Genomic DNA, 57,671 nt, shown 5'->3' with positions numbered 1-57,671 from the left:
GAAGCGAGTATTGCACTTAAAAACATCGAGAGCAATTCATTTTTGATCAATTTCATTTCATCAAATATGAATGCCGAAATGGCCGATAAGCAAAAAATCCTTGAAATGGATAAATTGCAGGAAAGAGCACAAAAGGTAATGGAGCTTTTAATGGTCGAATTACAGATGCTGGAGCTGAGAAATCAGATCCAATCAAAAGTCCGTACCGATTTAGATAAGCAACAACGTGATTATTTTTTAAATCAACAGCTAAAAACCATTCAGGAAGAATTGGGAGGCAGCTCTGCCGATTTAGAATTTGATGCTTTACAAGAAAAAGCTAAAAAGAAAAAGTGGGCAAAAGCAGTTGCCGAACATTTTGATAAAGAGCTGGATAAATTGGGTAGAATGAACCCTGCTGCACCAGATTACTCTGTTCAGTTAAATTATTTAGAGCTTCTTTTAGATTTACCCTGGAGCGAGTTTACTAAAGATAATTTCGACCTAAAAAGAGCACAACGCATCTTGGATAAAGATCACTTCGGTTTAGAAAAAGTGAAACAACGTATTATCGAATACTTAGCGGTTTTAAAATTAAAGCGCAATATGAAAGCGCCTATTTTATGTTTGGTTGGTCCTCCGGGAGTGGGTAAAACATCTTTAGGAAAATCTATTGCAAAAGCTTTAGGCCGTAAGTATGTACGTATGGCTTTAGGCGGTATCCGCGATGAAGCAGAAATCCGCGGCCACCGTAAAACATACATAGGCGCAATGCCAGGCCGTATTATTTCATCTATTAAAAAAGCAGGGGCAGATAATCCGGTTTTTGTTTTGGATGAGATAGATAAAGTAGGAACCGATCACCGTGGCGATCCGTCATCAGCTTTGCTTGAAGTATTAGACCCTGAACAAAACAGTGCCTTCTACGATCATTATGTAGAAATGGATTACGATTTATCCAACATCCTGTTTATTGCAACTGCCAACTCTTTAAGCACTATACAGCCTGCTTTGTTAGATCGTATGGAGATTATCGAAGTAAACGGATATACGATTGAAGAGAAAATAGAAATCGCTAAAAAATACCTGTTGCCTAAACAAAAGGAAAACCATGGTTTACAAACTAAGGATATTAACCTAAAAACTCCGCTGATCGAAAAAGTGATTGAAGATTATACCAGAGAATCAGGTGTACGTGGTTTGGAGAAAAAAATAGGTTCTTTAGTGCGTGGTGTGGCTACAAAAATTGCGATGGAAGAAACCTACGATCCAAATTTAAGCAATGAAGATGTAGAACGTATTTTAGGTGCGCCAATTTACGATAAAGACTTATACGAAGGCAATGAAGTGGCTGGAGTAGTTACCGGTTTGGCCTGGACAAGTGTTGGAGGCGATATTTTATTTATCGAATCTAGCTTAAGCCCAGGAAAAGGCAAACTCACCTTAACAGGTAACCTTGGCGATGTAATGAAAGAATCGGCGGTTATTGCGCTAGCCTATTTACGTGCGCATGCAGCTGAATTTGATATAGACTACAGTTTATTTGACAACTGGGATGTTCATGTTCACGTGCCTGCAGGCGCTACGCCAAAAGACGGACCTTCTGCTGGGGTAACCATGCTTACGGCCCTAACCTCGGCATTTACACAACGTAAGGTAAAACAGCATTTAGCTATGACTGGTGAGATTACCTTACGTGGAAAAGTACTTCCGGTTGGTGGCATCAAAGAAAAGATCTTAGCGGCAAAAAGAGCAAACATTAAAGAAATTATCCTTTGCAAAAGCAACCGTAAGGATATTTTAGAGATTAAAGAGAGTTACATCAAGGATTTAAAATTCCACTATGTAACCGAAATGAGTGAAGTAATTGAATTGGCTTTAACCAAAAACAAGGTTAAAAAACCTTTAGATTTAAGTGTTAAAATTGCGCCGATTGTAAACTAATTGCTAATTCTTTTGGATTAACAATCAAAAATCCAATTACAATAAATACTTTTATAGCCTAGGTAAATTGCCTGGGCTTTTTTTATGAGATCATTTTTATTCACTATAGTTTTTGGTTTGGTTGTTTCAACCAGTTTCGCTCAATCTTTTAAAAACGAATTTGGCTTTAAAACCGAAAACGATGCTTATCTGGCTACTTTAAACGATCGATATTATACCAACGGATTATTTATCTACTTCCGCCATGCCATTAATACCGAAAAGCTTTCAGATAAAATAGAGAAAAAAATCTACGAAATTTCTGCCGGACAGAAAATGTATACGCCTTATTGGGGGCAGGTTCCTAACAAAGCGGACCAGGACAGGCCTTTTGCAGGTTATCTTTATGCAGGTGGTGCATATTCTGTTTTCTATAAAAATGAGAGCGTTTTAAAAACCAGTGTAGAATTGGGAACGGTTGGCCCGAACTCGCTTGCCCAAACCGCACAACGTTTCCTACATAAAACCGTAGGTTTTTATACCCCTGCAGGTTGGGATTACCAGATTAAAAATGAACTGGCCGTAAACCTTGCCGCAAATTATAGCAAGTTACTTTTTAGACCTGAAGATCCCATTGTGGATATCAGTGCCCAGGGTTATGCCAACTTAGGTACAACTTTTTCGGGTTTGGGTGCATCAGTGCTTTTTAGGGCCGGAAAACTAAATCAATTGTTCAACAGTGCTTATCACAACGCAGTGATCGGAAATTCGAAAACAAAAAGCTTAAACAATTCAGAATTTTTCTTTTATGTTAAACCGCAGCTAAACTTTGTTGCCTACGATGCTACCATACAGGGAAGTCTTTTTAACAACAACAGTCCATTAACTTTTGGGGTAAAACCGATTGTTTTTGAGCAACAGTTTGGTGTAAATTATAGTTCAAAAAGATTTACTGCCGATTTTAATATCATTTTTAAAACCAAAGAAGTTAAAAGTGTGGCTAAAGCACAGAATTACGGTGGTTTAAGTTTGTATTATAGGTTTGGGAAGCGTTAGGTTAACTGTTTAAATTGGTTAATTGAGCATTTGCATTGGAACTATAATAGAAATTAGGCCGTAGGCTTTAATCAATTGATGGTCTTTTGCGACTCTCCTTTTTATCTGCATTTACAGCCTTATTCTTCAATCTTTTTTGAATAACTGCTTTAGGGATTTTTGTTGCTTTTCTTTTCTTCTGAACCTGAAGCGATCGTTTTAACAATTCAATCAACTTGGCAACTGTTTTCTCTTTATTGAGTAGCTGGCTCCTATCCTCTTGCGAGACAATATGTAACAGTCCTTCAGAATCTAAACGGTTTTGGAGTTTTTCCTTCAAAAGTACTTTCTCTTCGTCACTAAAATGCTCGAAAGTATCAATACTAAAAATAAGCTCTACCTTGCTCGAAACTTTATTTACATTTTGCCCACCCTTACCTCCGCTTCTGGAAGTTTTGAAAGTAACAGACCGTAAAATTTCATCTCTTGTAGGCAACATGCTGCAAAAGTAATAATTTGGGATCTAATAAAAACAGATTATTCTCCCTCTTTCGATTCGCTTACCTTGGTGCGCAACCCTACAATATCTTTATCCAATTGGTAAATGCCTCCCCTATCGCTACCTACCAATTGAAGTTTCTCTAACATCGTTTTCGCCATTTTTTCCTCTTCCAGTTGTTCATCCAAATACCATTGCAAAAATTTAAAAGTAAGATAATCTTTCTCATTCAGTGAAAGTTCTACCAAATCGTTAATGCTTTTTGACACCAACAATTCATTATCCAGAAAATCCTGAAATACCTCTATAACCTGTCCGAAAGAGTTTTTGGGCATTTCAAGGGCAGTAATTATGGCATGTCCATCACGATCATTGATATAATGAATCAGCTTAAGCATATGATGGCGTTCTTCTTCACTCTGACGATAAAAAAACTCGGTATAGCCCTCTAAACCCGGCTGGGTTTCTAACCATGAAGCAATTCCCAGGTAAACTTGCGACGATTCGGCTTCCAGTTTAACCTGGTTATTCAGGGCCGCCAACATTCTTTCAGATAACAACATAATTGTGTATTTATTTTATAATTAAACACATCCAGCAAATCAATGTTTTAGCATTATCTTGTTTAGAATCTATCTTTATACCTTTAAAAAAATTCAGCATTCTGTTTCTATTTTTTACCTTTGCGCTACGATGAAGAAAAACCTGGTAATAGCAATAGATGGCTACTCATCTTGCGGAAAAAGTACTTTAGCAAAAGCACTGGCTAAAAAATTAGGTTTTATTTATGTAGATAGCGGAGCGATGTACCGTGCCGTTACGCTATACTTCTTAAGAAATAACATCGATATTACTGATGATGCTAAAGTTGTTGATGCTTTACAGCACATCGAACTGAATTTCCACTCCCGCGATTACGAATCCCATATTACCCTTAATGGTGAAGAGGTTTCTGATGAAATCCGCTTAATGCCCGTTTCTGAAAATGTAAGCGAGGTTTCAGCACATAAAATTGTGCGTCATGAAATGGTGAAGCAGCAGCAGCGCATGGGTAAATCGAAAAACATCGTCATGGATGGCCGTGACATTGGCACTACCGTTTTCCCTGATGCCCCTGTGAAATTTTTTATGACGGCCGATCCGAAAATCAGGGCCGAACGCAGATTTAAGGAACTGGAGAGCAAAGGCAATAACGAAACTACCCTGGAAGAGGTTTTTGAAAACCTTGCCCATCGTGATTATGCCGATACCACCCGTAAGGAAAGTCCATTGGTTAGGGCTGATGATGCCATTATTTTAGATAATACCGATCTTACACAGGAAGAACAACTGGCTTTTGCGTTGGAAAAGGTTAATCCTTTTTTGGTTCATTAGACAGTAGTTCACTGGTCATTAGTTCATTGGTCCATGGTTTAGTAGTTGATGGCCATATTGGTTACTACAAAGCGACGAAAAATATTACAAAGGTTTGGTTAACTGGTTAATTGTTTAAATCGGTTAACTGATGTGTATCGCTGCATCCCAAATGCATAGCTTAGTTAATCGTCTTAAGACTAGGGATTTAGACTAAATAGATTTCTCCATTCCGCCGTGCTCCAGTCGAAATGACGTATCTCTAATCTATCGCTGCATCCCAAATGCATAGCTTAGTTAATCGTCTTAAGACTAGGGATTTTAGACTAAATAGATTTCTCCATTCCGCGGTGCTCCAGTCGAAATGACGTATCTCTAATCTATCGCTGCATCCCAAATGCATAGCTTAGTTAATCGTCTTAAGACTAGGGATTATAGACTAAATAGATTTCTCCATTCCGCCGTGCTCCAGTCGAAATGACGTATCCCTAAGGTTAATTGTTAATCGGTTAACTGGTTCCAAGCTATGGGCTACAAGACTATCAATCATGAACTACCCGGCTATTCACCATAAAATTCAGACTCCCAACTCTGAAGACTCCCGACTTCCCTGCCGTTTCCTGAGATAGAAAAAATTTCATATTTTTAGCACCCAACCCAAATGTTACTATGAAATTAAAATCAATTTATCTTGCGGTATTATTTTTATCGCTTACTATCCTCAATGCCAATGCCCAGAAAGGCTGGATCAATCTTTTTAATGGAAAAGATTTAAAAGACTGGAACATTAAAATTGCCAAACACGAATACAAAGAAAATTATGCCAATACTTTTCGTGTAGAAAATGGCGTAATGAAAGTGAGTTATGACGGATATAAAGAATTTGACCAACAGTACGGACATATTTTCTACAAAAAACCTTTTTCGGCCTATCTTTTAAAAGTAACCTACCGTTTTGTTGGCGATCAGGCTAAAGGTGGTGAAGGCTGGGCAACCAGAAACAGTGGTGCCATGTTACATTGCCAGGATCCGGCAACGATGTTAAAAAACCAGGATTTTCCCATTTCGATTGAAGCCCAAATTCTTGGCGGAGATGGTGAACATGAACGCCATACCAGTAACGTATGCACACCTGGAACACTAATTGATTATAATGGAAAACTATTTACGGGGCACTGCTTAGATTCCAAATCGAAAACCTATGCAGGCGACCAATGGGTAACCGCAGAATTTTTAGTTTTAGGTGATTCGGTTATCAAACACATTATAGCAGGCGAAGTGGTTTTAGAATATACCAAACCTCAAATTGGTGGCGGCAGCGTTTCTAATTTCGACCCGAAAGTTAAAATAGATGGCAAAGCATTAACATCAGGTTATATTTCATTACAGAGCGAAAGTCACCCGATAGAATTCAAAACGGTGCAACTTTACGATCTGGAAGCCTACATGAAAGATAAAGCAAAACTGAATAAGGTATTGGCTAAAATATTAAAAGAGTAAACCATATCGCTACCTAGTTGTTAGATCTTGATGTAAAAACCTGGCACCTAAATTTATACAATGCTCAATACCCGTTTGTTTAAACCCATTGCCCTACTATTCTTTCTTTTAGTTGCCCATATTGCTTTTGGGCAAACTGCTTACAAAGTAAAAGACATACCAAACCCAAAAAACAATGGCGGAGGTTATGTAAGTGATCCTGACGGCATTTTAAGAAGCAGTGCGGTTTCTGATTTAAATAACACCATTGCCCAGTTTGAACATGAAACCAATGTTCAGGTGGCAGTGGTGATTGTTAACGATTTCGACCATGATAAAGAAGATTTCGATTTTGCATTTGAGCTTTTTAACACCTGGGGAATTGGCTCAAAAACCAGCAATAATGGCTTATTATTATTTATCTCAAAAGATCGGCGAAAGTACCGGTTCATTACCGGAACGGGGATTGAAGGTGTATTGCCAGATGTAAAGCTTAAACATATTGCCGAGCAGAATCTCCTGCCGGCTTTCAGGCAAAATGATTTCAGCACCGGGATAACGAATACCATTAATGCCATTGGTGTAATTATTTTAAACCCTGAACATAAATCAGAACTCAATCAGTTTTTCACCCAACACGAAAGCAACAGTTCGCTCGAAAATTTTTGGCTTCCTACAGGAATTATCCTACTGGCATTTTTCGGGGTGTTCAAAATTGTGAACAGGCAAGCCAAAAATGGTTTAAATCCAAAAGGCTTTGACAAGAATAAAAATAGTTATGATGCCACCATAGCTAAAGGCTGTGGAGTGGCTTTCTTTATTGTGTTTGTTTCTATTTTTATTTTTGTTTTTACTGGTGCTTTTGAGCTGTTCGAAAAGATAAAATTAGCACATATCCCTTACATTCTTTTTTCTATCCTAGCCATATTGCTTTTCTTTCGGTACCTTTTCTATTTGTCGGCATTAAGAAAAGCGCACCAGGACGACAAAAATTTCTTTGATGCCGTTGTGGCTTTCCACAAAAAGAACTGGTGGTTAGTTCTTTTCTCTCCTATAATTTTAATTGCAATTATACTCCACCTCATCAAGCGCGTTAAAACGATTGATCGTTTCAAGCCAGTTTTGGATAGTAAAAATAACCCGATGATCAGAGTAGATCGCGATATCAACATAGAAGGAAAACCATTTTTAACCGCAGGACAACGTAAAGAGGAAGTTGTTTTAGCTTATGATTATGATATCTGGGAAAGCACAGACCATAAAGAACATATTATTAAGGCATGGCCAGCAGAAAAATACAATAGTTATACCGAATGCCCCGAATGCACTTTTAGGACATACAAACTGAATGAACGCGTTACAGTTAAACAGGCCACTTACAGTCACGAAGGGCAGGCAAAGCTGATAAACGAATGTAGTTTTTGTAAAAAAACAGAATTTATAAAGTGGATCACATTGGCTATGTTGGTCGAATCGAGCTCGTCATCAAGTTCCTCTTCATCAAGCGGCAGCTCATCCTCTTCATCAAGCAGTAGCTGGGGCGGTGGCAGTAGCAGCGGCGGTGGTACTGGTGGAAGCTGGTAGTCTCACTTATCTGTTTTATAAGATGTTCTGACGCTGCTGAAAGAAGAATTTCAGGAGAGGAGCTGCACCTTTTTTCAATCTTATCCTTACCTATTAAAAGTATTTTCTAATTTTGAAACTCTTAGCACGGTGTTTGCTTATAGCGTGTTTGCAATACCGATTAAACTGTTTCGCAGAAATCCAATACTTATGAATAGAATTTTCTTCCTCCTCATCGCTCTTTTTACTTTCACGAACCATTTAAGTGCACAAGAAACTTATCGTGTTAAGGCAGACAAATTGCGTGTAAGGGAAAGTAGCGATCCGAAAAGTAAGGTTATTGGAAATATTGCTCAAAATGAAAACATTACGGTTTTAGATGCCAGCAATGCCAAATTCTACAAAGTAAAGTTTAAAAACCGCGAAGGCTGGGCAAGCAAAGATTTCATCGAAAAAATTGCTTCTGCTGCGAAACCAGCAACTCCTCAGGCAAATACTGCACAGCCCACCACTAGCCCTCAAACGGCAGCAAGCGCCGATATGTATCGTGTAACTGCCGACGATTTACGCGTAAGGCAAAAAGCTGATCCGAAAAGCAAAATTGTGGGATATCTACCTAAAGATGAAAATGTTGCCGTGATTGATTCGTCAAATACAAGCTTTTATAAAATTAAGGTTACCAATGGTGAAGGATGGGTGAGTAAAGAATTTTTAGTTAGGATTTCTCCTGTTAAAGCGGCTGCCGAAAAAACAAGCATCGCGGCATCGGTACCTCAAGAAAACAAAGATTACACGAACATCATCTTTTTTGTGGTTGTAGCCTTAATACTGATTACCATTTTATACTTTTCGATCAAATATGCCAGCGGCAATAAATTTTTGATCGGTTTTTCGGTAATTGTGATTCTGGTAACCGGGTATTTCTGCTACATTACTTTTATACAGGCAAAAGTGGTTACAGGTACCTTTGCAAGCAACGAAGACATACAGTACAAAACCTTCAATTTTAAATCGAAAGATTCGGTAACCGTTACCGATGCCTTTACTGATTCTATTTTCACCTCGAAATATGTTATTGAGGGTGATATGATCAAACTTTACGATCAGCAGAATACCATTATGTTATTAATCAGAGATGATGAGACATTAATTGGCGAAGGTTTTACGAGGGGAACGTTTACGAAGAAATAGGTTAAGTTTATTAAGATGAATTTTGAATACCTTTCTTTGGGTACCTGCGCGCTTTTAATTGCATATAAAATATATTTCTTCGGAATTAAAGACAAAACGCATTCGTTGAAAGACCCAAACGGAAACGGACCAACAATGGCAAATTATTATAGCCAATTTATTTGGATCGCATTTCTCGTTATTTTCGGAATGATATACATCATAAGGTCATTTCCTGAAAAGATATGAGATTGTCCTTCGACAGGCTCAGGATGACAATATTTTTTATTTTCACCTTAACTTAATAAATCATTTCCTAGGAACGTTTGGTGAGCATTGTGCACAACCCCTTATTTTTGAACCTGATAGAGCGGAATAGCCCGGAGCGTAGCGAGGACTATAAGCGATAGCAGGACTGCTGCTTCCGATGAAATACTGGGCGCTCATTTTCAAATAATTAGCATAACTAAGCGATTAAACTCTAAATAAAACAGCTACATTTTGGAAAAACATGTGGTAAACTGAAATAACCACCCCGCCTTTCAGGCACCCCTCCAAGGGAGGGGAATTATAAAGAGCTAAAAATCAGCAAGATTTATTAAAAAAATCTTTTCTATTAATTAAAATATTTTTACCTTTGCAGTCCCTAAATAGGGAAAAAAGGAGATAATTAATTAATGGCTAAAAAACAAGTAGCAGAAAAAGAATTAGCAGCTAAAACAGCTGAACTTCAGGGAGAAGGCGGACGCCTAACTGAAAAAGAAACTATTGAATCAGAAGCTGATTCAGTTTCGATCGAATCGATCAAATCATCATTGGCTACACCATCGGAAGATTTCGATTGGGATGCAGATGAAAAAGTTTTCGGTAATTACAATGATGCAGACCGTAAAAAGTTTGAAGATATGTATGCCGGAACATTCAATCAGATCACTAAAGGTGAAATCATCAGCGGTATCGTTGTTTCAATTAACAACAAAGACGTAGTATTAAACGTAGGTTTCAAATCAGACGGTTTAGTTTCTACTTCAGAATTCCGTGATACACCAGATCTTAAAATCGGCGATTCAGTTGACGTTTTCGTTGAAGCACCAGAAGATGCTAACGGTCAATTGATCCTTTCTCGCAAAAGAGCAAAAACCCAAAGATCATGGGAAGCAATTAACGAGGCTCTTGAAAATGATAGAATCATCAACGGTTTCGTTAAGAGCCGTACTAAAGGTGGTTTAATTGTTGATATCATGGGCGTTGAAGCTTTCTTACCAGGATCTCAAATTGATATTAAACCAATCCGCGATTACGATGTATACGTGGGTAAAACAATGGAATTCAAAGTTGTTAAAATTAACCATGAGTTTAAAAACGTAGTCGTTTCTCATAAAGTGTTAATTGAAGACGATTTAGAAAGCCAAAAAGTAGAGATCGTTTCTAAATTAGAAAAAGGTCAGGTATTGGAAGGTACTGTTAAAAACATTACTGATTTCGGTGTGTTCATCGATTTAGGTGGTGTTGATGGTTTACTTCACATTACTGATATTTCTTGGGGCCGCATAGAGCATCCAAAAGAAGTATTATCATTAGATGAGAAAATCAACGTGGTTGTTTTAGATTTCGATGATGAGAAAAAACGTATCGCTTTAGGCTTAAAACAATTAACTCCACACCCTTGGGAGAACTTAAGCACCGACATCCAGGTTGGTTCTAAAGTAAAAGGAAAAATCGTAACTGTTGCAGATTACGGTGCTTTCTTAGAAATCATCCCAGGTGTTGAAGGTTTAATCCACGTTTCTGAAATGAGCTGGTCACAAAACTTAAGAAATCCACAAGAATTCTTAAAAGTTGGTGATGAGATCGAAGCTGAAGTTTTAACTTTAGACAGAGACGAGCGCAAAATGAGCTTAGGTATTAAACAATTATCTAACGATCCATGGCAAGAAGTTGCTGCTAAATTCCCAGTTGGAAGCAAGCATAAAGCAACTGTTAAAAACATGACTAACTTCGGTGTTTTTGTTGAAATCGAAGAAGGTATTGATGGTTTAATCCACATCTCTGATTTATCTTGGTCTAAAAAAGTAAACCACCCTAACGAATTCACTAAAGTTGGTGATGTATTAGACGTTGTTGTTTTAGAACTTGATGTTGATAACCGTAAATTAAGCTTAGGTCACAAACAATTGGAAGAAAACCCTTGGGATACTTTCGAAACGATCTTCACTTTAGATTCGGTTCACCAAGGAACAGTTGTTAAAGTAACTGATAAAGGTGCTGTTATTGCTTTACCATATGGTGTAGAAGGTTTCGTACCAACTAAACACATGGTTAAAGAAGATGGTACTTCAGTTAAAGCTGAAGAAACTAACGACTTCAAAATCATCGAGTTTAACAAAGAAGCTAAACGCATCGTTGTTTCTCACGCCCGTATTTGGGAAGAAGTTAAAGCTGAAGCTGTAGCTGAAGAAAGAGCAACTAAGAAAAAAGAAGCTAAAGCTGCTGTAACTGCTGTTAAAAAAGTTAAAGATTCTGTAGAGAAATCTACTTTAGGAGACTTAGACGTATTAGCTCAATTGAAATCGCAATTAGAAGGCGAAGAAAGCAAAGCTAAAAAAGGCTAGTTCTTTTTAACTGATCATATTAATCCCGATAGCGAAAGTTATCGGGATTTTTTTGTGCTTATTTTTGCTACTCCGCTTATCATTCAGCCACAGAAACACGGAATGCACCGATCCCACCACAAATCGTCATTGCGAGAAGGCTTTTTCAGCCGACGAAGCAATCTCATTAGCGCAATTAAAAAAAAGACAGAAGCTTATATTTTCTCAAATGCCTTATATGGTAAATAATAACTAGAAAACGAAAGCAACAGCTCATCGGTAACTCCTGCCCCGCTATACTTTCTGCCGTGAAAAACGGCATTCATCCTATCGGGTTTATGTAACATATGTAGTTCGTCCTGCCAAACCTTTTCCTTTCAACCACCTATAATTATTACTTTTGAAAAAGTAACCTACCCTTTTCAGCATGAGAAAAATTATCCTTTTGTTTTTAACAGTTATTTCGTTTAAACTTTCAGCACAGGAAGTGAATATTATTCCGCAACCTGCAAAACTGGAAATAAAATCAAAAGAATTGCCGTTTAAAATAGATAGCACTACCGTAATATATACAAATGATTCATTGGCTAGTCCATCAATAACTTTTCTTCAAAATTACCTTAGTAAAAATTATAATTTCCAACTCAAAATAAATAGAATCCCAGACATAAGTCGAACTAACGCTATAAATTTGATAATCGCCGAAAAGTTTTCTAATCCAAAAGAATACATTCTAACGGTTACGAATAAATCAATAATTATAGGCGCTACTTCTGACACATCTATCTTTCAAGGCATTCAAACCTTGATTCAACTATTACCAACTTCAAAATCACTTCCACTTCAAATCCCATCGGTTTCTATTACCGATTACCCCCGCTTCGATTATCGCGGCATGCATCTGGATGTAAGTCGCCATTTTTTTGACGTTGCTTTTGTAAAACAGTACATCGATTATTTAGCGCTTCATAAAATGAATTATTTCCATTGGCATTTAACTGATGACCATGGCTGGAGAATAGAGATTAAAAAATATCCTAAGCTTACGGAAATTGGAGCATGGAGAAATGGAAGCATCATGGGTTTATGGCCCGGACAAGGAAACGAGCATATAAAATATCAGGTATTGCCGGCAGATGTAAAAATTACGCCAAAAGATGCCGTTATTAAAACCGATGGTATCCGCCACGGTGGTTATTATACCCAAGAACAAATTAAGGATGTGGTTGATTATGCTGCTAAACGTTACATCACCATTATTCCTGAAATAGAAATGCCTGCACACAGCATGGCCTTATTGGCTGCTTACCCAGCATTGGGAACAAGGCCAGATAAAAAATACGCAGTTGCCGAAACCTGGGGAATGATGAACAAATACAACAATGTACTTCAGGCTTCTGACACAACTTTTAAGTTTCTGGAAAATGTATTAACTGAGGTAATGGCTTTGTTCCCTTCGCAATACATCCATATTGGTGGTGATGAAGCTTCTAAAGTATGGTGGAGACAATCTGCTGTTTCGCAACAGATTATGAAAGCTAATGGTTTGAAAAATGAAAGTGAGCTACAGAGTTATTTCATTCGCAGGATGGAAAAATTTGTAAATAGCAAAGGCAAAACCATTATCGGTTGGAACGAAATCTTACAGGGCGGTTTAGCCCCTAATGCAGTTGTAATGAGCTGGCAAGGAGAAAAAGGCGGTATAGATGCCGCAAAACAAAACCACAAGGCCATTATGACACCCGAAGATAAGATGTATTTCAATCATGGTCAATTTGTAAAAGAAGACAGTTTAACCGCAAACAAATTTTCTCCTTTAATTAATGTTTACAATTATGAACCCATACCAGCAGAATTAAATGCCGAACAGGCAAAATACATTTGGGGCGCGCAGGGCTGTTTGTGGAGTGAATACATTACCAATCCGGCAAAAGTGCAATATTTAATCTTTCCCCGATTAGATGCCTTGAGCGAAGTTTTGTGGAGTCCGAAAGAAAAACGGAATTATCCAGATTTTCAAAAAAGGCTAAAAACACAGTTTAAACGCTACGATTTAATAGGGATTACCTATTCGAAAAGATATTTAGAAAATTAGTGGATTAGCTGATTTGCCACCTGTAATTGGTATGCTCCTGGTGTAATCCCGACATTCTTTTTAAATGCCCTGATAAAGTAATTGGCATCACTGAAACCAAGCTCGTAACTGATTGATGCTACCTTAGCCCCAGGCTGGGCCAGTAAAAGTTTGGCTTTGTTAATCTTTTCGGTTAAAATAAAATCATTTGGGCTGATACCGAGCTCGCGCTTAAACAACCGGTAAAATGTGGCTTTGCTCATGCAGGCCTTATCGCTCAGACTATTGATACTGATCTTTTCATTGAGATTTGATTTAATATAGTTCAGTACAAAAGCCAACGGATTTTGATTGAGGTTATAACCATCATCGCTAATGGTTTTAAGATTTTGGGTCTGCATAATGCGGACCAACAGTTCTTTTAAGGTTAAATCGGCCAAAACATCTTTTTCTTTTGTTCGTTCTGAGCATATCCTGATCACTTTATTAATGAGATAGGCAATCTCTTCATTGTTGTAGAAATGGTATTCATCGTAATTTAACAGCCATTTTTCGTTGCTTCCTTCTTTTGGGAAAAACTCGTTTAAATAAGCAATTGTTTTTTGGATCTGCTCCTGATCGATAGCCAGAGCAATACATTGGGTAGGATTAAGGTTAGAAGCTTCAGGAAAATCAATTTCCATGGTAACGGCCGGCGGAACAATAACAGTTTGGCCAGGAAAATAATCAAAGCCTTTCTTATCGAATAAATGCATCACTTTTTTCCCCCTCAACATACTCGTAATTACGAAATCGTTAAAAGTAAGCGGAACTTTATACGATTCGGTATAGGTTTCGAAAACATTTAATTCGCATCGCTCTAAGGTGTATGAGGTTCTGTTCTCTACCAAAGTTTGCAACGTTTCCGAAGCACTGAGCTTTACCTGATCTAATGTATGTTGCATAAACCGAAATAATTTGGTTAGAAATATTTGCTATAAATCAAATATAACTATTTCATCTGTTTATACCTCACCTCCAAAACACCTACTCTAGCTACACAGACCTCAATTTTAGCTGGCTGGCCACTAGGATCGCTTAGCGTTTCAATATGGTTACATAAGCTGAAACAATAGTGCTATCAATTGATCCGATTATACTATCTGCTCCGTCTGCTTTGCCATTAGGTTTGTATTAACCAAATCTTATAACCGCAAAAATCATGATGAGCAATTTCTTTAAAATACTATACCTAAACCGCTCATGATGGTTTTTAAGAATTTAATAATCAATAATAATTATGGAAAATTTAATTGAGAAACCATCATTCAAAACTCATTACGATAATTACATCGGAGGGAAATTTGTAGCACCAGTTAAAGGCGCTTACTTCGATAACATATCGCCGATTGATGGCAAAGTTTTTACTAAAGCAGCACACTCCACCAAAGAGGATTTAGAGTTAGCCGTTGATGCTGCCCACGAAGCATTTAAAACCTGGAGCAAAACCTCCTCTACCGAAAGAAGCATCATATTGAACAAAATTGCACAACGGATGGAGGATAACCTCGAATATCTGGCAGCAGTTGAAACCATAGATAATGGAAAAGCGGTTAGAGAGACCTTAGCGGCAGATTTACCGCTGGGTGTAGATCACTTCAGGTACTTTGCAGGGGTCATCCGCGCAGAGGAAGGATCTCTATCAGAACTCGACCAGAATACGGTTTCGTTAATTGTACACGAACCAATTGGTGTAGTGGCCCAGATTATTCCATGGAATTTTCCACTATTAATGGGCATCTGGAAACTGGCTCCTGCCCTCGCTGCCGGCAACTGTGTGGTTTTAAAACCAGCAGAAAGCACGCCAGTTTCGATTATGGTTTTAATGGAATTAATCGGCGATTTATTGCCGCCGGGCGTAGTAAATGTGGTAAACGGATTTGGTTCAGAGCTTGGCCGTGCATTGGTTACCAATCCTAAAGTTTCGAAAGCTGCATTTACGGGCTCTACCCCTACAGGCAGATTGGTCATGCAATATGCTACCGAAAATATTATACCCGTTACACTGGAGCTTGGTGGAAAATCGCCTAACATTTTCTTCAGCTCAGTAATGGCCGAAGATGATGCCTTTTTAGATAAAGCAGTAGAAGGAGCTGTAATGTTTGCCTTAAACCAAGGCGAAATTTGTACCTGCCCATCTCGTTTATTGATCCAGGAAGATATTTACGAAAAATTTATTGCGAAGGTAATTGAGCGAACTAAAGCAATAAAAATAGGTAGTCCATTGGATAGAACCGTAATGATGGGTGCTCAGGCCTCTAAAATACAATTCGAAAAAATTGCCGCTTACATTAAGTTAGGTAAAGAAGAAGGTGCTGAAGTTTTGACTGGGGGAGAAATTAATGAACTACCTGGCGAATTGGGGGGTGGTTATTACATCAAACCAACCATCTTTAAAGGCCATAATAAAATGAGGATTTTCCAGGAGGAAATTTTCGGTCCGGTATTGGCCGTTACAACCTTTAAAACAGTTGAAGAGGCCATTGAAATTGCAAACGATACTTTGTATGGTTTAGGTGCTGGTGTGTGGACCCGCGATGCACATGAGCTTTATCAAGTGCCAAGAGCCATTCAGGCTGGCCGTGTTTGGGTTAACCAATACCACGCATACCCTGCTGGTGCTCCTTTTGGCGGCTACAAACAATCAGGTGTGGGTAGAGAAAACCATAAAATGATGTTAGGCCACTACCGTCAGACTAAAAACATGCTCATTTCTTACGATAAAAATAAATTAGGTTTCTTTTAACAGGAAATAAAGATTTACAAATCTAGTTCCGCTGATTTTGTCGATTTCCGCAGGTCTTAAAGATCTGCGGTTTTCAAAAAAAGTCCCATTTCAACCTAAAAAACAAATCATGATCAAGCGTATAGACAGTACAGAAAAAGCAAAAGAGCTGATTGCCATACTTAAAGAAAAACACGGAGAACTTATGTTTTACCAAGCTGGTGGATGTTGCGAGGGTACACAGCCACAATGTTTCGAAAAAGGAGGCTACTACCTGCGGATGCGCGATGTTTGTTTGGGTGAAATAGAAGGCTGCGAGTTTTGGGTAGACCGGGATCTTTTCGAGTACTGGAAATTCTCTCACTTTACTTTAGATGTGCTGGATGGATTTGGTGTGGGTGGTTTTTCTTTAGAAACCCCGCTTCAAAAAACATTTAAAATTCACTACAGACTGTTCTCTGAAGAAGAACTAAAAGATCTTGAGCCCGTTAAAACGGCAGAATAAATATTGTTAGTTGGTAAACACAGGTCAGTTTGGAGAAATCCGGCTGACTTTTTTTGTTTATATATTCTATAATAAATCGTCATCTCGACTGGAACGCAGTGAAATGGAGAGATCTACCTCGATAGATTTAGTTTCACTGCTCACTACCTGGTTCTCGACTTCGTTGCACTCTATTCGAAATGACGACCTCTGTGATATATCATCCATCATTTCACCTTATTTCTAATATCTTTTGTTTAAAAAGCTTTGAGATCACGCTAATAAAAAGCATGTGTAATTTTAAAAATTTATGCAATCTTTGCATTAAAAATTAAACCATGCGTAAACTATTTGCCCTCCTTTCTACCATCATTACCCTATTTGCTATCAAAGAAACGGTACATGTATTTACTTCTACTGAGGCAGACATGGTTAAGCAAAAAGCGATCATGATTGTAATTGCCTTAAGTATTACTATACCGTTGCTTATTTTAACACTTTGGCTTTGGTCGCCGGGTAGAAAGAAAAATGGTCAACAAAACTAAGCGATAAACTTACTTTTCAACTCAGGTGTTGGCACCCAGCAACTTTCCTGCCTGCCCCACCATTGGTAACGGTTTTTAGCAATAATATCGTAAAACCAATCACGGATAAATTTCGGAACCAGGAGAAATACATAAAGTAGCGGAATCAATCCATTAAGTTTTCCGGCTACCCGCAATGCCGCTGATGATTTGGTGTAAAGCCTCCCCTCCTGTAATAACAAAATGGTATTTAACTTCTGAGGATCAGCATTAAATTTCGACAGCACTTCTTTGGCGTAATCACCTTGTAGCGCCGTAAATTTGAATTGATCTTTTTTATCGTGTGCAATAACAAACTGAACCGATGCATTGCACAGATTACAAACGCCATCAAAGAAGATTACAGGTTGCCCGATCATATGCTATAAAAATAAAGTTTTTTAAGCTAATAAATATCTGAGGAATGTCTAATAACCATTAGTTGATAAGCGGAGGCAGAAATATCTGATGAATATAACACGTTAGTTTTTCCCATAATTGCAGAAACTGGCCACCTAAACCGGATGGAAACGGCAGCTTCCGATTGAAAACCGGAACTATAGTGTACAGCCGGACTAACATTAAAATGAAAAACATCCATTGCTTTCCAAAAAACATTGCAAATGAAAAATAGATTTTTAAATGCTGTAACAGAACAATTTAGCATTCAAAAAATAAAACAATCCAGCTTCAACTTTCTTACCTTAAAACATTTTTATATATTTGCCCAATCCTTCTTCAATGCAAAAGAAAACACTTCTTGACGGACAAAAAATTCAGATTACAATTAAGAGGCTCTGCCATCAATTAATTGAAAACCACGACGATTTCGCAAATACCGTTTTAATTGGCATCCAGCCAAGGGGTATTTTTTTAGCAGATCGCATTCATCAGGATCTTCAACAGATTCTAAAAAACAAGAAAATTTTAAAGGGAAACCTTGATATTACTTTCTTTAGAGATGATTTCCGCCGTAAAGACGGGCTGGTTACCGCAAGCAGCAACTCGATCGATTTTATTATCGAAGGCAAAAAAGTAATCTTAATTGATGATGTACTTTGGACCGGCAGAACCATTAGGGCCGCACTTGATGCCCTACTTGCCTATGGCCGCCCAGAGAAAGTTGAACTTTTGGTTTTAATAGACCGCAGGTTTAGCAGACATTTACCTATCGAACCCGATTACATTGGGCATCAGGTAGATAGTTTAAACTCGCAACAGGTAAAAGTAACCTGGGCGAGCGAAGGAAGTGAAGACAAAGTGATTTTAATATCCGAAAATAATAAATAAAAATGGCAGCAGAAAAACTATCAACCCGACATCTTTTAGGCATTAAAGATATTAACCGGAATGATATTGAATTGATTTTCGAAACTGCAGACAATTTCAAGGAAGTGATTAACAGACCGATAAAAAAGGTCCCTTCGCTCCGTGATATTACCATTGCCAATATCTTTTTCGAAAACTCTACCCGTACCAAACTTTCTTTCGAACTTGCAGAAAAAAGGCTTTCGGCCGATGTGGTCAATTTTGCTGCCTCATCTTCATCAGTAAGCAAAGGCGAAACCCTGATCGATACTGTAAACAATATCTTATCAATGAAAGTTGATATGGTGGTGATGCGCCACCCTTATGCGGGTGCTGGTCAGTTTCTAAGTAAACATGTTAAAGCGCAGATTGTAAATGCCGGAGACGGTGCACACGAACACCCAACACAAGCCTTACTTGATGCTTTCTCCATCCGCCAAAAACTGGGCGATGTAGCCGGCAAAAAAGTAGTAATAGTGGGCGATATCCTACACTCTCGTGTAGCGATCTCAAACATCCTTTGCCTGCAGCGTTTAGGCGCAGAGGTAATGGTTTGCGGGCCTACTACATTAATCCCGAAACACATCCACCAACTTGGAGTAAAAGTTGAGCATAACCTAATTAAAGCGCTGAACTGGTGCGATGTAGCAAACATGCTACGTATCCAATTGGAGCGTCAGGACATTAAATATTTCCCTTCGTTAAGGGAATATGCCATGATGTATGGCTTAAACAAACAGATCTTAGATAACCTCGATAAAGAAATCATTGTCATGCACCCTGGCCCAATAAACAGAGGTGTTGAGATTACCAGTGATGTAGCCGACAGCAAACAATCAATCATTTTAGAACAGGTAGAAAACGGAGTGGCTGTGAGAATGGCTGTGCTGTATCTATTGGCAAGTCAGGGGTAGGTTAGTTCAATAGTTCATTGGTCATTGGTTCATTAGTACTGGGTTCATAAACTAGCATAGTACATTGATAATCGTTCATTAGTGCATATTTCATAGACCAGTATCGTGCATTAATAATTGTTCATCTCTCCGTGTTACCGAGCCCAGTATAGTCCATTGTTCATTATAGTGCTAATAATAATTAATTTCTCTCAAACGGTTTACTGGATGTAAACAACGGTCAATCAGCCTATCTACATGATTTCTATAAAAATTGCGATCAGCAGCAAGAAGGCTTGGTCGGAAAAAGCCACCCAATGACCAATAGTGGGACTAATGAACTAGTGACAAATGAACCGATGAACCTCTACTGGATGCGGCGGCGCACCAATGAACTAATGGCTATTGAACCAATGAACCGTTAAGGGATGTGGCGGTACCAATGACGAATGAACTAATGACCAACGAACCTAATTTTTCCACATTCGTTCAGCCTTCAATACCAAACCAAAAATCCTATCGTTAATTTGTGTTATTAACAGATGTTAATTACTTCTGTTGATAAGCTTTGATACTATTTCTAATTTAGTACCAACCATATTTGAAACCAATGCAGAAAAAATACCTACTAATTCCGCTAATTTTAGCAGGAAGTTTTAGCACCTACGCTCAGGTTAGCGCTGTGCAAAACCTCAACAAAAACTATCAAACGGGCTTAGAATTATTAGACAAAGAAAAATACACAGCGGCGGCACAACAGTTTAAACTTGTTGAGCTGCAACGTTATAAACCTTCTACCCAAACGGAGAGCAATGCCGAATTATCTTTACTGAAAGAGAATGCGAAATTTTATGCGGCTGTTTGTGCATTAGAGTTAACCAATAGCGATGCCGAAAGTTTGTTTCAGGCATTTATCCGCGATTATCCATTAAACCCAAACACCAAACTGGCTTATTTTTACGTTGGAAAAACTTATTTCAACCAGAAAAACTATAAAAAAGCTTTAGAATGGTTCGAAAAAACAGATCCTTCTACACTTTCGGGCAAACAAAGAAACGAATACCAGTTTAAACAGGGTTACGCCTATTTCGAACTTAAAGACTACGACAAAGCAGAGCCTTTATTCGAAAAAGTTAAAAAAGAAGAAGGCGATTTCCAGGAAAGTGCCACCTACTACTTTGCTTACATTAATTACTTAAACAAAGAGTATAAAACGGCATTGGCCAACTTCGAAAAGTTAAAGGGCTCCCCTACTTATGAGGCGAGTTATCCATACTACATCACTTCGATGTATTACCTTGACGAGCGTTACGATGATGTAATCAGCTATGCTTTGGCAGCTATTCAAAAAACAAAACAACAGTTCGAACCAGAAATGTTAAGTTTGGTTGCGGCATCATACTTTGCAAAATCTGAATTCAAAAACGCTGAAAAGTATTTCGCCGAATATTATTCAAAAGATAAAAGCGAAACCAAAAACAACCTCTTCATTTACCAGTACGGATACGCTTTGTTCCAGAATAAAAAGTACAAAGAGTCGGTTGCCATTTTAGAAAAACTAAATACCGATGATGTTTACCTTCAAAATGGTATGCATACTTTGGGTAAGGCCTTTATTCAATTGGGCGATAAACCAAAAGCGCAGAGTGCTTTTTTCAGGGCATCGCGTTTAAGTTTTGATAAGGGTATTCAGGAAGAAGCCTGGTTAAATTATGCCAAATTAAGTTACGAATTAGAATTCCACCAACAGGCTTTAGAGGCTACGCAGGGTTTCTTAAAAACTTTCCCAAAATCGCGTAAAATAAACGAAGCGAAAACTTTATTGGGCGAGGTTTTATTAACCACCAAAAACTATCAGGCGGCTGTAGACATTTTAGAACCTATTCCGGATAAAAACCTTGAGGCTAAAGAAGCTTATCAAAAGGTGACCTATTTCCGTGGATTAGAGTTTTATAATGAAAGGGCTTTCCCTAATGCATTATCGATGTTTTTACGTTCTGAAAAGTTCCCAGAAGACAATGAAATTAATGCTTTAAACACTTACTGGAAAGCAGAATCGATGTACGAGTTGCGTAAGTTTGGTGAAGCGGTTACCAATTTCGAGAAATTCTTGAAGATGCCAGATGCAGATAAAACCGGGGTTTACAATTTCGCGAATTATGCTTTGGCTTATGCGGCTTTCGAAGATGAAAAATACAGCAAGGCAGCTACTTATTTCGAAAAATTCCTTGCGGGTAGTGATAAAGACCAAAAAACGATTGATGATGCCACCATCCGTTTAGCCGATTCGTATTTTGTAAACAAAAACTATGGTGATGCAATGGCGAATTACAACAAGATCATCAGTCGCAAAACCACTTCAGAAGATTATGCCACTTTCCAGAAAGGAATGATCCAGGGATTGGAAAACCAGTACGATGCAAAAATTGCAACCATGCAGAGTTTATTGAAGGCTTTTCCAAACTCGAACTATGCAGATGATGCTGGTTTCGAAACCGCATACACCTATTTCAACAAAGGCGATTTCGATAAATCTAAATCAGATCTGGTAGAATTGGTTGCTAAATACCCACGCAGTAGTTATGTAGCAAAAGCTTTGGTTACCATTGGCTTGGTTCAATACAATCAGGATCAGGACGATGCGGCTTTAGAATCGTTTAAAAAGGTAATCCGCGATTACCCTACTGCCGATGAAGCCAAACAGGCAATGGAATCGATCAAGAACATTTATGTAGACCGTGGCGATGCAAATGGTTTTATTGCTTATGCTGCTACTACCCCACTCGGAAATTACTCGGGCTCAGAACAGGATAATATCGTTTTTGCGGCAGCCAACAACACCTACTTAAAAGGCGATGCCAACGGGGCATTCCAGGCTGTAAATGCTTATTTTGATAAATTTCCTAAAGCCAACCATGAAAAAGAGGCTAAATTTATCCGGGCAGAATCGCTGGTGAAACTGGGCAGGCCCGATGAAGCCATTCCTGATTACGAATTTATCTTAAACGACTGGACGAGCGATTATACCGAACGTTCTTTGGTAAGCATCTCTCAACTCTTCTTAAATCAGAAGAAATACAATGAGGCGATTGTTTACCTGAAAAGATTAGAAACTACAACCGATTACAAGTCGCACTATAGTTTTGCCATCAACAATTTGTTAAAGGCTTACACCGCTTTAAACATGCCTGATGACATGCTTAAATATGCACAGCTGACCAGAGAATCGGAAAAAGCTTCTGAGGAAGAAAAAAACAGTTCGAGTTTATTCTCTGGTAAGGCTTACTTGTTAAAAGGCGATACCACCACGGCAATTAAGGAGTTTAAAAATGTAGTGGCCAAAACAAAAACCGTTGCTGCAGCCGAAGCGAAATATAATTTAGCTTTATTGGAATACAATAAAGGTGATTTCAAAACCTCATCTAAAACCTGTTTCGATCTGATTAACAACATGGCGGCTTACGATTATTGGGTAGCAAAGGCGTTTATCCTTTTATCTGATAACTATGTGGCCCTGAAAGATAATTTACAGGCAAAAAGTACACTTCTCAGTATAATTGATAACTACGAAGGCAAGGATGATATTATCCCTACAGCCAAAGAAAAACTAGAAAAACTAAACCAGAAGAAGTAGCATTATGAAATCGATTAAATATATATATAGTTCACTGTTTTTTTTAGCTGCCGGATTAACGACTGCTCAGGCGCAGGATAAAAAGGCCGATGAAAAAACAGTAGTAAACGAAGAAATTGAAGTAGTTCGTCCATATAAACCAATTTTGGCTGAGGCTGTAAAGCTGAGAAGAAGCCCGAATTTAGATGATGTTAAAACTTACAAAGCAAAATTAAACTACAGTATTTTGGATAGAAAGCTGGAGTTGAACAGTGATATCCAAAAGCTACAGGCACAAGCCCTAGCCGAAGAAAAAGAAAGCATATTGGTTAACAATTACGTAAAAGGTGCATTCGGGTCGTTGGCTACTCTTTTAGGTGAAGCTTATTTCAATACCGGTAAAGATGAAGGTTTACAGGTTGGTGGATACTTTAAACATTTTAGTCAGGAAGGAAAGCTGAACAAGCAGAATAGCAGTAACCAACAGTTAAGTGTTTTTGGCCGTAGTATTTTAGAACAAAATACCGTGAGTGGCCGCATTAATTTTGAACGCAACGGCACCTACTTTTATGGTATAGATGATGCCAGACCTACGCTAAACCCTAACCCTGATAAACAGGCCTTAACCACCATTGAACTGGAAGGTGAGCTGGTAAAAAACTTTACTGAAGATGAAGATGCTTTTAGTTATGCTTTAAAAGCCAATGGTTATATCTGGAATGATAAATTTAGCGCAAAAGAAAACTACCTGAGCTTAAACGGTTACGTAAACAAACGTATTAATTCGTTAAACTTAGGTTTAGCCGCATCAACCGAATTCGGTAATAGCAAAGATGCTTTAACCAGTGTTGGCAATAACCTGTTGCGTTTAAATCCGTACATCCGCTTACAGGTTAAAGGCGCTAAAATTACAGCGGGGATTAATTTTGTACAGGAGTTTGGCGCATATAGCAGCTCTAGAATCTTTCCTGCCGTTACTGCCGATTTCACTTTAATTCCTGATTATTTACAGGTTTTCGGAGAAGTTAAAGGCGATGTAAACAGAAACTCATTAAAAGGCTTTACCGATGAAAACCCTTGGTTAAACAGCAATATCGTGGTTAGAAACACAGTTGAAAAGTTAAGTTTCAGTGCGGGTATTAAAGGTACCGGTGGCCCGGGTTTTGGTTACAAAGCGCGTGTATATGTAAAACAGTTTGATGATATGCCTTTGTTCATCAACAACTATACTGATTTTAACAAATTTGATGTGATATATGATTTCGGTAAAACGAAATTAACAGGTTTAGAAGGTGAAATTTCCGTTCAGGTAAGTGATGCCTTAAAATGGACAGGTAAATTAAACATCGACGATTGGAAGCCTGCTTCAGAAACCTACTCTTGGTTTAAACCGGGTTTAAAAGTAAGTTCTAACTTTGTTTATACCTACAATAAAAAACTAAGCTTTAACGCTGGTGTTGTAATCCAGGATGATATTAAAGCAAAAGTAAACATTTCCAACCCAGTTAATCCTGCACAATATGTGATCCCAAATCCGTTGATAGAGGAAATTCAAACAGTAAAAGGTTATGTTGATTTGGGGCTTGGTGCAGATTATAGGATCAACAAAAAGTTCTCCGTTTTTGCAAAAGCAAACAACATCTTAAATACAAACTACAGCAAATATTTGTACTATCAAGTAAACGGATTTAATATCTTCGGAGGATTGACGTATTCGTTTTAAGCTATTAAATCGTAAAATTCATTTTTATCTGATATGCCTTTAAGTTTAACCTTAAAGGCATATTTTTTTGTAGGCTTAGATCGGCCGATCATTAGCAAAACAGTTTTAAGATAATTATTTCCAGAAAAAATTATTAGCACCTACTCTCTTAATTGAACAACATTATTTTATTGTGATTTCGACTATATTTACTTCAGTTAGCGGAAAAATTAAAGCGAAATGAGAATCCCAACAATACACGGATATATTGACAGAAGAATCTTAATCAACTTCACAGCCGACCCAAAGATTGTGAAAGAACTGATTCCCTTTCCTTTTAGGCCAAAAGTTTATATGGAAAAGGCTATTGTTGGAATATGCTTAATCAGACTAAGAAATATAAAACCAAAAGGGTTACCAAACTTTATGGGCGTAAATTCTGAAAATGGTGCGCATCGAATTGCAGTTGAATGGGACGAGGATGGTGTAACAAAATCAGGAGTTTATATACCACGTCGGGATACTTCGCTAAAATTAAATGCGCTCATTGGTGGACGAATATTTCCTGGCAAACACTTTCATGCAAAGTTCAATGTAGGAGAAGAAAACGGAAATTATCAAATTAGCTTTAAAAGCTCAGATAATACCGAAATATTAATTGATGCTAATGAGACTTCTTTGTTTGATAATAAATCAATTTTTAAAACACTAGAAAATGCATCTGACTTTTTTGAAAACGGCGACCTTGGATATTCACCAAATAAAGACAAATTTGATGGTCTGAGATTAAAAGCATACCATTGGAAAGTTAGGCCACTTGAGGTTTTGAAAGTAAAATCGAGTTTTTTTGAAAACGAAGATCTTTTCCCCCCAGGATCGGTGACTTTTGACAATGCACTACTTATGACAAACGTTGAGCATGAGTGGAAAAGCGAAACAGACAAATAACCATAAACATTTTAGATCAAACAAGCATGAAGCAACTATTCATAACCATCTTTACCATTATGGCCCTTACCTCTTATGGCCAGGATAAAAACAATTATACTCATTTCAATAAATTAACAGAACTTGAAGGGACAGATTTTGTGATTGCGAGCGTTGAAAATTGGGGAAAAATAGCTGATGCCAAAAACAAATACCTGTTGTTCATTAATACTAAAAACGGACAAAGCAAACAGGTAGATTTCCCGGCTGATGGTTATTTCGAAAAAATTGAACAAGTGAAGATTGATAATTTAGGGATTAACCACATTATTATTTCTGCTCAAACGATCGACCTTGACGAAAAAAAGGGAATTGACTGGAACGACCCAAAACAGATTATCATCTTATCACCTGACGGACAAAAAAGAACACAGTTAACAGATAACAAACTCTTCGTAAGGACCTGGGTTGTGAATAAACAAACAGGAATGATGGTTGTAACAGGGCACACTGACTCCAACAACAATAACAAGTACGACAAAACGGATAAAAGCGAAATTTTAATTTACAACTTAAAAACGCTGAAACTAGTTAGTAAAATTTGAGAGAAGATTTACTAGCGTTTCGCCGATATAAATTGAGGATAAGCCTCAAAAACCGACTATTAACACCCTTAAAAATACGCTCCAATGAAAATATTTAATATACAGCCCATCACAATAAATGAATACATCTATAACGATGAATATCTGGCAGAAAGCAAAACAAATTGGGGTTATTCATCCGGATTTGAAATTACCGGCGAGAAGGTAGGGGCTTTAAATATAATGTACATTTCATTCGATATTATTTATAATGTAGGTAGTACCAACGAAAAAGAAGTGGTTACCCACACTGGTCCGGGTAAGTACAGCGTTGCCATTTCATTTGAAGAAGGTGATGACGTATTTATCTCTTACAAAAGCTCTTGTCAGTTTAACTTTGAAAGTGAAGGCTTAGCTGCTGATATAACTTCCTTAACTGATTTTTTAAGGGATTATCAAGCGCATACCATATCATTTTTTAATCAATACGGACATAAGCCCTTAATCGCAATTGAAGAAGAAACGCGAAAACAACAGCCGCTACTGGCCGATGCCAAATTAGCAATCGAAAACTTACGGGCGAACAATATGTACGAGTTTTAACACAACCTGCTTCTACTAATAAAACCCGCTCTTATCCAGCAATGCATACTGATAGGGTTTTCTCCAATTGATTACTTATCCCACCAAACCCTAGCTGTAAGCACATCGCCTCCCGCTATCCTGGCTACCGCATCTTTATAATTTTGAGGGTTGTTCAGTACCTCTGTTGAAAGATAGATCATCCGGCGGGGAATAGTGCCATTGGTAACGTTGCCTTTGTAATTTACAGGAATAAGCTTTGGATAATCGCTCCTTTTCCAGTTTAGCCAGGCTTCTATGAAATTAAAATCCGTTCCTGTAGTTACCCAGTATTGTGTATTGATTGCGCTTAGTGCATTTTGTGTACTGCTTTCATCAAGTGGATTCTGGTTTACAAATGCAGTGATTTTATTGGCATCAACCGCAGCTAAAGGATCCAGCTGCGCAAGTGATTGGATTGCACCGGTTAAGCCATTGGTGTAGTGCAGGTTTGCAGTTCCATTTATATTCCATCCCCTCACTTTAGCCTCTGCAAGCAAAAATTCAATTTCAGCATAACTCAGGATAAAAATTGGCCCGCCTAATTTAAGGTACATCGCGGTGCGTGGTCTGGAATATTTTCCAAGCGGAGCAAAATCACTTCCGCTACCCGTACCGCCTGGATAGTTTGGCGAATGACTGATATCGGTATTTCCACCCTGTAGATCGTATCCATTTGGCAACCCAAGCTGAACAGTTGCATCGGTATTTCCGCTTAAATTCTGATCCGCATTTCTGGTCAGTCCGTCTTTTGGTACCTCACCTATCACACCCAATCTGGGGTCGTTGGTATTTTTTAACTGATCAATTAAGGTTTTACTCCAACGTACTTCCAGATAGTCGGAAAATGTTCTTAAAGCAAGCGATGTTCCATTTTGACTGTTAAAAGAGGAAGCATCGGTTAAAAGAATCGCATTGTCGTTAATACTGGTAAAAGTTTTGCCCGCAGCCTTTTCGGTCCAAATTCTGGCCTTCTCTGGATCTGCTTTCGTTAACCGCATGGCAATCCTAAGCATTAACGAATAACCAAATTTTTTCCATTTACCGATATCCCCTTTATAAAAAAGATCAGCGCTTGGCCCGGGTTTTTCGGCATCCAGTTGCGCAGTAGCCGCTTCGAGATCGTTCAGCATTTGGGTGTAAATATCTTCCTGACGGTCGTAAACCGGATATTTAATACCTTGCATGGCTTTAACCGCCTGCGTATAGGGCACATCGCCATAAGTATCGGTAATCCGTTGCAAAATCAACACAAACATAACATCACCAATCGCAATCAGGTTTTTATAGGCCACCGGATCTTTTAATCTGGCCAGTCGTTGCATCTCTCTGATGTAAGCGGCATCGGCATAACCTTCATCAAAAATACGCCCCTGATAATCGGTAAAACTGCCTACATTGATATATTTATCGCCATTGTTGTAATAGTAATACGTAGAGGCCAGTAGCTGCATCATGGTACTCTGATACAACAGCTGATAATAACCTAAATTGGCATATTTTAACTGTGCCTGTGCGAGTAGGCTGTTTGGATCGTAATTTTCTTCGGTGAGTTTGGTCGGGTCGGTATTAATCTCATCCAGTTTCGCTTTAGAACAACTGCCCATCAAAACCAGGAAGAACATACCCATAAAATATAACTTGTTCCGGCTCATCCTTTATTTGAATTTAAAATTAAAATTAATCCCAAATGTACGTGTTGCAGGCAATGAAGCCCCTTCTATCCCCGCATAACCCAATGTAGGCGAAAACTGCGATTCAGGATCTATATTTTTAGTGTATTTAAGCAAGGTAAACAGGTTCCGCGCAACCAGATCTATCCCTATACTGCTAAAAGGTGTTCTTTTTAAAAAATGTTCGTTAAAATTATAACCTAATGTGGCCTGCCTGAGCTTTACAAAACTGCCATTGAGTACCGATAATGTAGAAATATTGGTGGCTAGTTCAGGGTAATAGGCATAAGCGGGAACGTTAATGGCATTTTTTTGCCCATTTTCCAATACCCCATCGGCAACAATACCTGTTTCTCTACCGATTAAGGTGGCTTTATTTAAACCAAGCACATAACTGTAATATTCTGTTGCGGATAGGATTTTATTGCCAAAGCGATAATCGATCAAAAAGGAAAAACTAAACTGTCTATAGTTAAAACTGTTGGTTATCCCGCCGTATAAAGTAGGCATGGTGCCACCCATTGGAATAAAATTACCCCGTTTAGGTATGCCATCCGATCCGATAATGATGTTTCCATTAGCATCCCGCAGATAATCATAGGCCATAATCTGCGTAATCGGTTTGCCTACCACCAGTGCCGTATTGGCATTTAATGGCCGATAGGTGCCCGTAAGCGTATAATTACTGTTGCCATCGATAGAAAGCAAGGTATTCTTTACCTTAGTCATGTTAAAGTTAATCTGCCATTTGCCCTTTGTAGTAAGCAAGGGTGTGTAGCCTAAAGCAAGTTCTATCCCTGCATTCCGGGTTTCGCCAAGGTTAACATAGGCAGAGGTAAAACCTGTGGTAACCGATTGTTTTGCATTAATAATTTCGTTGTGTGTAATGCGGTTGAAATAGGTAAAATCGATATCCAAACGGCTATTGAAAAATTTAAGGTCTAGACCGGCCTCTATTTCATTTAGGGTAAACGGTTTTAAATTGTAGTTGGGTAAATCTCCTGAAAAACCACCTACTGGCACACCGTTTACCTGATTATCTACCGTATAATAGATCTGCGTGGTGTACGGGACGATGGGTTCGCCACTGGTTTTGGCAAAATCCAACCGCAATTTACCAAAATCGAGGGCTTTCAAATTCAGCAGATCTGAAAAAATAAAACTGCCTGATACCCCAGGTACAAATATGCCCCGGTTGTTAGCAGGCAAGGTAGAATAGATATCGTAACGCCCGGTAACAGAGAAGTTAAGATAACGCTGATAGCTGAGATCGGCAGTATAATAAGCCGATTCGGTTACAATTCTGGATATGGCCAATGTTTTGGTACTGGTAATCAGATTCTCTGGCACATACAGATACGGCACTTTAAACTGCGATCCTTTCAGTTTTTCGGTATTGCCCTTCCTTTCGCGGTAATTTGCGCCCATTGAAAATTCGAGGTTCAGTTTATCGCTCAGGTTTCTGGTTGCACTGAACAAAATATCACTATTGAGTTCTGCAGTATGGTTTTTATCATAGGCATTTATACCGCCCTGCCGGTTGATAGAAAAAGCAGTTCCAGTGGGCAAAATACTTACTACTTCATCTTTACTAGAATCGTAGCCAATTCTGCCTTGCAGTGATGCCCAGCTGGCCAGCTTATATTTTAATACGGCTGATGTGATGTAACGGTTTCTATTGGCATAATCGGCCTGTTTGTTCATTAAAAAATAAGGATTGGTTTTATATTCATCCGCATTCCACCGCGTTTCAAAGCCTGTTCCGGCATCAAAACCAGGAGCTAAGATCGATTGATCTAAACTGGTGGCCAAAGCTGAAATGCCATAATTTGGATTTAAAGGGCCATCGCTGAGGTAACTTTTGTTTTTGTTTCTTTCGTAAATGTAATTCCCAGTGAAACTTAACAATATTTTAGAACTTAGCGCCACTGTACCATAAAAATTTAACGTTTTCCGGTTTAAGGCTCCATTGCTTAAAACAGAATTGTAATCTAAATTGGAAACTGAAACACGATAGTTATTATTGGTATTTCCACCAACCAATGAAAGGGTATTAATAAAGGCCGGAGCAATCCGGTAAAAAGTCTGGATGTTATTTTTAACAGGAGCATAAGGCCGCATAGAGCCATCTATCTGGGGGCTTAATTTACCGTCCATAAGTTCTCCCCAGCTCAACAACCCCGTGGTAATTGCATTGTAGAGATCGGCAGGACGTTTATTTTGTGTACCCTGACCGTATAAATATTGAAAATCGGTAGAATTAACCGGCACATCGAAAGCCAGGTTAGTATTGTATTCGAATTTGGCTTTGGTATTCTCCCCTCCGCTTTTGAGGTTAATGAGGATTACGCCATTTGCAGCCCTGGCGCCATATAAAGCCGAAGCAGCCGAACCTTTTAATATCGTAATGGTTTCAATATCATCTGGATTGATATTGCTGATCCCATCGCCATAATCGGCCCCGCCATATTCATTTGCACTTCCACGAATGCTGTTATCAATGGGGACACCATTTACGATAAATAACGGAGAGGCAGCAGTCATACTAGAAACACCACGGATGAGTACGCGTGCCGCAGATCCCGGGCCACCGTTTACACCTGCAATGTTAAGACCCGCTACCCTACCCTGTAGCGCCATAATCATATTACTTTCTCTTGCCTTGGCGATGGAAGAACCTTTAATGGTAGTTAAAGCATAGCCAACTTTCTGGTTGTCTTTTTCGATACCCAAAGCCGTAATTACCACCTCTTTTAAAAAACGGACACTATCAGAACCCATTTTTCCTTCGGTATTTTTTCTGATTACGATTAAATTATTAGGCAAAAGAGAATAGGTATAATCGCTATTGCGCAGCAATTGATCAATCACCTTTATGGCCTCCTCTTCTTCTACCTTGATGGATACCTGATGTTTAGGAATTTTAGATTCACTGTACGCGAAATGATAAACAGTTTGTTGTTGTATAGCTTCTACAACCTGCTCAAAATTTGCTCCGTTAAAATTTAAGGTTACTTTAGTTTGCGCATTGGCACATAGCGGAAAAATCAATCCAATTAACAATATGATTCTCTGCGCACAATTCATGGCTACAAATATACATTGCTTAACTGTTTGTGCTAACGGTAGATATAGACATTTTTCCCCTTTATCGAATAATTGAAATTTTCGATCAGTTTTAGCACATTTAAAGCTTCGGTGATGGTTTCTTTATCTACATGCCCGGTAAATTTCACTGTTTTAAGATCAGCTTCTTTAAAGGTTATTTTAACATCGTACCATCGCTCAAAAAGCCTGGCAATTTCATCAAAACGGTTGTTTTTATAAATGAGTTCGTGGTTTGTCCATGCGGTTTCCATTACTTTGTCGTTCCCTGTTCCGGTAAAATAGGTGAGCTGGCTCAAATTTGGTTTACCACCAACAAGTGTAAATTTATCGTTTGGCTTTAAGATAAAAGTTTGCCTGGTATTATTGTTAAGCGAGATAGCAACACTTCCCCTGATTAAGGTAGTTTCGGTAAAAGCATCGTTTTGGTAGGCCTTAACGTCAAACGCTGTGCCCAGCACTTTTACGGCCAATTGCTCCGTGTGTACAATAAAGGGGTGTTGTGCATCTTTTTTCACTTCAAAAAAGGCTTCACCCGATAGGTAAACATTTCTGGTATCGCCACTAAAATGTTCAGGGTATTTCAAACTACTCCCCGAATTCATTTTCACGGTAGAGCCGTCGGCCAGTACAATGGTTTTCACCTCTGCGGCTTTGGTTAACGCCTGAGTTAATACCAACTGATTTGTTTTATTGAAGAAAATTACCGCTCTATTGTATATCAATGTACCTGCAATAACAATAGCGATAACCGCAGCAACTTTTAACCAGATGCTGTAAGATTTATTTTTGGCCACCGTAAAACCAGACGCTCCAGGAACGGTAATTTGAGCTTTGATCCGATCAAAAACCTGATCAATATTTTCATCCTCAACGGTTTCAGATTCAAAATAAGTTTGTAGCTGTTTATATTCTGTTCTAAGCGCTTCGTTATCGGCTAAAATCGATTTCAGTTCAACAGATTCATCCGGCGAAATTTCACCAGCCAATTGTTTTCCAAGCAATTCTGTAAATCTTTGATCTGTCATTTTTTTTCCGCCCTTTATTGTATGTTCCTTTTTCTGTTAAAATTGCCTACAAGAAATAAAAAAAAGATAAAGTACCCACTAAGATAATCAGAGAGATCATTTTTCCAAATTTTTTTTCATCCGGTCCTTTGTCTTGTAAGGGCTGTAATATTAAGCGGAGTTTTGCAATGGCCCTGAACAATTGGGTCTGCACCGTTCGGGGCGAAATGTTCAGCAGTTCTGCCACTTCCTTATATTTCATTCCACTTTCTTTAATCAATCTAAAAACAGTAGCTGCCTGAGGCGCCAAACCAGCAATGGCAAAGTCAAGTTGCCGGTGCAGTTCTTTGGTTTCCAAAATATAGTCTGGCGTTTGTGCTGTTACCGAAATATTCTCTTCAGCGTCAACTAAATCGATAAACGTAATTGAAGAATTTTTTTTAAGGTATTTAAGTGATTGATTTTTTACCGCGATAAAAAAATAACTTTCGGGATTTAATACATGGGTACTTGTTGCGCGGTTTTCCCAACATTTAACAAACACCTCGGTAACCAGGTCTTCTGCAGCCTGTTTATCAACCACATAGTAAATAGAAAATTTGATTAACCTACTGTACAGAAAGCGGTAAAGTTGCTCAAAAGATTTTATGTCATCCTCGAGACAAATCTTATTCCATAAAACGACTAGATCTGGCTTAGCTGCTTTCAACTTGGTTAGTTTGGTGAATCAAATGTAAGGTAATAAAAAATATTTCATAAAAAAATCTTCCCGCTGTAGGCAATTTAACAAAAAAAGGACTCTTCATTCGGTGCCATAATAAGGCGCAAGCCATTTATATATCTATTGAAGCAGAAAACGATGAATAAAAACAAATATGTAATGGGCATTGATATCGGGGGTTCGCACATTACGGCTGCCGTACTCGATATGCAGCAGCGGAACATTCTTAAAAATTCCTATACGCGCGAACGTGTCGACTCTCACGGTTCAACAGAACAGATTATCCACACCTGGTGCAATGCAATTACAGCAGCATATCGAAAGGTTGATATCCAAATTGGCCGTTTGGGTATTGCAATGCCAGGCCCTTTCGATTATGATAACGGTATCTCCTATATCGCGGGCAATGATAAATACGCAGCTTTTTATGGCCTAAACGTAAAAGATATGCTGGCCAGTGAACTGCAGATCGACCGCGATCAGATTTTAATGAGCAACGACGCTGCTTGTTTTTTGGCTGGAGAAGTGTTTGCAGGTGAGGCAAGTGCCTATCAGCACCTGATTGGTATTACATTGGGAACAGGTTTAGGAAGTGCGGTTTATCATGATGGAAAAGTTGACGATGCCAATTTATGGTGTGCTCCTTTTTTAGCTGGCATAACAGAAGATTATCTTTCCACGCGATGGTTTTTAAAACGTTATTATGAACTCACGGGGTTAAACATCCTAAATGTTCGCGAATTGACTATGCTTTATGATGAGAACCAGACAGTACGGAAAATATTTGCTGAGTTTAGCCATAACCTTGGGCTTTTCCTCAAAAAATTTCAACAGGATAATGTGGCTGAAGCCATTGTAATCGGTGGTAATATTGCCAACGCTTCCGATCGTTTTGTGCCCAATGTAATTAAATACCTCCATTCACAGGGCATTACTTCTCCAATACATATTTCGAAATTGAATGAAGATGCGGCCCTTGTAGGGGCCGCAGGTTGCTGGGCTACACAGACCTTTAAAAAGATCGAAAAAATCTAACAAAAAAAAATCAATTTTCTTGTAGGCAATTTGTGTAAGCAAAATACTCTTATCTATAAAACAGCCTGGATGGAATCCTTAAGGCGGCAAACAATTAACCAAATACTTATTCAAAATTATTCATAATGAATATGAAAAAATCTTTACAGCTCACCTGCTTATTGCTCTATGCATCAACAGGCTTGTATGCAGCTGCACCAATCGAACATTTTAATCGTGCTGTTTCTTTCCACGCTGTTTATCAGGATGTGATTAAAGGAACCGTAAAAGATGAAACCGGCGCTACCTTACCGGGTGTAACCATTACGATAAAGGGTGCACAGGGCGGCACCCAAACCAATACTTCAGGCCAATATAGCATAACAGCTAAAACGGGTGATGTTTTGGTATTCTCGTTTATCGGTTACCAAAGCAAAGAAGTTACCGTTGGTACGCAAAACACCATTGATATAACTTTAACCCCTGATTCTAAAAATCTAGAAACCGTAGTGGTAACAGCCTTAGGGGTAAAAAGATCGGAAAAATCTTTAACCTATAATACACAACAGGTATCGGGCGATGAACTATCAAAGGTAAAAAGTCCCAATTTAATGAACTCTCTCAACGGTAAAGTTGCCGGTTTAACCATTAGCCCAAGTGCTTCAGGTGTTGGTGGTTCGGCAAAGGTAATTTTGAGAGGGAGCCGTTCGGTAAGCGGTAACAATCAGCCTTTATATGTAATAGATGGAGTACCCATCAGTAATAATGGTAATGCCAATGGCCAGCAGAACAGTGTATTTGGTGGCGGTCAGGACGGTGGCGATGGTATTTCTAACCTTAACCCCGATGATATTGCAAGCATTACTGTTTTAGAAGGTGCATCAGCCGCAGCCCTTTATGGTAGCCAGGCACAGAATGGTGTGATTTTAATTACCACCAAACAGGGTAAAGCAGGTAAAGCCGAAATTGGTTTCTCATCAGGTGTAACCATTGATAATATCGCTTACGAACCAAAGTTCCAGAACAGTTACGGACCTGCATCTACTACAACGAGAGATAGCTGGGGCGGTGGAATCGGCAATACGACAGATAATCTAAAAGATTTTTTCAAAACGGGGATTAATACCTCGAATGCGATAAATCTTTCGGGCGGATCTGAAATAGCTCAAACCTATTTTTCCTATTCAAACACCTATGCCAGCGGTATTCAACCTGGCAATAAGTTAAACCGGAACAACTTAAACCTGCGCGAAACGGCTAAGTTTTTCAACAATAAATTAACGGTAGACGGAAGTGTAAACTACATCAATCAACGCATCAACAACAGCCCTTCTTTAGGTTTGTATTTAAATCCGTTATTGGGTTTGTATCTTTTCCCTAGAGGTGTTGACATTACCCCATATAAAGATCAGTATTTATTGGCTGGCAATACAGGTGGCGCACGCCAAAACTGGTTAGGCGGTCCGGCCGACATTAACCAAAACCCATGGTGGCTGACCAATTTAAACCCAAATACATCTGTACGTAACCGTTTCTTATTGAGCGGAAGCGTTAAATATGATGTTGCGTCATGGTTAAATGTACAGGTTAGGGGAAATATGGACCGTACCACGGATGATTACGAAAACCGTAGATACTCGGGTATTGCAACCAATTTCAACTCTACCGGAACAGGTTATTTTGCACAGAGCAATCAAACCTATGTTCAGAAATATGTTGATGCGATTGCCAACATTACCGTTCCAATAACGGGTTCTGATTTTAAAGTGAATGGATTAATCGGTGGAAGTATTAACGACCAGAAAACTTCAGGTTTATCTTTAGCAGGCAACCTTTCGGCGGTTGATTTCTTCTCGCCTGCTAACACCATCGTTGCCCTTCCAGGTACCTTTAGCGGAAATACCTTAAGCAATGTAGTTCCTATTGTTCCTAACCACAGCCAGCTACAGGCCGTATTTGGTAACGCCAATATTTCATATAAAGACTGGGCTTTCTTAACCGTAACAGGCAGAAACGATTGGTCTTCTAACTTATCATATACACCTAACGATTCTTATTTCTATCCTTCAGTTGGTTTATCATTTATTGTTTCGCAGATGTTCAAACTTCCTGAGGCCATTACCTATGCCAAATTAAGAGGAACTTATGCAGAAGTTGGAAATACCGTACCACCTTATCTTACTTTTATTCAAAATACCTTAAAATCAGACGGTGCATTAAATTTCAACACCAATGCTGCTTTCAGAGAGTTAAAACCTGAAAGAACAAAATCGTTCGAGGTAGGTACCGATTTACGTTTTCTATCAAACAGAATCAATTTCAGCTTTACCTATTATAAAACCAATACCAAAAACCAGTATATCCCTGTAGTTGCACCTCCTTCTTCATTGGTATCAACAGGATATCTGAATGCAGGTAATGTAGAGAACAAAGGTTTCCAGTTTATTTTAGGTGCTGATGTTATTAAAGGCGACGGACTGAACTGGAACACTTCAATAAACGGTTCGTTAAACAGAAATAAAATCATCGATATCGCTTCTGCCGATAAAATTAACAGTGTAGATTTAACAGGGGCTGGCAATACTTCTTATATTTCGAGGTTAAAAGTGGGTGGTTCTTATGGCGATATTTATAGCTATACTTTACAAAGAGATGCACAAAACCGCATCATATTAGGTGGAGACGGAACAACAGCTTCGCCATATACACCGCTAAAAAGTAAAGAATTTAACTATGTAGGCAATCCTAATCCAAAATTCCAATTGGGATGGAACAACAGTTTCAATTACAAAGATTTTAGCTTAAGCTTCTTGGTCGACGGTAAATTTGGCGGTCAGGTATTATCGCTTACGGAAGCTTTAATGGACGAAGCAGGTGTATCTGAAGCAACAGGTAATGCCAGGGCGCAGGGCGGCGTTAAAATTGATGGTGTAGATACAAAAGGTAATGCAGTATCAACAACGGTTAACCCACAAGCATACTATTCATTTGTTGGTGGCAGATCGGGCGTATCAGGCGAATATATTTATAGCGCTACTGTAGTACGTTTAAGAGAAGCTGCTTTAGGTTATACCCTTCCGTTAACTGGTAAAGCATTTAAAAGTGTTAAATTTTCGGTTACCGGCAGAAACCTGTTTTATTTCTATAAAAAGGCTCCTTTCGATCCGGAAATCACGATGTCTACCGGGAACGGTTTATCTGGTGTAGATGTTTTTAACCAACCTGCAACACGCAGTTTAGGCTTCAATCTAAATTTATCATTTTAATTCTATTCAAAAAACAACATGAAAACTATATATCATAAATCCTCGAATAACAGGATTAAAGGATTGTCTGCTGTTTTGCTTGCATCTTTGATGGCGCTAAATTTTGGATGTACAAAAAACTTTGAAGATTTTAACACCAACCCAACTGCCCTTTCACCTGAGCAGACTACTGCGCTTTTAAAATCGGCAATTGGCCCAATTGAGCAGGAAATTTTCCACAACTATCAGATTGCACAAAACCTCAGTGCCGATGCTTTTAGTGGTTACATGATGGCACCTACACCTTTTGGTGGCGGGATCAACAATATGAATTATTCGCTAAATGATGGCTGGAACAGTGCTGGTTTTAACGACCAATACAATTATGTAATGGCACCGATTTCTAAAATCGGCCAGAGTGAGGTGAAAACCAAATCGCCGGAAGCCTGGGGAATTGCCCTTTTGGTTCAGGTAATGGCTATGAGCAGGGTAACAGATAAATTTGGCCCGATTCCTTATACTACGGCAGGTTCCTCTTTGGTATCTACACCTTATGAAGATCAGAAAACGGTTTATAATGCCTTTTTTAAACAGATCGATACAGCAGCCAATAACTTACAGGCCTATATTGCTGCCAATCCTGGTAAAACGTCTTTTTTTGATAAAGGCGATTTAATCTATGCTGGTGATCCGGTTAAATGGTTAAAATTAGCGAACTCTTTACGTTTACGTTTAGCTACGCGTATTGTAAAGGCCGATGCGGCTACAGCAAAACTTCAGGCTGAAAAAGCCTTAGGTGCACCAGGCGGTTTATTAACCACTGCAGCAGATAATGCAGCAGTAGCACAGTCGGGCACAAGAGATAACGATTTATGGGTGGTTACCGTTGCTTACGATGGTGATAATGCTTTAGGTGCGGCTTTGCAAACATATTTGGTGGGTTATAACGATCCGCGCTTACCGATTTATGCCAGACCTGCTACCGATCCTTTATTTACGGGTCAATATGTAGGAATCAGATCGGGTGCAAATACCTCATTTAATGGTTTGGGTAAAGCAGGTTATAAAACTTATTCTACCTTAAACGCTACTGATAATGTAAAATCACCAATCGGACAAAAAGCACCACAAATTTTAATGACTGCCGCTGAAGTTTGGTTTTTAAAAGCTGAGGCCGCATTACGTGGCTGGACAGGTGCCGGAGATGCACAAACCAACTATGAAACCGGAATTACCACCTCATTACAGCAATGGAGCGTAGCTACAGGAAGTTATTTATCAGATGCAACCAGTAAGCCTACAGCCTATGTAGATCCAAAAAATGCGGCAAACAATGCTGCAGCCGTAAGTACAATAACCGTAAAATGGGACCCTACATCTACCAATGAACAAAAATTAGAGCGCATTATTACACAAAAATGGCTGGCAATTTTTCCTGACGGACAGGAAGCCTGGAGTGAATACAGACGTACAGGTTACCCTAAATTATTTGCAGTAGCCAATAATAACAGTGCAGGAAGTATCAATACCCAAACCCAGATCAGAAGATTACCTTTCCCATCAACTGAATATGGAAACGGTAACAGTGCCGAGGTTGTTAAAGCGGTTGGCCTTTTAGGCGGACCAGACAATGGCGGTACCAGATTATGGTGGGATGTAGATAAATCAAATTTTTAACACACAAATTTACCAGGTAGGGTGACGTTAGTTATCCTACCTTTTTTATATTAAACCAATTTCTAACCAAAATTTTTAAACCTATGAGAAAACTAACCGTTTTCGGCGTATTGCTGTTAACAGCTTTCGCCCTGTTGTACGCTTGTAAAAAAGCCAATTCTGAAAAAGAAGACAACCAATTAAACACCAAAAGTACAGCCAGAGCCGCTACCAATGCCGCTGCGCTGGCCCTAACTGCTCCATTCATGACCGCCTATGTAGAGGTAAACAGCAACAATTTTGTAAATCCGGGCTGTTATACCTATGGAACTTCTGCCACTCAGTTATTTGGTGTTTCTGTTATTTTCGCTGCCAATATCAATTCGGTAAATGGCACACCTACGCTCTACTTCAATCCACAGGTGCAGGAAACCTTAAATTCGGGCAAGGTAGCTTACCTTAAATCATTAGGTATCAAAGTAGTGCTCGATGTACTTGGAAACCATCAGGATGCAGGCTGGGGTTGTTTTACCACTTATGCCCAGGCCGATGCCTTTGCCATTCAATGTGCCAACGCTGTACAACAATACGGTTTAGATGGAATTGACATTGATGACGAGTATTCTGCCTGTACGGCCAATGATGGTTCGCTGGTGCTTGCAGCAGCAGCACTTAGGGCGCGTATGGGTGCCGATAAACTCATCACCATGGCTGCATTTAATCAGGCCAATTATTTTACTTCTACTTATAACAACCAAAAACTGGGCGATATTTTAGATTATGTATTTGAGCAAACTTACTTCTCCACAAATTATGCTGGTCGTTTACAGCCTTACATCAATGCTGGTGTACCTAAAAGTAAATTAGGTTTAGGGACAGATTTAGGCAATAGCGACCAGGCAGCGGTAGCCACTTATGTGAAAAATAATGGTTTGGCCAGCGCCATGGTTTATAATGTGGCCAACAACTCACAAACTAAATTATCGGCCATGTCTAACGTACTTTATGGATCGGCAACTGCTGTAAAACCAAACTGTATTGATGGCACTGGAGGTACACCACCAGCGGGAAATCGTTCATTGGTTTTCGACGGTACCAATGAATACTTAAATTCGAATACCTTCAATCTTGCAGGCACCAGTTTAACTTATGAAGCATGGGTTAAACCAGCTGCCTTTAAAGCTACCGCTCCAAATATTTCCACCATTATGGGTATAGAAGTGAGCGATGCCAATGTGGCTCTGCTCCGTTTAGGCGATGCTTCCTTAGCCAATAATAAAGTACAGTTTGTATTGAACACAAGTGGTGCAACACCTAAAAAGCTAAATTCTGCTACAGCGCTAAGTGCCAATACCTGGTATCATATTGCAGCAACATACGATGGGTCGACCATGAAAATCTACATCAATGGTACTTTAGATGCCAGTATGAGCGCAACTGGTACTATTGCTGCTAACGGCACATTCCAGATTTCGAGAAGCTGGGACGCCAATAGAGGTTTTAACGGTCAGTTTGATGAAATACGGGTTTGGAAATCGGCATTGGCACAGTCGACAATTTCGGCCAATAAATGCAGTGTAAGTGCAACAAGTACCAACTTAGAGGCCTATTGGAAATTCGACGAAGGCACTGGAACCACCATTGCAGATGCAACCGGACATGGCCACACCGCAAGCTTGCTTAACATGGAGAGCACCGATTGGTCTACCACCGTTCCTTGTTTATAGGCCCTCTTCAAAACAGTTAAATTACTGGAAAACCTAAGAGGTTGTATCATAAATATCGAATTGTCATCCTGTCCGAGGGACTCCTTCGGAGAATTTATCGAAGGACAAATCGATTTTAACATTATGATACAGCCTCTTTTAAATTTTCCCCCATCGTTTCTACATACGCTTTTCTATGGTAAAGCGTTTCTATAGCTTAGGCTTTAGCTTCAAATTCGATATTATATCAATTTAGCGATTTGCTTACTAGCATACCATTTCTATCTTTGTAACCGTTATCTTTGCACGAATACAGATTTAGGTTAAAAAAAAGTGATTTTTCATGATTAAAACAACAAAACTGTACTCGTTTTTGTCCCCTTTTTGGAATAGGATGTGTAATAGCACCCATAGGCACTATTTGAAGGTAGAATATAATTTTTAATTTTAAACGCTTAATTTTACCCGAATGGATATCTTATCATACCTATTAGAACTCTTGCAGCAACGCAAAGAAGTTGGTATTACCGGCTTGGGCACCTTTTATAAAAAGAAATACCCGGGAAGATACGATAAGGAAAAACAAACGTTTTTGCCTCCCGGATATACGCTGCAATTTTCAGCAGAAGTAACAGAAGAAGACGCTTTAGCCAATTTCATTTCAGCTAAAACAAACAGCACCTCAGAAGATGCCCGTAATCACATTGCCCAGTTTGTTGAAGAAGTAAATCAAAAACTAGAATTAGATCATGAGGCCGAACTTCAAAATACTGGCCGCTTATTTTTTACCGAACAAGGATTAGGTTTCGAACCGGTTAAAAATATAAACTATGGTTCTGAATTTTATGGGCTTCCGTCATTGGCAGAAACCGCAATTGAGGAAACAAAAACTGATTCACCTCAACAAGAGGAAGACGTTTACGACGAAATTGCTGAAGCACCAGTGGTACCATCACCATTTGAGAATAAATCATACCAGGCTCCGGTAATCGAAAATGTAGAACTGGATGAAGTTAAAGATGATCTTAAAAACACCTTAAAACATTCAGAAAATCCTACAGAAGAAATTGTTGAAGCGCCAGAATTTATTAAAGAACAGCACGAAGAACATCCAAACCGTTTTGGCCATACACCAGAATCGGAGGTAGAAAATATCGCCGCGGAGCAACATGCGATTGAAACGCCTGAATCTGATGAGGTGCAAAACGAAGCAGATACAATTGAAAATAGACCTGAAGAAGAGGTAGAAAATACTAATGCCGAACCTGAAGCAGTGGAAGTTCCCGAATCAATTGTAGCGCAGCACGAAGAGCATCCAGACCGTTTCGGTCATACTCCAGAATCGGAAGTAGAAAATATTGCTACCGAAAACCAGACAATTGAGACACCTGAATCTGACGATGTTCAAGATGAAATAATTGCTACAGAAAATACCTCAACGCCTGAAGAAGCCAATACAATAGCGGTACCAGAAACAGTTATTCTACCAAATGAGCCTTCAAGTCGTTTTTCTCTTAGGTCGGAAACGGAAGAAGCTAAAACATATATCAATTTAGAAGACGAAGCTAAAAAAGAAGAGCCTGTAATTGAAGCTCCGGCCTTTATAAAAGAACAACATGCGGAGCATCCTAACCGTTTTGGTCACGATCCGATTGAACATGGAGACGAAACGCGACAAGGTATGTCTACCTGGTTGATGATTACCATTGCAGTGTTAGCTTTGGTTGTTATTGCAGCAATAACCTATTTGGTTAAACCAGAATTATTTACAGGTGAAACAACCGAAGCGGTAAAGCCAGCACAAGTAATTATTGATTCGCCAAAGGTTGTTGTTGATACCCTAAAAGCAAAACAGGATTCAATAGCCAAAACAGATAGTATTTTAAAAGCTAACCAGGTTCAGAAAAAAGCAGATACAGCCAAAAAAGTAGAGGTAAAACCTGTAGTTAAGCCAGCTACCGAAACACCAAAAGAAAATAAAGTTGTACCAAACACTGGTCCTTCTACGTTTGATGTTATTGCTGCATCTTATAAAACCGTTGCAGGAGCCGAAAAATATATTGCCATAGTTAAAGCCCGAGGTTTAAATGCTAAAATTGCAAATATGGCAGGCCCATGGAAAAAAGTAAGCATTGCGAGTTTTAAAACACAAAAAGAGGCTGAGGAGCAGAAAGATATTTTACAGAAAAAACTAAAAGGAAAAGGGTTTTACGTACAACAAATATTTAACAACACACAACCATAATGATAACTTTATTAATTCAGGACACCACACAAGCATTACAAGACACAGCAAATGCGGTTAACCAAGCAGTAACACAACCACAGCCAGAACTACATTTTATCGATCTGCTTTTTAAAGGCGGCTGGGTAATGGTTCCATTGGCTTTTTTAGCTTTGTTAGCCTTAGTTATTTTCTTCGAACGTTATTTAACCATTAAAAAAGCAACTAAAGACGAATCGAACCTAATGGGTCAGATCAGGTCTTATATCCAATCGGGAAATTTAGAGGGTGCAATGTCGCTTTTAAGAAATAATAATTCTCCCCTTTCGCGCATGTTGCAAAAAGGCTTAAAACGCATTGGTCGCCCGATTAAAGACATTGAAGGTGCGATTGAAAATGTTGGTAAATTAGAGGTTTCCAAATTAGAGAAGAACATCAGTATATTGGGTATTGTTGCAGGTATTGCACCAATGCTTGGTTTCGTCGGTACAATTGTGGGGGTAATTACCATTTTCCACCAGGTATCAATAAAAGGTGCGATTGAAATCGGTACCATTTCTGGTGGTTTATATACCAAAATGATTACTTCTGCAACCGGATTGATTATCGGTATTATTGCTTACGTACTGTATCACATTTTAAACATTATGGTTGAAAAAATCATTCTTAAAATGGAAACCGATGCAATTGATTTTATTGATTTACTAGAAGAACCAGGCAAATAATGAATTTACGCAAAAGAACAAAAGGATCGGTAGAAGTACATACTTCAGCGTTGAACGATATTATGTTCTTCCTGATGTTGTTTTTCTTATTGGCCTCTGCCGTGGTAAATCCAACCGTGGTTAAGTTATTATTGCCGCAATCATCTAGCGGACAGCAATCTACCGCCAAAAAAGCAGTTACCGTTACGATAGACGAAAATTTAAAATATTTCGTTGAAAAGAAACCCGTTAGCATTGAAGAATTAGAGCCAACACTGGCATCATACCAAAAATTGGCACCAGATATGACCATTCTTTTATATGTATCGCGTAACGTGACTTATCAGGATGGATTTGTAGTAAACGATATTGCCAATAAATTAAAATTAAAACTTGTTGTAGCCGTTGAGCCTAAAAAATAATGAACTACAAAGCACAAAACGTACCTAACGAGGAAAACAATTACCCTAAGGCCATTGCCATAGCAAGCGGAATTATGGGCTTTTTATTGTTAATCAGCTTTTTCATCGTGATTGGCTCGTTCCAGCCACCTGAAGAAGTGGGTATGGGTGGTATGGTTGTAAATTATGGAACTTCTGCAGAAGGAATGGGCGATGATTATACCAGTATTGAAGAACCGTCGGCAGATCCAAATGCCAATGGCAAAGCGCCTGATAAGGTAACGCCGGAAGAAAAAGTAACCCCAACCACCTCTACAGAAAATACTGAAAAGGAAATTCAGACACAAAATACGGAAGATGCCATTGCCGTAAATACCAAACCTACAAAACCGACTACTGCGGCACCAACTCCGGTAACTGAAGATAAGCCATCTAAACCGGTGATTAACCAAAATGCGCTTTACAAAGGCAAAAAGAATACAGGCCAAGGGCAGGGAGATGGAACTGGAAAAACACCAGGAAACCAGGGTGATAAAGATGGCGATCCATTGGCGTCTAATTATGGAGAAGGTGGTTCTGGAAATGGCAATGTACAGTTATCATTGGCTAGCAGAAAATTCATCGATATTCCAAGGATACAGGATGACGGGCAAAGTGCGGGAAAAATTGCCGTTCAAATCCGGGTTGATAAAAATGGTAAAGTGGTTCAGGCCCGTGCAGGTGCAAAAGGCACTACCTTATCTGATTTAGCACTTTGGCGGAAATGTGAACAGGCTGTATTAGGCGCAAGTTTAAACAAATTGGAATCAGCACCAGATGTACAAACGGGGATTGTAATGTTCAACTTTAAAGTGAAATAAAAAAAATATCCATGGCCTGTATTATTTGTGCTGTCAGATATTACTATCTGACAGAAGACTGATCTGCTATCTAGAAATTACACCAAAATTCGCGGCAAACAATTATAACCAATTACAACCTGATTACCAGTCAGATAGTAACATTTGACAGCACGTCCAACATCTTAACAATTACTCGCTTAAATAATTAATCAACACAATTAACGAGCTATCGAATTAAAGTAACCGATCCCTTTTTAATTATCTTTTTGTTCTCCTGAGTAGTAAAAGATGCAATCCAAAAATAAACCCCAACAGGAACCAGCTGTCCTTTGTAATCCCCATTCCAGGCATCATATAATTTATTTGAAGAAAAGATAATTACTCCTCTCCTGTCAAAAATTTGCATCTGAAAATTAAAAGCCCTACTTCCTTCTTTTGCTTTAAAGCTATCGTTCACATTGTCAGAATTTGGGCTAAAAGCAGTAGGGAATGAGATATCATTACAGGCTTCTGTTTCTAAGGAAACACTAAATTCATCAACAATACAGCCATTTGGTTTCAGAATAGAAAAAGTATAATTCCCTTCAAACAATCCCGAAAAAACGTAATTACCTGGATAGACTACTCCATTATACCTAATATTATAATCTGCTGAACGGTTACCAATAGAAAATGAGATTTCCCCAGTTAAATCACAAACAGGATTTTTAGCATTAACAATCGAATGGGGTTTGGTTAATGAATAATCTGGAACCACAACAGTTCGATATTCTGCTGGTGCACCACCAGATGCTTTTACTTCAATGTCGTAGCTCCCCGGACTAAGCATATTAAAAACACCGGTATTATTTGATATTGAATTATCAAGGGTAAATGTATAAGTTTCTGGAATTGGCGGACAATTCACTTTTATAAATCCTTTCCCCAAGACGTTACATTCAGCCATGATTTCAATATTATTGATTACGATTGGGCAGGGTTCATAAACCAGCGTTTTATTTACTTCATCAACAATACAGCCATCGAGTTTTAAAATTGTGAAAGGGTAATCTCCTTCAATCAAACCTGAAAAAACGTGGTTGCCCGGATAAACCATTCCCTTATATTTTACATTATAATCAGCAGAATTTGTGCCTATAGAAAATGATATCTCTCCCTTCATGTCGCAGGCAGGATTTTTGGCATTAATTTTTGTAACAGGTTTGGTTAAAGAATAATCGGGCACTATAATCGTTCTGCTAACTGAGGCTGCCCCGCCCGATGCTTTTACCTCAACGATATAATTTCCGGGGCTAAGCATATTAAACACACCAGTGCTATTGGATACAGAATTATCAAGGGTAAACGTATACGTTTCTGGAATTGGTGGACAATTAATTTTGATAAACGCTTTTCCCAAAACATTGCATTCCTGAAGGATTTCGATATTATTGATTACGATTGGACAAGGCTCATAAACCAATTCTACATCATACTCATCAATTAGGCAGTTCTCTTTATTCAGCACAGTAAAATGATAGTTCCCCACCTCCAGGTTAGTAAATTTATGATCGTAGGGTAAAATATCAGTTTTGAGTTTGATTCTATAATTAGCACTACCTGTGAAAGAATTAAATTGTATAGCTCCCTTACTCGCGCAAGCTGGATTTACTTTGGTAAAAGAAAAGTTTGGCTGTAACTGTTTATAATCAGGCACAATTACAGTAGTTTCAAATTCATCTTCATCCGAATTAATTTTAAGGGTGTAAGTGCCGGAAGCTAAATTTTTAAATATCCCGGTAGAATTACTAATTGTATTATTTATCGTGTAGGTATAGGCTGCAGTGTGTGTTTTTGTTAAAACATTGATAATACCCTGATGAAAAGCATCACACTGTTGTACTACATCAACCTGATCAAATTGGATTTTACATTTATCCCGCCCAACAACAATATCCCGTTCATCAACTTTGCATCCATACTTATTTACAATTTCAAAGTGATTGGATTTTCCACTTAATAAATTAGATATAGTACTATTAAGTGGATATACCTTTCCATCAAACTTGATCTGGTAACCACTGTTCTGGTCGGGCGAGCTAAAAGTAATTTCACCCAGCGTTTCGCAAAGCTGATTTTTGATCTGCCAGCTGTAAATAGGTTTTATCAAATTAACCTCAGGCACATCAACAGTTGTGGTATAGGAATCGGATGCAGAACTGATAGAAAGTGTATACTGACCTTTGGATAAACCAACGAACTTACCTGTCGTATTGGTAACGCCATTCAAAGTATAGGTAAAATCTTCAAGGTGAGGAGCTGTAATAACATCTACATTTGCTGTATTTCCAGAATTGCAATCTTGATTAATATCTACTCTTTCGAATTCTATTCCAATAATACTTCCATCTTCTACCATACTTGCGGCATCAAGAACTGTATATGGAAGTGTTCCCACCACGCCAACCATTTTTTGGTTTTCTATATCGAACTCAATTATATTGGTTTGGGTACCTAAATATTGTAACCCATAAACCGTATTTTTCTTAACACCAGATGAAACACTAACGATCCCATAAAGGGGGATATTTCCAGGCAATGGAATATGAAGGGTACTTTTATTAGGTTCTTTAACATTAATCTTTACTATCCCTTGGTAGGCCGCCATGTAAAGGTCTTTTTTATAAAAACAGACATCTCCTGTAGGTGAATAATTCAGTAAACCTAAGGCCTCTGACTTTCCCGTATTAATATCTGTACTGAATAAATAACCAGAACAATAATATAACTTATTATCAGCACCAAGGGTTAGTGAATTTGAGCCTGACATACCTAAAAATAAACGCCTGCAATTTTCAATACCATTTTCTTTTACATCCGCAGTGTATATTTCAGAATTTCTGAACCAAAACAAATTATTCTTATTCATTGCGATTGAAAAATACTGATCACCAGGTGAACATCCCACTATTTTTGTAGATTTTACCCCTTCGCTTGTAAATTCAACCTTGTAAAGGTCGCTTGCCCCTTTAGAATAGTCCATAGAACTTACATAAAAAGTTTGAGCTGCGAGTTTGAAGCAACAGACCAGGAGTACTAAAAGAATTAGATTGATTTTATTAATCACTATTATTGAGACCGTTAAATAATCCGCAAATATAACAACATAAGCATACAACACCATAATAAAATCTAACTAAGGACTCACAAAAGGTTTCACTAACGCAATCCATCATCAAAATTGAGAAGTCAGTCTGCAACTCCAATTTGAACTTCAAACCTCAATAACTTATATTTGATGCATATTATGAATTACCAACAAACGCTTGATTTTTTATACAGTAAACTCCCTATGTTTACCCGCGTTGGTGCATCTGCTTTCAAAAAAGATTTAACCAATACCATTATTCTTTGCGAAGCCCTGGGTAATCCGCAGGATAAATTTAAAAGTATCCATGTGGCGGGTACAAATGGAAAAGGCTCAACATCACACATGCTTGCTTCGGTATTGCAGGCACAAGGATATAAAACAGGTTTGTACACTTCTCCCCACTTAAAAGATTTCCGAGAGCGCATCCGCATCAACGGAAAAATGATGAGTAAAACTGAAGTTGTATCTTTCGTAAAAGGCCAACAAAAATTGATCGAAAAAACCGAGCCTTCCTTTTTCGAGGTAACCGTTGCCATGGCATTCGATCATTTTGCTAAACACGAGGTAGATGTGGCTGTAATTGAAGTGGGTTTAGGCGGAAGGTTAGATTCGACCAACATCATTACCCCGCAAATTTCGGTCATCACTAATATCAGCCTCGATCACATGAATATGCTAGGCAATACACTTGCAGAAATTGCTGGCGAAAAAGCAGGTATCATTAAAAAGAATATCCCAGTCGTTATTGGCGAAACACAGGAAGAATCAGCTCCGGTTTTTATCAATAAAGCTAAAGCAGTGGCTGCTCCAATTGTTTTTGCTGACGCCGTATTAACTGCTCAGGATTTTAAGATCAGGAACAATAAACTTTCCCTATCTGTTTATCAGAACGGTGAGATCAAATATAAGGGTCTTCTAAGCGATCTTACCGGGGTTTATCAGCACAAAAATATTTTAACCGTATTAGAAGCCCTCACTCTACTTAACGAGAAAACGGAAATTAAAATCGATCAGGAAGCGATTCACAAAGGAATAAGCCAGGTTAAAAAACAAACAGGTTTACAGGGACGTTGGCAAACCTTGAGTAAAAACCCTTTGGTCATCTGTGATACCGGCCACAATGAAGCAGGAATTACAGAGGTGATTAAAAACATCGCACAAACCCCTTATCAAAACTTACATGTTGTTTTTGGAATGGTAAAGGATAAAGATATTTCGAAAGTTTTATCCCTAATGCCAAAAAATGCCACTTACTATTTCTGCAAGCCAGATTTAGAACGCGGTTTAGCAGCAGATGAGCTTAAAGAACAGGCAGCAACATTTAATCTAAATGGCAGCAGTTATGCATCGGTAGCCGAAGCAAAAGAAAAGGCCATACAATCTGCCGATCCAAAAGACCTGGTTTTTATTGGTGGAAGTACATTTGTAGTAGCCGAAGCGATATAAAATCTTTACATAAACTTCAAAATATCTTCACTTAAAAGTTATTACTTTAGCCCTTTAACTAAAACACAATGAAGAAAATATTCTGTCTAATCTTTTCCATTTCTATTTTTTCGATCGCACTCTCCTCAGCCCAAACTAAAAAACCTACTACAGCACAGCCTAAAGCATTTGCTACCGAAGTTGCCCGCCCTAAATTGGTAGTTGGCTTAGTGGTTGACCAAATGCGTTGGGATTATTTATACCGCTATTATAACCGCTATACCAATGGTGGCTTTAAAAGATTAATTAATGAAGGTTTTTCTGTAGAAAATACTTTTATTCCTTATACACCGACTTATACAGCATGCGGCCACACCTGCATTTATACAGGTTCGGTTCCAGCTGTTCATGGTATTATTGGTAACGATTGGTACGATCCTGAAACCAAAAAAAATGTATATTGTACAGAAGATTCCTCAGTATCAACTGTTGGCAGTACGCCTTCATCTGAAGGAAATATGTCTCCTAAAAATATGTTGACCACTACCATTACTGATGAGTTGAGGTTAGCCACAAACTTTAAAGGTAAAGTAATCGGTATTTCATTAAAAGATAGAGGCTCAATCCTTCCAGCTGGCCACGCGGCAAATGCAGCATATTGGTATCAGGGCAGCACCGGAAACTGGATTACCAGCACTTATTATATGAAAGAAGTGCCAACCTGGATCGCCGATTACAATAAATTGAAATTAGCAAACAAGTTCTATGCAAAGAACTGGGAAACATTGTATCCAATGAATAGCTATGTTAATAGTACAGCAGATGAGAAAGCTTACGAAGGCAAATCAAGCACATTCCCTCATCAGCTTACCCAAAATATTGATAAAAATTTCGATGCCATCAGAAGCACACCTTACGGCAATACCATCACCTTAGATCTTGCCAAATTAGCGGTCCTTTCAGAAGATTTAGGGCAAGATAACATTACCGATTTCTTAGCCGTAAGCTGCTCATCTACTGATTATGTTGGTCACGCTTATGGTCCGAACTCAGTAGAGGCAGAAGATACTTATTTACGTTTAGACAAAGATTTCGAAGAATTTTTTAACTACCTGGATAAAAAAGTAGGTAAAGGAAATTATACGGTATTTTTAACTGCTGATCATGGTGCCGCGCATGTACCAGGCTTTATGCAAGAGAACAAATTACCTTCCGGCGTGGTAAGTGACCGTGATATTGCAAACAAATTAAATACTTACTTAAATGATAAATTTAAAGTAAACAATCTGGTTTTAAAATCTCAGAACAACCAGATCATTTTCGACCATGATAAAACCGATAAAGGTGATGTGAGTTTCGATGTGATTAAATCAGCATCTGTAGAATTCTTAAAAAGATTGGATGGATTCCAAAATGCTGTAGATATTGCTAAAATATCACAAAGCACACTTCAGGAAATTCAGAAAAAAATGATTACCAACGGATACAATGCCCGTAGAAGTGGCGATATCTACTATGTTTTACAACCAAACTGGTTTAACGGTGGCAGTACAGGCACCACGCATGGAAACTGGAACCCATACGATTCGCACATTCCATTGGTTTTTATGGGCTGGGGAATCAAAGCCGGAGCTTCCAATAAAACACATTACATGACCGATATTGCACCAACGCTGGCAGCACTGCTCCATATTCAGATGCCGAATGGTAATGTTGGAGAACCGATCACAGAGATCACAAATAAATAATTTAAAAAACTACGCTCACCAGCGTAGTTTTTTGTTTTAACACATTTAGACTAACTACTATAATGGTCTCAGATGACTTAGGTGGTAATTAGATTTTTTCTTATTTTAACATCATGCCAAACTATATTGCAACCAAGCTTACACCCATGCTCGAATCGCATGACATGCAGGCAACGCTAAAATTCTACACAGAGGTTTTAAACTTTACTTGTGCGGCAAAATTCGATGATCTGAGCTGGTTAAGCCTGCAAAAAGACAATATAGAAATCATGTTCTCTATCCCCAATGCCCATCGCAATATCTCCAAAGCGATTATGAGTGGCTCACTTTACATTAAAACAAACGAAGTAGAAACCCTCTGGGAAAGTTTAAAAGATATCTGCAAAATCTGTTACCCACTCGAAGATTTCGAATATGGCATGAGGGAATTTGCCATTTACGACAATAACGGTTATTTACTGCAGTTCGGGCAGGATTTATAGCTGAACCAAAAGCCATAACGGTATAGGGTATTCGCTATTTAAGCTGCTTATTTTAGTACATTTGCATACCAAATATATTTGGAAACAAGGATCGGTAATCAGCGAATACCGCCCCCTAAAATCCCATAGTATGCAACAAGTAGAAATCTATAAGCCTAAAAATAAAATTCGTTTTGTAACCGCTGCTTCACTTTTCGACGGACACGATGCAACCATTAACATCATGCGCCGAATCCTACAATCTTCAGGAGCTGAAGTTATTCACCTTGGCCATAACAGATCGGTTGATGAAGTGGTAAACTGTGCCATACAGGAAGATGTTCAGGGAATTGCAATGACTTCTTATCAAGGCGGGCACATTGAATATTTTAAATACATGTACGATCTTCTTCAAGAAAGAGGATCAGGTCACATTAAAATATTTACAGGTGGCGGTGGTGTAATCTTACCTTCCGAAATTGAAGAACTCCAGGCTTATGGGATTTCTAAAATCTACTCGCCCGATGATGGTCGTAAGATGGGTTTGCAGGGCATGATCAATGATATGCTGATACAAACCGATTTCATCACCACAGCCAACATCACCAATGAACTCGAAACCATCCCAACAAAAGATATCAAAGCTATTGCAGGAGCCATTACCGTTGCAGAAAATGATCCCGAAGGTGCACAAAAATTTGTAGATGAATTAAAAAAATTATCAAAAAATAATACCGCCCCTATTTTAGGCATTACAGGTACTGGTGGCGCCGGAAAATCATCTTTGGTAGATGAACTTGTTCGTCGTTTTTTGGTAGAAGTGAAAGATAAAACCTTAGCCATTATCTCCATCGATCCATCAAAAAGAAAAACTGGAGGCGCATTATTAGGCGATCGTATCCGGATGAATGCCATCAATAACCCGAGGGTTTACATGCGTTCTTTAGCAACCAGGCAGGCCAACCTTGCTCTATCCAAAAACGTTCAGGAAAGTATCGATATCTGCAAAGCCGCTGGTTACGATTTAATTATTGTAGAAACCTCAGGCATTGGCCAGTCGGATACCGAAATTACCGAACATTGTGATGTTTCCCTATACGTAATGACCCCAGAATTTGGTGCAGCCACGCAACTGGAAAAAATAGACATGTTGGATTTTGCTGATCTGGTAGCCATTAACAAATTTGATAAAAGAGGTGCTTTAGATGCCTTGCGCGATGTGCGCAAGCAATACAAACGAAACCATAATATTTTCGATGCCAAGGATGATGAAATTCCTGTTTATGGCACGATGGCTTCGCAGTTTAACGATCCGGGCATGAATAACCTGTTTGTGGCCTTAATGGAACAGATCAAGTTAAAAACCGGAACTGATTTTAAGGCCAAAATGGAACTCACTTCTGATCAGTCAGAGAAAATTTACATTATACCTCCAGATCGCATCCGATATCTGGCAGAAATTGCTGAATCCAGTCAAACGTATAACGAATGGGTAGATAAACAGGCTACTATCGCCCGCAAAATGTATCAATTGAAAGGTGTAATTGATCTGGCTGGCGATATTAATTCCCCTCTCCTAGAGGGGTGTCCGCAGGACGGGGTGTTAAAAAACTTAAATACAACATACGCTTTCTTCGAAGAACAATTAGATGGCGAATGCAAACGTTTATTACGCCAATGGCCTGATACCAAAAGGGCGTATAAGGAAGAATTTTTCATTTATAAAGTCCGCGATAAAGAGATTAAACAACCCTTATTTTACGAATCACTTTCAAAACTGAATATACCGAAAGTCTCTTTGCCGAGGTATGAAGATTGGGGTGATATATTAAGGTGGCTGCTAACCGAAAACCTTCCGGGCGAATTTCCATATGCGGCAGGTGTATTCCCATTAAAAAGAGAAGGAGAAGATCCGACTAGGATGTTTGCAGGAGAAGGCGGCCCCGAGAGAACCAATAAACGTTTCCACTATGTTTCATTAGGTCAGCCAGCGCACCGTTTATCCACTGCTTTCGATTCGGTTACCCTTTATGGCGAAGATCCGCACATCCGGCCGGATATTTATGGAAAAATCGGAAATTCTGGTGTAAGTATCGCCACTTTGGATGATGCTAAAAAACTGTATTCGGGTTTTGATCTTTGTGCGCCATCAACCTCTGTATCCATGACCATTAACGGCCCGGCTCCGATGCTGTTAGGCTTTTTCATGAATGCTGCGATCGATCAGCAATGTGAAAAATACATTATCGAAAATGATTTAACGGAAGAAATCCAGGCCAAAATTAATTCAATCTATAAAGCAAAAAATATACCGCGACCAACCTATAATGGTGCTTTACCAGAAGGAAACAATGGCTTGGGCTTAATGCTTCTGGGCCTTACCGGCGATCAGGTTTTACCTGCTGATGTTTATGCTAAGATTAGGGCAAGAGCCATCAGCTCGGTTAGAGGGACGGTTCAGGCCGATATCTTAAAAGAAGACCAGGCACAGAATACCTGTATCTTCTCTACAGAATTTGCCTTAAGGATGATGGGCGATATCCAAAAGTATTTCATCGATGAAAAAGTAAGGAATTTCTATTCCGTATCCATTTCGGGCTATCACATTGCCGAAGCAGGTGCTAATCCAATTTCGCAACTTGCCTTTACTTTAAGCAATGGATTTACCTTTGTAGAATATTATTTGAGCAGGGGCATGCACATTGATGATTTTGCCCCTAACCTATCTTTCTTCTTCTCCAATGGTATCGATCCGGAATATGCCGTTATCGGTCGCGTAGCCAGAAGGATCTGGGCCAAAGCCATCAAAAACAAGTATAAGGGAAATGATCGCTCGCAGAAACTTAAATACCATATCCAAACTTCTGGCCGTTCGTTACATGCGCAGGAAATCGATTTTAATGATATCCGCACTACTTTACAAGCCCTTTATGCCATTTACGATAACTGTAATTCGCTACATACCAATGCTTATGATGAAGCCATTACTACACCTACTGAAGAATCAGTTCGGAGAGCAATGGCCATTCAGTTGATCATTAATAGAGAATTGGGATTGGCCAAGAATGAGAACCCATTGCAGGGCGCCTTTATCATTGAAGAATTAACCGATCTCGTAGAAGACGCTGTGCTTGCCGAATTTAAACGCATCAACGATCGTGGCGGGGTTTTGGGTGCCATGGAAACGATGTATCAGCGTGGAAAAATTCAGGAAGAAAGTCTGCATTACGAAACGCTTAAACATACAGGCGAATACCCTATTGTCGGCGTAAATACCTTTTTAAACAAGAATGGTTCCCCTACTATTGTTCCCGGTGAGGTAATCCGTGCTACAGAAGAAGAAAAACAATATCAGATTTCAGCATTACAAAAGTTCCAGGATCGTAATGCAGACCGTGCAGCAGATCTCTTAAAACAGCTTCAAAAATCGGCTATTGCCGGCGACAATATCTTCGAACAGCTGATGGAAGTCTGTAAAATCTGCTCACTAGGCCAGATCAGTAAAGCACTTTACGAAGTTGGCGGCCAATACAGAAGAAACATGTAATAAAAAAAGCCCTTATCAAATTGATAAGGGCTCACTATAATTTTAATTAAAGATTTAAATATCTAACCAGCAATCCAGGTAAATTTATAATCTATAGTAGGGTTTTTCATTCGCTCGGCAACACGTAGTAAACGTGAAGGTAAAGCCATAATGTAATCGCGGGCTTTTTCACCAGCTTCATTTAAATCGCGCATGCCCTCAATTTTCCAGTCTTCAATCAACTGTTGCATAATTTCAACATAGTCAATCGCAGTATATACCCCTAAACGTTGTGCAGCATCTGTAAAGTGGCCAAATGTTTGGCCAATTTTTAAACCAACTTCACGTAAGAAATGAGCCGGCATCACGATTTTCTTGCGCATCATATCTTCAAAAGCCAACATTGCTTCATTAGGATCTACCTCAAAAATACGGTTCATGAAATCTTTATAAGCTTTTGCGTGTCTGGCCTCGTCTGATGCAATTACACCACACATTCTAGACAATAACGTATCGCCGTCTTTTTTAGCCAAAGAAGCTACCCGTCTGTGCGATACATTGGTAGCCAGTTCTTGAAAAGAGGTATAGATAAAGTTACGGTATGGATCATGTCCAGTGCCAATATCGAAACCATCAGCAATAAGATATTGTGTTGAAATTTCCATTTGGCGCATATCAACACGACCTGATAAGTATAAATATTTATTTAGCAAGTCACCATGACGGTTTTCCTCTGCAGTCCAATGGCGAACCCATTTCATCCAGCCACCTTCTTCGTCCCTGCTATGTCCATCAACCATGGCTAACCACGATTCGTATGTTGGTAAAGCTTCCTCGGTAATGGTATCGCCAATTAAAACGGCTACTAAATCGTAAGAAAGGTCTTTTGCATTATCCCTTAGAATTCTTACATCTTGATAAAATGTTTCACTAGTAGAATCTGGTAAAAAATCAGAAGGTTGCCAATTGGTATCGATCGGTTTCAAATAAGTTCCCATCGACTCCAGCATATATTTTTCAATATGCAACATTACTTCTCTTCTTTTATCTGCAAAAAAACTCATTACTTATACTTATATTTTTGTTAAAAGCAAAGATAACCAAATATTGTGGCAAACCTTATGATATTAACATATTTAGCGCTAAATCAGTTTTAAATAGTGCTGAAATTATCAACATTGACACATATGGTTTTATTTATTGTATACAAATTGTTTAAGGAAGAAATGTAAAGTGTTTACTCATGGGTTATTATTTTTATAATCTGGAGCGCAATAGCAGTAACACGTAGGTTGGGTTCCGTCCTGCTATACGCTGCAATCCTTTTGGGAAACCCCTTATGATAAACAAGCTACCTATGCCCAAAAGGGATTTTCGCTGCCATCAGGGCTATTGAACCTGGGCCGATAGTGTAAAACTCAGCGGGGATCAGCGTAATCTGCGGGAACAAAACCTTAACTCCTCCTTACTATCAGATGATTCATATTTTAACGATCTGGAGCGCAATAGCAGTAAAATGTAGGTTGGGTTCCGTCCTGCTGTCCGCTGCAATCCTTTTTGGAAACCCCTGGATAAACAAGCTATCTATGCCAAAAAGGGATTTCCGCTGCCATCAGGGCTATTGAACCTGGGCCAGTAGTGTAAAACTCAGCGGAGATCAGCGTAAACAGGCCCTTAACTTTTCTTAACTCCTTAACGGTAGTAATAAGCCCCGTTACAGTTTTCCACCATTAAGGAATTAAGGCCATTAAGAAAACAGGGCAAAGCTATAGCCCGACTTTTCTCAACTGCTTAACGGTAAAAAAATAACGCAAGAAACGGAAATGCCCATAAACCAAGAAAACCCTTCAACATTGCTGTTAAAGGGTTTCTTTTAAGATCTGGCACCGACCTACTCTCCCACGTGTTACCGCAGTACCATCGGCTCTGGTGGGCTTAACTTCTCTGTTCGGAATGGG

Annotated in this window: 40 protein-coding genes and 1 rRNA gene (1 of these 41 running past the window's edge); 30 read left to right on the top strand and 11 right to left on the bottom strand. The window is 38.8% G+C overall.

Going from position 1 to position 57,671, the window contains the following annotated elements; genetic code table 11:
* Both lon and AC07VK_RS00200 read left to right on the top strand, forming a co-directional pair.
* Positions 1 to 1,923, top strand: the 3' portion of a protein-coding gene (gene lon, locus AC07VK_RS00205) for an endopeptidase La (protein ID WP_492955672.1). The gene continues 549 nt to the left of window position 1, outside the view; 1,923 of the gene's 2,472 nt are visible here — the last part of the coding sequence; its start codon lies off the left edge, out of view; its stop codon occupies positions 1,921 to 1,923.
* Between the two features lie 84 nt (positions 1,924 to 2,007).
* Positions 2,008 to 2,958 carry a lipid A deacylase LpxR family protein gene (locus AC07VK_RS00200; protein WP_492957471.1) on the top strand — a complete coding sequence of 317 codons (951 nt, stop codon included), beginning with the start codon at positions 2,008 to 2,010 and terminating at the stop codon, positions 2,956 to 2,958.
* Positions 2,959 to 3,025: 67 nt separating this feature from the next.
* On the opposite strand, the gene arfB is transcribed toward AC07VK_RS00200, so the two are convergent.
* On the bottom strand, positions 3,026 to 3,436 hold the full coding sequence (gene arfB / locus AC07VK_RS00195; protein WP_492955670.1) for an alternative ribosome rescue aminoacyl-tRNA hydrolase ArfB: 411 nt from the start codon (positions 3,434 to 3,436) through the stop codon (positions 3,026 to 3,028).
* A 38-nt stretch (positions 3,437 to 3,474) separates the two neighbouring features.
* Positions 3,475 to 3,999, bottom strand: coding sequence for a ferritin (locus AC07VK_RS00190; RefSeq protein WP_492955669.1), 525 nt, complete (start codon positions 3,997 to 3,999; stop codon positions 3,475 to 3,477).
* 130 nt (positions 4,000 to 4,129) lie between these two features.
* Here AC07VK_RS00190 and cmk point away from each other — a divergent pair, with 130 nt between their 5' ends.
* From cmk to AC07VK_RS00160, 6 genes are all read left to right on the top strand, one after another.
* Complete coding sequence (cmk, locus tag AC07VK_RS00185) at positions 4,130 to 4,810, top strand: (d)CMP kinase (protein ID WP_492957469.1); 681 nt, start codon at positions 4,130 to 4,132, stop codon at positions 4,808 to 4,810.
* A 648-nt stretch (positions 4,811 to 5,458) separates the two neighbouring features.
* Entirely contained in the window at positions 5,459 to 6,289 is an 831-nt protein-coding gene (locus AC07VK_RS00180) for a 3-keto-disaccharide hydrolase (protein ID WP_492957467.1), read from the top strand.
* Positions 6,290 to 6,349: 60 nt separating this feature from the next.
* Positions 6,350 to 7,852 carry a TPM domain-containing protein gene (locus tag AC07VK_RS00175; RefSeq protein WP_492957465.1) on the top strand — a complete coding sequence of 501 codons (1,503 nt, stop codon included), beginning with the start codon at positions 6,350 to 6,352 and terminating at the stop codon, positions 7,850 to 7,852.
* A gap of 189 nt (positions 7,853 to 8,041) precedes the next feature.
* Positions 8,042 to 9,022 (top strand): SH3 domain-containing protein, encoded by a 981-nt coding sequence (locus tag AC07VK_RS00170; RefSeq protein ID WP_492957463.1) that lies wholly within the window; start codon positions 8,042 to 8,044, stop codon positions 9,020 to 9,022.
* A gap of 656 nt (positions 9,023 to 9,678) precedes the next feature.
* On the top strand, positions 9,679 to 11,613 hold the full coding sequence (gene rpsA / locus AC07VK_RS00165; protein ID WP_057933658.1) for a 30S ribosomal protein S1: 1,935 nt from the start codon (positions 9,679 to 9,681) through the stop codon (positions 11,611 to 11,613).
* 406 nt (positions 11,614 to 12,019) lie between these two features.
* On the top strand, positions 12,020 to 13,687 hold the full coding sequence (locus AC07VK_RS00160) for a beta-N-acetylhexosaminidase (protein ID WP_492957459.1): 1,668 nt from the start codon (positions 12,020 to 12,022) through the stop codon (positions 13,685 to 13,687).
* Here AC07VK_RS00160 and AC07VK_RS00155 read toward each other — a convergent pair.
* Positions 13,684 to 14,610, bottom strand: a complete 927-nt coding sequence (locus AC07VK_RS00155; RefSeq protein ID WP_492955661.1) for an AraC family transcriptional regulator — start codon at positions 14,608 to 14,610, stop codon at positions 13,684 to 13,686. The genes AC07VK_RS00160 and AC07VK_RS00155 overlap by 4 nt on opposite strands.
* Before the next feature lie 335 nt (positions 14,611 to 14,945).
* On the opposite strand from AC07VK_RS00155, the gene AC07VK_RS00150 reads away from it, so the two are divergent.
* The 3 genes from AC07VK_RS00150 (at position 14,946) to AC07VK_RS00140 (ending at position 17,459) form a co-directional block, all read left to right on the top strand.
* The gene (locus AC07VK_RS00150) at positions 14,946 to 16,451 is read left to right on the top strand and encodes an aldehyde dehydrogenase family protein (RefSeq protein WP_492957457.1); all 1,506 of its coding nucleotides are present in this window, start codon (positions 14,946 to 14,948) and stop codon (positions 16,449 to 16,451) included.
* A 109-nt stretch (positions 16,452 to 16,560) separates the two neighbouring features.
* On the top strand, positions 16,561 to 16,935 hold the full coding sequence (locus AC07VK_RS00145; RefSeq protein WP_190326337.1) for a DUF779 domain-containing protein: 375 nt from the start codon (positions 16,561 to 16,563) through the stop codon (positions 16,933 to 16,935).
* A gap of 317 nt (positions 16,936 to 17,252) precedes the next feature.
* Positions 17,253 to 17,459, top strand: coding sequence for a hypothetical protein (locus AC07VK_RS00140; RefSeq protein ID WP_492957455.1), 207 nt, complete (start codon positions 17,253 to 17,255; stop codon positions 17,457 to 17,459).
* Here the strand turns inward: AC07VK_RS00140 and AC07VK_RS00135 are convergent.
* A complete protein-coding gene (locus tag AC07VK_RS00135) occupies positions 17,456 to 17,857 on the bottom strand; it encodes a thiol-disulfide oxidoreductase DCC family protein (protein WP_492955658.1) in 402 nt (133 codons plus the stop codon). The two genes, AC07VK_RS00140 and AC07VK_RS00135, sit on opposite strands and share 4 nt — an antisense overlap.
* A 361-nt stretch (positions 17,858 to 18,218) precedes the next feature.
* On the opposite strand from AC07VK_RS00135, the gene pyrR reads away from it, so the two are divergent.
* The 7 genes from pyrR (at position 18,219) to AC07VK_RS00100 (ending at position 27,107) form a co-directional block, all read left to right on the top strand.
* Positions 18,219 to 18,767: a bifunctional pyr operon transcriptional regulator/uracil phosphoribosyltransferase PyrR gene (gene pyrR, locus AC07VK_RS00130; RefSeq protein WP_190326340.1), complete on the top strand. Its 549-nt coding sequence runs from the start codon at positions 18,219 to 18,221 to the stop codon at positions 18,765 to 18,767.
* A 2-nt stretch (positions 18,768 to 18,769) separates the two neighbouring features.
* Positions 18,770 to 19,699, top strand: a complete 930-nt coding sequence (locus AC07VK_RS00125; protein ID WP_029279355.1) for an aspartate carbamoyltransferase catalytic subunit — start codon at positions 18,770 to 18,772, stop codon at positions 19,697 to 19,699.
* Positions 19,700 to 20,288: 589 nt separating this feature from the next.
* Positions 20,289 to 23,312 (top strand): tetratricopeptide repeat protein, encoded by a 3,024-nt coding sequence (locus tag AC07VK_RS00120; RefSeq protein ID WP_492957453.1) that lies wholly within the window; start codon positions 20,289 to 20,291, stop codon positions 23,310 to 23,312.
* Between the two features lie 4 nt (positions 23,313 to 23,316).
* Complete coding sequence (locus AC07VK_RS00115; protein ID WP_492957451.1) at positions 23,317 to 25,014, top strand: TonB-dependent receptor; 1,698 nt, start codon at positions 23,317 to 23,319, stop codon at positions 25,012 to 25,014.
* Positions 25,015 to 25,233: 219 nt separating this feature from the next.
* Positions 25,234 to 25,941, top strand: a complete 708-nt coding sequence (locus AC07VK_RS00110) for a DUF2071 domain-containing protein (protein WP_492957449.1) — start codon at positions 25,234 to 25,236, stop codon at positions 25,939 to 25,941.
* A gap of 26 nt (positions 25,942 to 25,967) precedes the next feature.
* On the top strand, positions 25,968 to 26,525 hold the full coding sequence (locus AC07VK_RS00105; protein WP_492957447.1) for a hypothetical protein: 558 nt from the start codon (positions 25,968 to 25,970) through the stop codon (positions 26,523 to 26,525).
* Between the two features lie 84 nt (positions 26,526 to 26,609).
* A complete protein-coding gene (locus AC07VK_RS00100) occupies positions 26,610 to 27,107 on the top strand; it encodes a hypothetical protein (RefSeq protein ID WP_492957445.1) in 498 nt (165 codons plus the stop codon).
* 71 nt (positions 27,108 to 27,178) lie between these two features.
* Here AC07VK_RS00100 and AC07VK_RS00095 read toward each other — a convergent pair whose 3' ends face one another.
* The 4 genes from AC07VK_RS00095 to AC07VK_RS00080 are packed head-to-tail and all read right to left on the bottom strand — an operon-like array spanning position 27,179 to position 33,619.
* Positions 27,179 to 28,780: a SusD/RagB family nutrient-binding outer membrane lipoprotein gene (locus AC07VK_RS00095; protein WP_492957443.1), complete on the bottom strand. Its 1,602-nt coding sequence runs from the start codon at positions 28,778 to 28,780 to the stop codon at positions 27,179 to 27,181.
* Positions 28,781 to 28,783: 3 nt separating this feature from the next.
* Positions 28,784 to 31,885: a SusC/RagA family TonB-linked outer membrane protein gene (locus AC07VK_RS00090; protein WP_492957441.1), complete on the bottom strand. Its 3,102-nt coding sequence runs from the start codon at positions 31,883 to 31,885 to the stop codon at positions 28,784 to 28,786.
* Between the two features lie 32 nt (positions 31,886 to 31,917).
* Positions 31,918 to 32,931 (bottom strand): FecR family protein, encoded by a 1,014-nt coding sequence (locus tag AC07VK_RS00085; RefSeq protein ID WP_492957439.1) that lies wholly within the window; start codon positions 32,929 to 32,931, stop codon positions 31,918 to 31,920.
* A 46-nt stretch (positions 32,932 to 32,977) separates the two neighbouring features.
* Positions 32,978 to 33,619: an RNA polymerase sigma-70 factor gene (locus tag AC07VK_RS00080; protein WP_492957437.1), complete on the bottom strand. Its 642-nt coding sequence runs from the start codon at positions 33,617 to 33,619 to the stop codon at positions 32,978 to 32,980.
* A 150-nt stretch (positions 33,620 to 33,769) separates the two neighbouring features.
* Between AC07VK_RS00080 and AC07VK_RS00075 the strand changes: the two genes are divergently transcribed.
* The 8 genes from AC07VK_RS00075 (at position 33,770) to AC07VK_RS00040 (ending at position 45,441) form a co-directional block, all read left to right on the top strand.
* Entirely contained in the window at positions 33,770 to 34,666 is an 897-nt protein-coding gene (locus AC07VK_RS00075) for an ROK family protein (protein WP_492957434.1), read from the top strand.
* 131 nt (positions 34,667 to 34,797) lie between these two features.
* Entirely contained in the window at positions 34,798 to 37,911 is a 3,114-nt protein-coding gene (locus AC07VK_RS00070) for a SusC/RagA family TonB-linked outer membrane protein (protein ID WP_492957432.1), read from the top strand.
* A gap of 18 nt (positions 37,912 to 37,929) precedes the next feature.
* Complete coding sequence (locus tag AC07VK_RS00065; protein ID WP_492957430.1) at positions 37,930 to 39,567, top strand: SusD/RagB family nutrient-binding outer membrane lipoprotein; 1,638 nt, start codon at positions 37,930 to 37,932, stop codon at positions 39,565 to 39,567.
* A gap of 83 nt (positions 39,568 to 39,650) precedes the next feature.
* Positions 39,651 to 41,273, top strand: coding sequence for a LamG-like jellyroll fold domain-containing protein (locus tag AC07VK_RS00060; RefSeq protein WP_492957428.1), 1,623 nt, complete (start codon positions 39,651 to 39,653; stop codon positions 41,271 to 41,273).
* A 448-nt stretch (positions 41,274 to 41,721) separates the two neighbouring features.
* Entirely contained in the window at positions 41,722 to 43,497 is a 1,776-nt protein-coding gene (locus AC07VK_RS00055) for an HU domain-containing protein (protein WP_492957426.1), read from the top strand.
* Complete coding sequence (locus AC07VK_RS00050; RefSeq protein WP_029279915.1) at positions 43,497 to 44,201, top strand: MotA/TolQ/ExbB proton channel family protein; 705 nt, start codon at positions 43,497 to 43,499, stop codon at positions 44,199 to 44,201. The genes AC07VK_RS00055 and AC07VK_RS00050 overlap by 1 nt, the downstream gene beginning before the upstream one ends.
* On the top strand, positions 44,201 to 44,602 hold the full coding sequence (locus AC07VK_RS00045; protein ID WP_025144642.1) for an ExbD/TolR family protein: 402 nt from the start codon (positions 44,201 to 44,203) through the stop codon (positions 44,600 to 44,602). The genes AC07VK_RS00050 and AC07VK_RS00045 overlap by 1 nt, the downstream gene beginning before the upstream one ends.
* Positions 44,602 to 45,441 (top strand): energy transducer TonB, encoded by an 840-nt coding sequence (locus tag AC07VK_RS00040; RefSeq protein WP_492957424.1) that lies wholly within the window; start codon positions 44,602 to 44,604, stop codon positions 45,439 to 45,441. Before AC07VK_RS00045 ends, AC07VK_RS00040 begins: the two co-directional genes overlap by 1 nt.
* Positions 45,442 to 45,649: 208 nt before the next feature.
* Here AC07VK_RS00040 and AC07VK_RS00035 read toward each other — a convergent pair whose 3' ends face one another.
* The gene (locus AC07VK_RS00035) at positions 45,650 to 48,331 is read right to left on the bottom strand and encodes a T9SS type B sorting domain-containing protein (RefSeq protein ID WP_492957422.1); all 2,682 of its coding nucleotides are present in this window, start codon (positions 48,329 to 48,331) and stop codon (positions 45,650 to 45,652) included.
* A gap of 378 nt (positions 48,332 to 48,709) precedes the next feature.
* On the opposite strand from AC07VK_RS00035, the gene AC07VK_RS00030 reads away from it, so the two are divergent.
* The 4 genes from AC07VK_RS00030 to AC07VK_RS00015 all read left to right on the top strand — a co-directional run bounded on the left by AC07VK_RS00030 (position 48,710) and on the right by AC07VK_RS00015 (position 55,734).
* Positions 48,710 to 49,999 carry a bifunctional folylpolyglutamate synthase/dihydrofolate synthase gene (locus tag AC07VK_RS00030; RefSeq protein ID WP_492957420.1) on the top strand — a complete coding sequence of 430 codons (1,290 nt, stop codon included), beginning with the start codon at positions 48,710 to 48,712 and terminating at the stop codon, positions 49,997 to 49,999.
* A 68-nt stretch (positions 50,000 to 50,067) separates the two neighbouring features.
* Positions 50,068 to 51,726: an alkaline phosphatase PafA gene (gene pafA, locus AC07VK_RS00025; protein ID WP_492955640.1), complete on the top strand. Its 1,659-nt coding sequence runs from the start codon at positions 50,068 to 50,070 to the stop codon at positions 51,724 to 51,726.
* 113 nt (positions 51,727 to 51,839) lie between these two features.
* Positions 51,840 to 52,208, top strand: a complete 369-nt coding sequence (locus tag AC07VK_RS00020) for a VOC family protein (RefSeq protein WP_492957418.1) — start codon at positions 51,840 to 51,842, stop codon at positions 52,206 to 52,208.
* Between the two features lie 130 nt (positions 52,209 to 52,338).
* Positions 52,339 to 55,734 (top strand): methylmalonyl-CoA mutase family protein, encoded by a 3,396-nt coding sequence (locus tag AC07VK_RS00015; RefSeq protein ID WP_492957416.1) that lies wholly within the window; start codon positions 52,339 to 52,341, stop codon positions 55,732 to 55,734.
* Positions 55,735 to 55,796: 62 nt separating this feature from the next.
* Here the strand turns inward: AC07VK_RS00015 and AC07VK_RS00010 are convergent, their stop codons facing one another.
* Together AC07VK_RS00010 and rrf are read right to left on the bottom strand one after the other, a co-directional pair.
* A complete protein-coding gene (locus AC07VK_RS00010; protein ID WP_440826554.1) occupies positions 55,797 to 56,777 on the bottom strand; it encodes an acyl-ACP desaturase in 981 nt (326 codons plus the stop codon).
* An 814-nt stretch (positions 56,778 to 57,591) separates the two neighbouring features.
* A 5S ribosomal RNA gene (gene rrf, locus AC07VK_RS00005) occupies positions 57,592 to 57,671 on the bottom strand; the annotation flags it as partial.

This window comes from Pedobacter sp. GW821-FHT01D05 (assembly GCF_059422505.1).
Note: the sequence above shows the minus strand (reverse complement) of the source record. Positions and strands in the feature narration are given on the sequence as shown.

Coding starts and splice junctions, on each gene's coding strand:
- AC07VK_RS00150 (WP_492957457.1), top strand. CDS start 14,946: ATGGAAAATTTAATTGAGAAACCATCATTCAAAACTCATTACGATAAT.
- AC07VK_RS00115 (WP_492957451.1), top strand. CDS start 23,317: ATGAAATCGATTAAATATATATATAGTTCACTGTTTTTTTTAGCTGCC.
- rpsA (WP_057933658.1), top strand. CDS start 9,679: ATGGCTAAAAAACAAGTAGCAGAAAAAGAATTAGCAGCTAAAACAGCT.
- AC07VK_RS00060 (WP_492957428.1), top strand. CDS start 39,651: ATGAGAAAACTAACCGTTTTCGGCGTATTGCTGTTAACAGCTTTCGCC.
- pyrR (WP_190326340.1), top strand. CDS start 18,219: ATGCAAAAGAAAACACTTCTTGACGGACAAAAAATTCAGATTACAATT.
- AC07VK_RS00175 (WP_492957465.1), top strand. CDS start 6,350: ATGCTCAATACCCGTTTGTTTAAACCCATTGCCCTACTATTCTTTCTT.
- AC07VK_RS00200 (WP_492957471.1), top strand. CDS start 2,008: ATGAGATCATTTTTATTCACTATAGTTTTTGGTTTGGTTGTTTCAACC.
- cmk (WP_492957469.1), top strand. CDS start 4,130: ATGAAGAAAAACCTGGTAATAGCAATAGATGGCTACTCATCTTGCGGA.
- AC07VK_RS00015 (WP_492957416.1), top strand. CDS start 52,339: ATGCAACAAGTAGAAATCTATAAGCCTAAAAATAAAATTCGTTTTGTA.
- arfB (WP_492955670.1), bottom strand. CDS start 3,436: ATGTTGCCTACAAGAGATGAAATTTTACGGTCTGTTACTTTCAAAACT.
- AC07VK_RS00010 (WP_440826554.1), bottom strand. CDS start 56,777: ATGAGTTTTTTTGCAGATAAAAGAAGAGAAGTAATGTTGCATATTGAA.
- AC07VK_RS00045 (WP_025144642.1), top strand. CDS start 44,201: ATGAATTTACGCAAAAGAACAAAAGGATCGGTAGAAGTACATACTTCA.
- AC07VK_RS00100 (WP_492957445.1), top strand. CDS start 26,610: ATGAAAATATTTAATATACAGCCCATCACAATAAATGAATACATCTAT.
- AC07VK_RS00160 (WP_492957459.1), top strand. CDS start 12,020: ATGAGAAAAATTATCCTTTTGTTTTTAACAGTTATTTCGTTTAAACTT.
- AC07VK_RS00140 (WP_492957455.1), top strand. CDS start 17,253: ATGCGTAAACTATTTGCCCTCCTTTCTACCATCATTACCCTATTTGCT.
- AC07VK_RS00075 (WP_492957434.1), top strand. CDS start 33,770: ATGAATAAAAACAAATATGTAATGGGCATTGATATCGGGGGTTCGCAC.
- AC07VK_RS00090 (WP_492957441.1), bottom strand. CDS start 31,885: ATGAATTGTGCGCAGAGAATCATATTGTTAATTGGATTGATTTTTCCG.
- AC07VK_RS00170 (WP_492957463.1), top strand. CDS start 8,042: ATGAATAGAATTTTCTTCCTCCTCATCGCTCTTTTTACTTTCACGAAC.
- AC07VK_RS00180 (WP_492957467.1), top strand. CDS start 5,459: ATGAAATTAAAATCAATTTATCTTGCGGTATTATTTTTATCGCTTACT.
- AC07VK_RS00095 (WP_492957443.1), bottom strand. CDS start 28,780: ATGAGCCGGAACAAGTTATATTTTATGGGTATGTTCTTCCTGGTTTTG.
- AC07VK_RS00110 (WP_492957449.1), top strand. CDS start 25,234: ATGAGAATCCCAACAATACACGGATATATTGACAGAAGAATCTTAATC.
- AC07VK_RS00190 (WP_492955669.1), bottom strand. CDS start 3,999: ATGTTGTTATCTGAAAGAATGTTGGCGGCCCTGAATAACCAGGTTAAA.
- AC07VK_RS00120 (WP_492957453.1), top strand. CDS start 20,289: ATGCAGAAAAAATACCTACTAATTCCGCTAATTTTAGCAGGAAGTTTT.
- AC07VK_RS00070 (WP_492957432.1), top strand. CDS start 34,798: ATGAAAAAATCTTTACAGCTCACCTGCTTATTGCTCTATGCATCAACA.
- AC07VK_RS00145 (WP_190326337.1), top strand. CDS start 16,561: ATGATCAAGCGTATAGACAGTACAGAAAAAGCAAAAGAGCTGATTGCC.
- AC07VK_RS00085 (WP_492957439.1), bottom strand. CDS start 32,931: ATGACAGATCAAAGATTTACAGAATTGCTTGGAAAACAATTGGCTGGT.
- AC07VK_RS00125 (WP_029279355.1), top strand. CDS start 18,770: ATGGCAGCAGAAAAACTATCAACCCGACATCTTTTAGGCATTAAAGAT.
- AC07VK_RS00105 (WP_492957447.1), top strand. CDS start 25,968: ATGAAGCAACTATTCATAACCATCTTTACCATTATGGCCCTTACCTCT.
- AC07VK_RS00155 (WP_492955661.1), bottom strand. CDS start 14,610: ATGCAACATACATTAGATCAGGTAAAGCTCAGTGCTTCGGAAACGTTG.
- AC07VK_RS00040 (WP_492957424.1), top strand. CDS start 44,602: ATGAACTACAAAGCACAAAACGTACCTAACGAGGAAAACAATTACCCT.
- pafA (WP_492955640.1), top strand. CDS start 50,068: ATGAAGAAAATATTCTGTCTAATCTTTTCCATTTCTATTTTTTCGATC.
- AC07VK_RS00135 (WP_492955658.1), bottom strand. CDS start 17,857: ATGATCGGGCAACCTGTAATCTTCTTTGATGGCGTTTGTAATCTGTGC.
- AC07VK_RS00035 (WP_492957422.1), bottom strand. CDS start 48,331: ATGAATAAGAATAATTTGTTTTGGTTCAGAAATTCTGAAATATACACT.
- AC07VK_RS00065 (WP_492957430.1), top strand. CDS start 37,930: ATGAAAACTATATATCATAAATCCTCGAATAACAGGATTAAAGGATTG.
- AC07VK_RS00020 (WP_492957418.1), top strand. CDS start 51,840: ATGCCAAACTATATTGCAACCAAGCTTACACCCATGCTCGAATCGCAT.
- AC07VK_RS00055 (WP_492957426.1), top strand. CDS start 41,722: ATGGATATCTTATCATACCTATTAGAACTCTTGCAGCAACGCAAAGAA.
- AC07VK_RS00050 (WP_029279915.1), top strand. CDS start 43,497: ATGATAACTTTATTAATTCAGGACACCACACAAGCATTACAAGACACA.
- AC07VK_RS00030 (WP_492957420.1), top strand. CDS start 48,710: ATGAATTACCAACAAACGCTTGATTTTTTATACAGTAAACTCCCTATG.